Below are 55349 nucleotides of genomic sequence, written 5' to 3'. Positions count from 1 at the left end.
CATTAAAAATTCATTAAATATGCTTTTTACAAAACATAGTCCTATTATAAATCATATTTAATGAAAAAAAAAAAAAAAAAAATACTTTTTTGTAAAAAAACATTTATTGTGACCGTTTTGAGAAATACCTCCTGAAAAAGAATGGCCTAATACTGCCCTTAAGAATTATTTACCCCTCCAAATAAATCTCCCGGTGGGCCTCTCTCATTGTCTCTAGGAGATACTCAGTCTTCACCTTCTCGGCATTGAGCTCAGCAAGCCTTGCTTGTTGAGCTTTGTCGTCGCGCAAGAGCTTCACTTTTTTGATGAAACCCGCCTTATCTGTTTTAGAGGCAAGAAAAGCGGTATTCTCAGCACAAAGCATCGTTTTGATATCACCAACATCTGTTGTCACAATCGGAACCTTAGATGCCATGGCTTCCACAATTGAATAAGGCATTTGCTCAGTATCTGAGGTCAACAAGAACATATCTAGACCTGGTAAATATTTACCCGGCTCACTGATGTGCCCCATAAGGAAAACCTTATCCGTCAGATTTTTTGTTGCAACCAGTGCTTTGAGATGCTCTTCTTCAGATCCTGTTCCCATAATCACGAGCCGCGCTTTTGGATCATCCGCCTGGAGCCTATCAAAAATCTCAATCATCTTTGGAAAGTTTTTCTCTTTTCGCAGCCTTGCAATGGATCCGTACAAGAACAAAGACTCATCTCGAAGCCCCAGCTTTTCAAGCAAAGCCCGCCTTGCTGTTTTCTTCTGCTTATAAGGCTTTATATCAATTCCATTGGGAATATAATGAAGCATCGGCGGGATTACATTCCAATAAGCATCCGCAATCTCAGCAAGTGTCTGTGATGGAACAATGAGATCATCAAGCGCGAGCGTAAAAACAAGACGCCTGAACAATGTACGATGCAATTTCAGGCTTGATTGTTCATCAGGGCCAAATCCATCTTCAAGATGAACATAGTGCGGTACAATTTCAGGAAAGTTCGCCAGCCCCCATTCAATGGCTCCCCAATTATAGGTGAGCAACACATCAGGTTTTAGCTCTTTTAGAACTTTACGCATTTGGGCATAGCGCTGAGGCAGAAAAGGAAGTGGCTTAAATGGAATGACCGTATATTTAAGCCCGGAAGGAAAGTAAGTTTCAATCTCACACTTAGGCTCAACACAAATGAAAAGATGATGATGCGATCCCAGAATTGGATCATGGAGCAAATCGATCAGACGCTTTTGCGATCCGCCCAACGCAAGAGATGGAAAAACATGGAGTAGTTTTTTCATAAGCGCCTCATGGACTCCCTCAATGCAGAAGAGCTCCGATTATCGGAGCTCTCTCAAATTTTCAAACCGTTATTAGCTCAAATCCTTCAGCAATTTTTCAGCATCCGGCTTCTCAGGGAAGTTTGGATTATCTTTTAAAAGAGCTTGTAGGATTTTCACCGCTTCTTTTTTATCGCCATCTTCTGAGAGCACAAAAGCATAGTGATACTGAATTGTTGGATTTTTTGTCTCTGCATTTTCAAGAGATTTTGAGAAAACTGTTCTTGCCTGTTTTTTATCACCGCTTTTGAACAAGATCCATCCATAAGTATCAGCAACTTCAGGTACAGCTGGCGCTAGATCATAGGCCTGTTTTGCTGTTTCGATTGCTTTTGGATCACTTTTCTCATGATACAACCAAGCCAAGTTATTCAATGCCATCGGATTTTTTGGATTCAATTTTAACACATGCTCATACTGGGCAATTGCTTTGTCTTTCTCATTGACCTGTAAAAGATGGTTTGCATAGACAGTCAAAACGCCAGCATCATCCGGATTTTTTTCAAGCCAATTCTCAAGAAGTTCACGGCCTTCTTTTTCCTTTTTTTGCATAACATTTGTTTCATAAAGCTTTACAAGCAGCATATTATTCGGCTGGAAGTCGAATCCTGCTTTATAGGCGTGCATCGCTTTTTCAATATCACCTTGCTCACGATAAATATCGCCAATGACCATATCGCCTAGAGATGATTTAGGGTCATTCTTCTTCAAATCCTCGGCATAAGTTAGAGCCTCAGTATAATTCTTTTCCTGAACAGCGAGAGCGATTAAATCACGATAGCCCAGTATAAAAGTAGGATTTGATTTAACAGCCTGCAGCAAGGTTTTCTTAGCTTCGTCCATCTTTTTAACTGAGGCATAAGATTGCGCCAATCGATAATAACCCATCGGCAATTCTGGGTTTACAGAAACAAGTTTCTGATATGTGCTTATGGCTCCATCATATTGCTTTGCGAGCAATTGTGTTCTGCCTAACACATCTAGAACATAAACATCATCTGGGTAAGTTTCAGATAGTTTACGTGCCGTCATCAAAGCTGTGTCTGTATCCTGATTGCCCAGATAAAAATCAACCACAGCAATCGCAGGTTGCGGATCTTTTGGATTCTTATCACTTGCCATTTTAAGATATTTTAACACATCGTCTTTCTTACCCGCTTGATTTGCAAGAGTTGCAAGTCCTGTATAGGCTTTGATATTCTTATCATCAAATTTCAAAACTGATTCATAGAACTTTTGAGCCTCATCAAATTTTTTCTCAACAATCGCCATACCAGCAAGATTGAAGTATGCAGGCGCAAAATCAGATTTGATCGCAATGGCCTTATTAAAAGCTTCGCGTGCTTTGTCAGGTTGGTTCATTCTTGCGTAAACGGCACCTAACAAATTCTCAGGGAAAGGATTGTCTTTCATCTTATCTTTGATCTCAAGAATCTCTTTCTCAGCCTCTTCTAGACGATTCGCTTGAATATAAGAGATTGCAAGAAGCAAGCCTGATTGAACATTATCAGGATTTTTCTCATTTAATTTTTCAAGCTCTGCTAGACCTTCTGTTGCATTGCCACCTTGGAGTCTTGTCAAAGCAAGCCTTGTTTGAGCTTCTTCATTATCAGGCGCAATACTAATGACTTTTTCTAGGATCTCAGTTGCCTTGTCTGCTTTGCCTGCTTTCATATAAGCATTTGACAAAGTGCCCAAAAGTCTTTGATCTGTTGTACTGTCTGTCACAATTTCATTGAGCAAATCGATTGCTTTTTGTGGTGTTCCTTTTGCCATATAAATATTCGCCAAGAAAATACGTACATCAGCAGATTGTGGCGCAAATCCCAATAGCATTCTGAAATTCGCTTCCGCTGCTTCAAGGCGTTGATTTCTAAAATTCAACATCCCCATTAAATACAATGCAGGAGGATACTCATTCACAAAAGCGCCCATTGTTTGTAATTTTTCTGTGGCTTGATCATCTTGATTCTTTTTCGCAAGCAACAAAGCATTCAGATAGTTTACTAAAGGATGCTTTGGAGCTATATCTGTTAAAACAGCAGCATCTTTTTCAGCTTCAGCGTCTTTATTCAAAGCAAAATAAGACAGACCTCTGTTGTAACGTGCTTGAAATTCCTTTGGATCTTTATCAAGCGCTTTTGTGTAGAGGTCCACAGCTTCATCAAGTTTCTGATTCGATTTTAAAAAATTTCCTTTCAAAACGAGCGCAGGCACAAAATCAGGTGACTCTTTGAGAATTTCATCAAGCACATTCTCCGCTTGTTTTAAATCTTTCAATTGAACATAAAGATTGACTTCCCACAAACGGATATCAGGGTTTTTTGGATTCTTAGCAACAGCTTCTCCGATAAGTTTTTTAGCCTGCTCAATATCTCCTTTGCCTAGAAAAGCAAAACCACGCGCCCCGATGATTCTTGATTCAATATCATCACCGCGATTTCCAGGTTGAATTTTATCTATAACCTCATCAAATTTACCTTCACGCTGATAGGCTTCTGCTAGAGCTAAAATAAATGTCTTATCATCAGCACCTTTACTGAGGGCAAACTCATATTCTTTTTCTGCATCAGCAAGCTGACCTTTTGCGAAATACAAATCTCCAAGCTTAACGCGCGCAGCAACATCTGAGTCATCTTCTTTCAAAGCATTTTTTAAATGAATGATTGCTGTATTTGCATCGCCTTTTTCCATTGCCTCTTGGGCTTTTTTTGTCAAAGCAACACTTTTATCATTTGCATAGGCCTGCATACTAAGAGCTGTAAATAAAAGGCTAGATGCCAAAAGATATGAAACAGATTTTTTAGACATTATTTTTCTCCTTATTGATCGCCCCATTATGACGATGAAATCTTAATTTATTTCTAAAACGTGTGATGATTCTGCCCTGATTTTGGGTTAAAGTTCAATCTTGTAAGATTCGATCATTTCATAAACCTTTGGCCTGCTAATGTCCAAAATCTTAGACACAAGACTCACATTGCCGCGCGTCGCCTGTAGTGCTTTAATCAGCAAATCTTTTTCATGCTTGTCTCTAAAATCTTTTAAAGTTGGCAGTCCATCAAAATCATTCTTTGCGGTGATTTCTAAATCTTGAGCCGTGATCTGCTTTTTATCTGTCATAATAACAGCTCTTTTTATTTTATTCTCAAACTCTCTTATGTTTCCAGGCCATCCATACTCTTCAAGAACCACAAGCGCTTTATCACTAATGCCCGTCACTTGTTTTTTCAGTTCTTTTGAAAAACGATTGATAAAATACTTAGCAAGCAACTCAATATCACCGACTCTTTCTCGTAAAGGAGGCAGGGTGATTGAAAATTCATTGAGTCTGTAAAAAAGATCTTCCCTAAAAGTGCCCGCTGTGATCATCTCTTTTAAATTTTGGTGCGTTGCACATAACACGCGAATATCAATTGGTATTTTTTTACGGCCACCAATTCGTTCAATATGACGCTCTTGCAGAAATCGTAGTAGTTTTGATTGCAAGATCAAAGGCATGTCACCAATTTCATCAAGAAACAAAGTTCCCTGATTCGCCACCTCAACCTTACCAATACTTTGGGTAACAGCGCCTGTAAAAGAACCCTTATCAAATCCAAACAATTCGCTCTCGAGTAAATTCTCGGGTATCGCCGCACAATTGATGGCAACAAATTCATGATTTGCTCTTGGGCTGCTATAGTGAATCGCCTTTGCTACAAGCTCTTTCCCTGTACCACTTTCACCTGTAATTAATACAGAAATATCAGTACATGCAATCTTTCGGACAGATTGCGCAATCTTTGATATATTTGGATCCCCTGAAATGATACCATCCAGGTAGGCATTCTGCATCGATCCGGCCCTGCGCTCATTTTCTTTCTCTAGCTTTGCAACATGCCATGCTCGTTTAATGATGTGATTCAAAACGTCGAGATCAATTGGCTTTGAATAAAAATCATAAGCGCCAAGCTCTATCGCCTTAAGAGCATTTTGTAAATCACTATTACCACTTGCAATAATTACTTTTGTTGTTGGATATTTTTCTCGGATTGTTTCTAAGATAAACAACCCCTCTGTTGCCCCATTGGCATCCGGGGGCAAACCCAAATCCAAAATCACGACCATAGGCCTTTCTTGATCCATTATCTCAAGAGCTGTTTGCCTATCTTCAGCCATAAATAAGTTATAGCTCTCTGCCAATGCCCACTTCAACTGACTTTGAACACCTTTATCATCTTCAACAACAAGCAAAGTCAACGGAGCAGAAGACCCTTTTTGCATTTGATCAATCGCCTGTATTTCTGACATCTACATTTCCCTGTTTGACAATATATCATAGCATATATTATAGACATATTTTATTATTAGAGTCAAATTCATGTAAATAAGCTTACAATAAAATAGATTGCTTAAAAATAAATAGAGATTGTATTTCGGTGCCTGGTTTGTTAGGATGCGGTATAACATTATAAATTTATGGAGTATCGTATGAAAAAAGATGATTTAATTGTTGTAACCGGCGCTGGTGGTTTTATCGCAGGCGCACTTGTTGAACATTTCAAAAATGAAGGCTATAAAAATATTAGGGCTGTCGATAAAAAACCATTTGATGAATGGTATCATTTCTTACCTGATGTTGACAATCGTCAACTTGATTTGCAGGAAAAGAATGCTTGTTTTGAGACATGTGAAGGCGCTCAGTATATTTACAACTTAGCGGCTGACATGGGCGGTATGGGTTTTATTGAACATAACAAAGCTCTTTGTATGCTCTCTTCTCTGATTAACACTCACATGCTTGTTGCTGCAAAACATTATACCGCGAAAAGATTTTTCTTTGCATCATCTGCTTGCGTCTATGCGGCTTACAAGCAAACAGATGCTAATGTCACTGCCCTTAGAGAAGAAGATGCTTATCCCGCAATGGCTGAAGACGGATATGGGTGGGAAAAGCTATTTGGTGAAAGACTCTGCCGCCATTACCGTGAAGACTTTGGTCTTGAAACACGCGTTGCACGCTATCACAATGTTTACGGGCCACTTGGCACTTATGACGGCGGTCGTGAAAAAGCGCCTGCAGCAATTTGCCGCAAAGTTATTGAAGCGCAGCTCAACAAATCAGGTAAAATTGAAATCTGGGGAGACGGTAAACAGACAAGAAGCTTTATGTATATCGACGATTGTTTGAAAGGCACAAGAATGATTATGGATAGCGATATTCTCTACCCAATCAATCTTGGTAGCTCTGAACTTGTTTCAATCAATACATTGGTTGATATTGTTGAAGAGATCGCAAATGTGAAGCTAACCCGCAGCTACAATCTGAACGCACCAGTCGGTGTTCGTGGTCGTAACAGCGACAATACACTCATCAAAAAGGAGCTCAATTGGGAGCCTTCAATCGCTCTAAAAGATGGCTTACGTAAGACATATTCTTGGATTTATGAACAGATGACCAATCCGTCTGTCAGAAAAGTCGCTTAGTTTATACATGAGGAGATAAGCATGAGAAATCTATCTATCATTGGCCTTGGCAAATTGGGATCTCCTATGGCAGCTGTTTTTGCTGTTAAGGGATACAATGTTATTGGTGTTGACAAAAATCAGCACTTTGTTGATCAAATCAACCAAGGCATTGCTCCGGTGACTGAACCTGAATTACAGGATTACATCACAAAGGGTCAGCAGCACTTAAGTGCAACAACCGACATGAGTTATGCAATTCAAAATAGTGATGCAACTTTTGTTATCGTTCCAACGCCAAGTGGCGCTGATGGTGTCTTCACAAACAAATATGTCATCGATGCAATGACTGAAATTGGAGCGGCTCTTAAAAACAAAAGCTCATATCATTTGATTGTTATCACAAGTACGGTTATGCCTGGTTCAACTGGCGGTGAGATTCGTGAAGCCCTTGAAAAAGCTTCTGGCAAAAAACTAGGTGATTCACTTGGCCTCTGCTACAGCCCTGAATTCATTGCTTTAGGCTCTGTCATCAGAAATATGCTTTACCCTGATTTCTATTTGATTGGCGAAAGCGATAAAAAAGCAGGCGATCTGCTCGAAATGATTTACCTTCATTCGTCTGAAAATAGACCCTTTGTCAAAAGAATGAACTTTGTGAATGCAGAGCTCGCGAAAATCTCTGTAAACACTTACGTCACCACAAAAATTTCTTATGCGAATATGCTCTCTGAAATTTGTGACTATCTACCTGAGGCCGATGTTGATGTTGTAACCGATGCAATCGGGTGCGATTCTCGGATTGGTATTAAATACCTAAAAGGTGGTGTTGCTTATGGTGGACCTTGCTTCCCTCGTGATAATGTTGCTTTCAATCAACTTGCCCGCATTCTTGATGTAAAAACGGATATTGCAAAAGCAACCGATAGCATTAATCATCACCAGACACAGCGCGTACTGAATATTATACAATCACTTTCACGCTCTGGAAAACGTGTTTCAATTTTAGGCCTCTCATACAAACCAAACACCCCTGTGATTGAAGAATCTCAAGGAATCGCTCTAGCTCTTAAACTTATCAGTGCGGGATTTGATGTATCAGTATATGATCCTGTTTCAATGCCGCCGGCAGAAGCTATCTTGGGTAATGAGGTTACTTATGCAGACTCTCTTGAATCAGCCTTAAATAATAAGGATATTGTTGTTCTTATGACTGCTTGGGACGAGTTCAGAGGCATTAATGAAGATATGTTCAACTCAAAAGAAACTCAAGTTATTGACTGTTGGCGTCTCCTGGAGACCAGCTCATTTGAAAACATGAACTTAATTCATTTGGGAAAAGGTTACTTTCCACAAGCCTCCCAAAAAAACGCAAAAGCAATATCTAAAGCCGGATAAGTCATTGAAGATAAAGGAATAAAAATGGCGCACGATAAATCTGACAATACCAACAAAAAACAGATTTCAATAAGGCCCGTTATTTTATGCGGCGGGGCTGGAACGCGCCTCTGGCCTTTATCACGCATGCATTATCCAAAGCAATTTTGTCAACTTTTAGGGGAAGAAACCCTTTTTCAGCATACGCTGAAACGTATCACTCTTGACCAAACCGTTTTAAAATCACTGGGACCAAAGGTCACTTTTCTCCCTCCTGTGATCGTTGCCAGTGAAGCACATCAGATGTTGCTCAAAACAGAGATTGAATCTCAACAAATCAAAGATTATGAGCTCATTCTCGAACCTGTTGCAAAGAATACAGCCCCTGCGATTGCGCTTTCTGCTTTCTATTCAAAAGAAATTGACGCTAAGGGTGATGAACTCCTCCTTATCATGCCTGCAGATCATTATATCGCAGATCACAGGGCCTTTATTTTAGCCATTGCGGAAGCAGCCGATGAAGCATTCGAAGGTAATATTGTCACATTTGGGATTACACCTCTCCGTCCTGAGACAGGATATGGGTACATACAGTATAAAACAAAGGCTAATTCTCCAGTTAAAGATGTGATTCAATTCGTTGAAAAACCTGATGCTAAAACAGCTTCAACCTATCTGGAGTCAGGTGATTATGCCTGGAATTCTGGTATTTTTCTGATGAAAACGTCAGTTTATCTTAAAGAACTCAAGTCCTTTGAACCTAAAATCTATGAAACAGTTGACCAATCATATCAAGCTGGTCTGCGCGATGGGCAAACGCTTGTTCCTAAAATGAGATTTTTTTCAGAATCTCCCTCTCAATCAATCGATTATGGCATTCTAGAAAAAGCAAAAAACATCAAAGTGATGCCTTTATCTATTGAATGGAATGACTTAGGATCATGGCATTCTGTTTGGGAAATTGGCGCTGGTGACGATAACGGCAATACTCTCATTGGTGATATCACCGTGCGCGATGTGAAAAACTCATACATCCGATCTGACAACAGGCTTGTTGCTGTTATTGGCCTTGATGACATTGTTGTGGTTGATAATCCCGATGCAATTCTCGTTGCATCACGCTCAGCAGCTCAAGATGTCAAACAGGTTGTTGAAGACTTGCGTGCACAGAATCGTCAGCATGCTTTTTCGCATTCTGTTGAACATCGGCCATGGGGCAGTTATCAAAGTATCGATCGCGGTGAGCGCTTCCAAGTCAAACGCATTTCTGTGAAACCAGGCGGCAGATTGTCATTACAAATGCATCATCACAGAGCTGAACACTGGGTTGTTGTTAAAGGGACAGCTAAAGTGACGCGTGATGATGAAGTGGTACTTTTATTCGAGAATGAGTCGATTTACATTCCGAACGGGGTGAAGCACAGATTAGAAAATCCTGGTAAAATTCCGCTAGAGCTGATAGAAGTTCAATCAGGAGTTTATTTAGGAGAGGACGATATCGTTCGCTTCAATGATGATTATGGGAGAAAGTAAGTGCTACAAATTGCAAAAAATATTGTCAAAAAAGTTATAATGAAAGTAAATCCAGAGCTTTTGCCTGAGGCTAAAATCAAAAAAGAAAAGCAATTGATTCGCAATAGATTTGCTCCTATTTTATCTGAACTATCAAGAAAAATCCCGCAAACATCCTATGAAGAACTTCAAAGGAAGCTTGGTTTTGATTCACCATATCTTTACGATGCCTCTTTTCTCAAAACATCTCTTCAGTCTTGGAAAATGCAAATTCATGATGCACCTATCCTAGGCTACATCTTTAGAAACTTTAAACCAAATCGACATCTGGAATTTGGCACCTGGAAAGGTGAGGGTGTTGTTCTATGTCTAAAAGAGTGTAGTGCAACTGTTTGGACCATGAATCTTTGGGAAGGTGAGCCGCAAGACGGCCCAAATACATGGGCCTACTCTGAGGAACTCGACTCTGATGGATTTCATTTAGGCGATAAAATTAATACGAAAACATCCTCTCAGAAAATATATCATCAATCCGATTCATACAGTTTCATTGGACGTCAATATAAAGAAAATAATCTAGGAAACCGCGTATGTCAAATATATTGTGACAGCCGTGAATGGGATACAACTAACTACCCGCAAGGCTTTTTCGACACCTGCTTAATTGATGGAGGCCACACAAAAGAGCTCGTTATTAATGACACCTACAAAGCTCTCCCTCTCATTAGATCGGGAGGTATTGTCATGTGGCATGACTTTTGTCCAGACCTCGATGTTATTACAGATATGTCAAGCCCTCGCGGTGTTTGTGAAGGAATAATTGAAATTTTCTCAGAGATACGTGACCAATTCTCAGACCTATTTTGGATTTATCCAAGTTGGATTCTTGTTGGAATCAAAAAATAAAAATCTTATCCTCTCCCATATTTTACTTTTCGATAGGCTCGCTTCACAAAGTTTGGGACAGGAATACTTGATCTGAAAGAGACTCGTGGAAAAAATAATTTATAATTTTCTTTAAAAGCATCGATATATTTTCGATAAGAAGGATTGCTCCCTAAGAATGACAAACTATGACGTCTCGATGCATCTTGTGCTAACAAATCAAGAAATTCTTCAGCATTAATCTTTGCATCCTCTAAAACATTTTTGAAACTCATGAGTATTTCTACTGCCCAGCTCGACATGGAACAGACATCATAGAGCATGGACAGCTTTAGTAACTGATCGACAGTCAAAGTAACCGCTGAACCATTTATGATTTCTTTGCAGGGATCTCTTAAATACAGCGCATCAGCATATGCGATTCTGCCGTCATTTGTTTGAGCAGTCATTGCAAATTCGAAACGACCTGGAAGGACCTTAGAATCATATCGCCTAGGTCGAAGTTCACAAATTTCAAAACCTAATCGTCTCATGAAGATATCAACTTCACTGAATCGATTCATCTCACCATAAAAATTAACTTCAATCACAACGCCCAAACAACTTTGAGACCTTATTATATCCTCAGCACTTTTTAAAACATTAAAATCATCACCATCGATATCGATCTTGATAAAGTCTATTGACTTTATCTGGTGAGCATCAATATAGTCTTTAAATGTGACAACATTCTGTGCAGCATCGATATGCTGATACAAATTATTCGTAATAACCGTATCAATATTCATTTCTTTAACAGATTTTGCTGCAATCTCTGAAGCCACCGCAGCGCTTGTTCTATCCCAAAAACCTTCTTCAACACGACCAACCGATACTTGTTGGCTGGAACAAGCGATCATAGCCTCTGTATATTTGATTTTTGAGTTTGTATTTTTTTTATTTAAATCGTCAATAGCTGCAATATTTGAATCAATCCCATAGGCTTGAAGCTTGCCTTTAAAGGTTTCATGCCAAATTGAATCGATTCCTCCTGAACACCCAATATCAATCAAAACAAAATCTTCAGTCAACAATTGAAGACATTTGCTCTGAAATAAAGTCCCTGTGTTCTTTTTAACATCCATAATAATAGCCCCTTTAATTGATCAAACCCACAACCTTCATCATACTTAAGGTGCCTATAAGTGTCAAACAAAGAATCCCCCATCCCCCTCTTTACTCTCTTCCTATTTCGGTCTAAGATAGAAGCATTCAAAGAACCTCAACAGGAAACAAAAGAATGCTTCAAGACCTTACTAAAACAATTGATTATCTCTGGGACCAAAAAGATCAACTCTCACCGAACTCTCCTGACAAACACAAAACACTCATCCAGCAAATCATTACTCTTCTTGACAAGGGCGAGATCCGTGTTGCTGAAAAAACAGAGCAAGGCTGGACAACACATGAATGGGTTAAAAAAGTCATTCTGCTCTACTTCCGCATTCAGCCCAATCAACTCATCACGGGCGGCCCAAATGCAACTTGGTTCGATAAGATCCCCCTCAAAACACAGGGCTGGACAGATACAATGTTCGAAAAAGCTGGTTTTCGGATGGTACCGCCAGCCACAATTCGCTATGGTGCCTTTGTTGCGCCGCGCGCCATCATCATGCCATCCTACATCAATATCGGCGCTCATGTTGGTGAAGGCACAATGATCGATACTTGGGCCACTGTTGGCTCTTGCGCTCAGATCGGTAAAAATGTTCATCTTTCAGGCGGAGCTGGTATTGGCGGCGTTTTAGAGCCTCTCCAAGCAAACCCCACGATTATTGAAGATGACTGCTTCATTGGTGCTCGTTCTGAAATTGCAGAAGGCGTGATTGTTGAAAAGGGTTCTGTCATTGCCATGGGAACCTTCATCAGTGCCTCTACAAAAATCATCAACCGCGAAACAGGCGAGATCCATTATGGACGCGTTCCTGCTTATTCCGTTGTTGTCCCCGGTACAATACCTTCATCAGATCCATCCCAAAAATCAACCGTAAATTTATCTTGTGCTGTTATCGTCAAACAAGTCGATGAAAAAACAAAATCAAAAACCTCCATCAATGAGCTCTTACGTCATGACTAAATCGCCAACAGAAAAAAAACCACCTTCGTCAAAAGATGGTTTTTCATGAATACAACTCTGGAATATCGTATTTATACGCAACTGAAAGAACACGCTGCTCTTGAGAATAATTTACAGGAGAACTGGAGGGACTACTGTAATGATCAATCTCAATAAAAAGGAGCACTTCATCTCACTTATTGCCTTCATTTTCTATAATAGATCAAGATATTGACAAAGTCAATAAAAAATAAAAAAATATTGATAAACAAGATAATGCTAGTTTAACTCATTTTTTTCTTGAAATACGCCACCAGGAAGTTTTCAAATATTTGAATTTTTCTTGAGGTTTGAGATGCCTTAGGGTAAATCAGAAAAAAATCTAATTTAGGGGGCTGATAATCCGGAAGCAGCCTAATCAACTTTTCATCAATTTCTCTTAACATAAAATCTGGTAAAGTCGCAATCCCCATCCCTTTCTCACAAGCTTTTAAAGCGCCACTTGATGTATCAATTGAAAAGACTGGTTTCCTTATCGCTGCACTCTGGCGATTCTCAATGAGATGCCAATCTGCAAAAAATAAATCTTCCGCATGTAAATAAGAAGCACTAATCAAATGATGCCTATCTAAGTCTCCCAGTGTTTGAGGGATTCCATGGCTATCGAGATATTTTTGACTCGCGTACATATTAAACTGAGTTGAAAATAAATATGTTTGAACAAGGTCCATCCTCTTCTTCACTGCGGATCTTATCGCCACGTCGCATGAGTAGTCCTCAAATTTTCTATCTGTATTTTCACAAACAATCTCTACAAAAATATTGCTAAATTGATGCCTCAAAAGAGCAGCTGCGTCTACAAGTAAAAAAGACGCAACCCCATATTGAGCGGAAACCCGTAGATGACCACTCATTTTTTTATCTGTCTGCAAGAAGCCTTTTAATTCATCTACTTTATGCGCTACTTCTTTTGCAATATTATAGAATTGCTTTCCTTGAAATGTTAAAGTTAGCCCGTTTTGATGTCTTATGAATAGCTTTTCACCAACTTCATTTTCTAGCTTAGACAGGCTTGTGCTTATCGTTCCTTGAGTCAATCCTAGTTTCAAGGTAGCTTTACTCACTGATTGATGATCAGCCACTTCCAGAAAATGAACGATCTGATCTAATGTGATTTTTCCCTTTTGCATGCAAGCCCCCTCATTTTTATTTGTCAAAATTTGATTGAATCTCAACCCTTTTCATCATGATACAATCTCCTTATCTAAAAATCTTTGTTCTTTACGTAGCGAGAAAATATAAAGCAATAAAACCGTTACAAGCACTAAGAACAGACTATATCCGACAGAATGTTGTATATCAAATAGAGTCCTTTCTGCAAAAATAATCGCATATGAGGCCAGCAATGCAGGCAATTCGGAAAGACCAAGGGGTAAAATCCTATAACGATAGATGCTCAACCTATAAAAAAGGTACATCACAATCCCATTCAAAAATAAAAGAGCCCCTGTGAAAGATGTAAGGGCTTGAAAAGACGATTCCTGAAAACAGATACCAAACAAACCTATCAAAAAGCAAGAGATAGAAGGCGTCGCTGCCACAATGTACATATTCTCCTTTTGCGTACTATCCTTAAGCATAATATACTCAATAATAACAAACCCCAAGGCAATACTAAAAAATAGATAACCTAAAAAATGATCATTCGGATTGCGGTTCCAAATCGCAAAAACAAAAAACAAAACAACTGTCAAATAAGATATGCGAATTTGTTTTTTAGTATAAAACACCCCTATAAAACTGGCGACGATAATCATCAAAGGCGTATTCACTTTAGAAATTATACTAATTGTCCCAGCATTGAGATATTTAAAAGAAAGTGTTGCAAAAAACCAGGCTCCTCCGGTTACAAATAATCGAAAAAATTGATAGCGTGCGTTTTTAGGCAACATTGATTCTTTTTTAATCACAACCTCTAAAGAAGCAATTGATAGACACCCCACTCCCATAAAAAACAGAATCTCAAATATGGTTAATTCATTCATGAAAAGATACTTTGTCAAAAGATCCTTACCCGTAAAAACAAGAATAAAAAGAAAAATCAAAAAGAGAGATGTATGACGACTCATATTTAAGATACCGTTTGACTTTTTAAAGAGGGAATTAAGTGCTGCAACACAATCAGTTCATTAGACTCGATCAGTTTAGCATACAAAGTTCGTTTCGCATAATGATAGTTATCATTCGGAATCTTCAACATCATTTCTCCCACTGAACGCGCTATGGAAGAATTGTTTAAAAATGACTTTTTCTCAAGTAATGTCAATATCATCTGATCAAGCGTCTCCACTGAATCAAGATTTGTTAATAAATGCAGAAAAAATTGATCACTCTCACTCAGCCCCTCTTGAGTATAAAAAGCATCCTCTTTTTCAAAAGTTTCTTTCTTATAGAAAAGCGCTAAAAGATTTAAATAAGCATTTTGAGTCAACTTTGACTCAACCATGTAGGGTTCGAATTTTTTTAGCCCCCTATCAAAAGACTGACGATTCATCGTTTTTTCAAATAATTTTGTTCGAAAATGCTGCTTTAAAAAATACCATTCAAAAACATGCTGATCCTCAAAGGTCAAAATAATTTTATTCTCATAATCATTTAAATCAAATCGATCTGGGAAAAAATGATCAAGGCAACACTCTATTTTTTCCCCTTTCACTTTTGCAAGTGCTTCTACAAACTGACCAATATCTTCGACTCCAAGGAGTTTTTGAAGAACATGAAGCATGTTTCTGCCGCCTGGCTTCAATTCATAAAAGGGATTAAGATATGGTTTGGTATAGGAAATAGTAGGCTTCTGTTGATCCTGATTGAAAGAAGAAATAAGCTTTGCCCAATCATTATGAGTATTTTGATGAGAAATAGACTCTAAACTAGAGTGTTTGCGATAAAAAGCAATCACTCCTTTTGAAACAGGAAACGGTATATTTTCAAGAAAATCAGCATTCAAAATTTTCTTTTTATGATCTTTTATAAGCACATTGATGAAATTTCGAATGCTCGTTTCTCCGCAATCCGGAAAAGTTTCAATCCCCTTATCAGATGCACGAGAAATAGCCGTGATCGCTAATTCAGGGAAAAAAGCGTTATATACTCTCTGCTCATACAGAGAGAGTACATAATTTTCAAAATCATCCTCTTTATTAAGAATAGCTTTGTGACTCTCTAAACAAAGCAGTATCCTTAATGAGAGTTCATTGAAATAATCATTAACATCCGCTCCTGATAATATTTTCTTCCAAAGAAAAGTCAGTAAAATATTAAAAGTTGTATAAGGCGGATAGATTCGGCTTTCTTGACTCGTTTCGATTGTTGAAGACTTGATGAGGTCTTCAACAAGTAAAGGCAATTTAACATTTACAAGGGACCTAGCATCTGGGTCAAGTTTTTTAGCAATACCGTTTAGTTTGTAAGAAAGATACCTCTCATAACCAAAAATTTGAAGATTCTCATTATAAAATGACAGAGAAACACCTTCTGCCTGAAGGCGACATAAAAGCCTCTCTTGATAAGTCTGTCGATATTCATTTTGACTTTTTTGGAGATCCTTTAATAAAAGCCTATCAGAATCTAAAACAAGACAAATTTCTTTTTTCTGTGTCACATAAAGCAGAGGAATCTCAGATAAAATAGATTCCTCTACTAATCTCTTTTCTGTCTCTAATCTATGAAGGCCGCATTTAATTTCTTTGTTTTCTTGAATAGCTTGTTGTAACAATGCTCCCTCAAGACAGCCAGTCTTCCGTCTTTTGGGAAGAGTTTTCATTTGTGCACGAATAGTCTTTAAAGACTGTTTTAAAGACTCAGGCGCTAAAGATTCTATCTTCTTTACACAAAGATCTAATTCTGTTTGTCTTAAGGCAATTGACTGTTTTACTCTTTCGACTTTCTCTTTATTACATTTCTCCTCATGCTCAAATTGAGCATGAAACGCCAAGATAATTTTTTGAGCCTTTTCAAAAAGAGTAAATTTTTCAACTGCCTTCTCTAGATTCTCTTTAAAGTCATTATCTCTTTTTATTTTATCAATCAAGCCATTTTTAAAAGGGTAAAGATCGATCCTTGGATCTTGAAAATAAAGCTCTTGAATGGCATGAAGTTGAGCAACTAATAATGTCAATGTTTTAATGCTAAAATAATAAACAGGATTTTTGACAGAAGTTGTGACATCAAATTCAACAGCCTTATGTTGATAGAAAAACGCTCTTATTACCTTTCCTGTCGAACTCATCGGATCACTAAAATGATAAAATTTCTCAGCAAGACCGCTTTTATCCCACATAAATCCATGAAGCAAAGATAAGTGCTTACAATTATTTTGAAGAATACTATAAGATCCCCTAAGTTCATCTACCGTTAGTGACATTTAAAACCTACCTAAATCGTCTAAACTTTCAAAATCAGCTTTTATTATCTTAATTGCTCCCACAAACTTGATTTCCTCATCTTCACTTAAGGATAAACTTTGAGCAACTTCAACAACACCACTCATTCCTTCTATCACACAAGGATACATGATGTAACAATTATGATCAGGATGAAAAAGGGTAATTGTTGTTTGAAAACTTTTACCCGAGAGAATATTTTTACATGTGGAAAGCAATGATGAAACAGGACCCAAATAGGGGGGCGTACCTCTCAATGAAAAAATATCAATTCCTCTGCTAACTGTTTTTTTCAGGATAGAGTCAGCATCAACATCTTTCGGTAAAAAAGCGTCATTCACTTTAACGTGACTCAATAATGGAATCATGTTATTCCCATGCTCTCCAATAACATATAATGATTTTAAATCGATAGATTGAAGAGAACACCCTAAAACCTCACTCAAAGAGTATGCAAACCGGCCGATATCATGAGTACCCGCAATCCCGATGACTCTTTCATGCGGCAATCCTGTTATGTCTTGAAGCATCCACGTTATTGATTCAATAGGATTCACTATATTTAACAAAAACGCTTCTTTCTTTGCATAATTCTTTATCTTTGTACCAATCTCAATCGTGAGTCTGCCATGCTGTAAAAGTAAATCTCGTCTGTCTGCGATGACAGTTTTCAAACGACTCCCATAAGCACATATAATAAGATCAGCCTTTCTAAGACATTCAAAATCAGTCGTAAAGTAACAATGCTCTATTGCTTCTAAGTAAGTCTCTCGATTATCGCCATACATAGCTTCAACAAACACAAAATCTTCAAAATCTTTTTGAAAGGCTAAAAGAGATTTTTCGTCATGTCCAATCAAATAGATATCACCATCGAGTATTCCAACTTGAGTCATTTTCAGCTTAAATAAACCCTGCGCTAAAAGAACCCCTATTCGCCCCAATCCGATAATAGCAATTGATTTCTTTTTACTCATCTTGTTGAAGAAGATCTGCTATACGATCAAATAGAGCGATTAACGCCAACCAACTCTCGTGTTGTATTTTGTAGAGCTCTTGATACTTATCTGATGTTAAATTTTTAAATTCCTCAATGCCCATTTCTGCATGATCATGGTCCAATTCATTGTGTGTTTCAAAATGCTCTTTACTCTTTTCCCTAAACAAAGAAAGAAAATTTGCATAAAAAACAGTTGCAGATTCTTCAATAACAAAATTCACAATCAACAGTTTAGAGAGATTATCTTCTGTCGCCATTTTATTAACAAACAACGCACCAAGACTCTCTAAAACAGGATCCCATCTTCTTTGAAAATTTGTTCTACTTTTCTTTAACATCGTATTGTGAGCAAATTCTTCATTAAAATGCTCCTGAAAATACTCAAGAAATTTGGGTTCATTACAAAGTGCAACTCTCAGAGTCATCATTTTTTGAAAATGATCCGACCAAATTTGAAAATAATCAAGAAACATTTCTTTCTTAGCGTCTTCTTGAAAATAACCTTTTCGCACAAGCTGAAAAATTCTACTTTCTGAGAATTGTCTTTTATAAACCTCATTCCTCTTTTTCAGCTCTAAGAAATTTTGCTCTATTTGACTTGTATTTTGAACAAAAGAGACAAGAGGGTTTTTTACATCTTCATAAAGACCATGGCATTCAAATTGCACTGAAATTCCCCAAAATCCTTCAACATCTTGACTTATAAACCCATGTAATGCCTGAGAAGGAACAGCAACAATATCCCCCTCTTCTAAGCAGAGCTTCCGATAACCATCTGTAAAAACAACTGAACCTTTACAAATAATAATCATCGACTTTATAGGATGCTGATGGACTTCTAAAGTTTCATTATTTTTTAACCTAACCCAACTCATGGACAGTTTTAAATTTTCAGGGATAAAATTTTTTAACTCATCATTCTCTCTGAGGTTTTTAACAATCCCCAGATGATACTCTTTACCATCTTCAATAACCGAATGGATGGAAGGCAAATCATCTCTTTTTATAATGAAAGCTTCTGGCAGATCTATTTCAGGCACTATATTCATCATTCTCATTTATATCCAATTTTATTATTATATGGTTGGCGTGGAATGGGATTGAACCACCGACCTCTGTAATGTAAAACTACAGCGCTCTCCCTCTGAGCTACACGCCTATAGTATTCAAAGTACTCGAATCATAGATTCATAATCTTCCCCTGTCAATATCAAAAAAACTTTCAAGAAATATTCACGCTATCAATATCACCTTCAGCATCCATCTCTTTACTCTGTTGATATTTTAAGCTAAAATAACCTCATCCGATCCATCCTAAAACCTCCATCAATGAGCTCTTACGTCATGACTAAATCGCCCCTTGTTTCTTTTGCACAAGACTTAATCCAGTGTCCCTCAGTCACGCCTGATGCCAGCAAAGCACTCGATCTTGTTGAACAGAGGCTCAAAGCCCTTGGCCTTCAAACACACAGACTCACCTACGGCGAAGAAGCGGATGCAGTTGATAATCTTTTTGCTTTTTACGGAACAGGAGCACCGCACTTTTGCTTTTTAGGCCACGTGGATGTTGTTCCTTATGGACCTCTTGACGATTGGACTCATCCGCCAACAGCAGGCCATATCGAAAATGGCATTCTCTATGGCAGAGGAGCCGTTGACATGAAATCGAGTGTTGCCGCTTTTTGTGAAGCGCTTGCTGCTTTCAAAACATCACACAAAGACTTTACAGGCAAAATCAGTCTTCTCATCACAGGCGATGAAGAAGGCCCTGCCATCAATGGCACGAAAAAAGTCATTGGCTGGATGAAAGAAAACAATCATTTACCAGACTTCTGTCTTGTTGGTGAACCTAGCTGCAGAAAAAGCTTTGGCGATACCATCAAAGTTGGCAGACGCGGCAGCCTCTCTGGCACCGTTAAAGTGATTGGCAAACAAGGCCACGCTGCCTATCCTCATCTGGCTGAAAATCCTGTCCCTGCCTTGCTTGATATTGCAAAAGCCTTAAATGAATTTCACTACGATGACGGCAATGAATGGTTTGAGCCAACCAATCTTGAAGTGGTTGCCCTGAAAACATCTTCGGAGGCCTACAATGTTATCCCCGCATTCGCAGAGCTCAGATTCAATGTTCGTTTTAATACAACCTACTCAACTGAGTCCCTTAAGACATGCATCGAAAAAATCATTCATCAAACAACGACCCTGAAAACAGAGATTCAGTTTATTGAAACCGGTGAATCCTTCTTGTCATCCACATCAATGGATATGCTGAATCAATTTGCAGACATTGTTGAAAACCATACAAAAATCAGACCTGAATTTACAACAAATGGCGGCACTTCTGATGCACGCTTTATGTTTCCTTATTGCCCTCTTTTAGAATTTGGGCCTTTGGGAAAAACCATCCATCAAATCAATGAACATATCCATTGTGATGAGCTTGAAAAACTTGCCGAAATATATCACCATATGCTTAGCTTCTATTTTAACCATGGATCATCACATGTCAAAAAACAAGAAAACGCCTAAGATAGACCCAGATCTCTCTGATTCCGCCAAATATATCTGGCGCGAAAATATCATGAAGATCCTTACTTTTGATGCAAACATGGTCAACCATTTCAAGGCAAATGCTCTTGATGCTTATCAGTCTTTTGCATTGGTCTTTATCGCCCTTCCCGCCAGTCTCCTCAGCATTTATTTACAATATGATCAAACACCTTTTGCTCAAAAAGGAATTGACTTTCAGCTGTTTGGGCTTGTTTATTTCCTCTGTTTTCTGATGCATCATGCGACCTATTATTTGATCCTTGCCCGTATTGCTGAAAGTTTTGAGCGCTGGCCAGGATTTCTTAAATATATTCAAATCAGAAATCTTCTTGTGACAATGATGATCGTTGCAGAAGTTGTCATTATCATTGGCGTCACACTCTTCTCATTTTCAGATGCACTTCATTTAACAGTCTCATTCCTACTCGGCATCTACGGAATCTTTCTTCAATATTTTATTATCCGTCAAAGCTTCAATGCCTCGGTTGGCTTCACGATTGGTCTTATTCTTCTTGATAACATTATTGCTCTTCTCACAACGATCGGCATATTATCTCTTGTTTTTCCGACAGCTGCAGCTTCATAAAGAGGAGGATCAATGGCTTATCATCAAAATACGCCTCCTTTAGACGGACTCAAAGTTCTTGATTTAAGCCGCATTTTGGCGGGCCCTTCTGCAACCCAATTATTAGGCGATCTTGGCGCTGACATTGTGAAAGTTGAACAAAAAAACAAAGGTGATGACACCCGTTTCTTTGGCCCGCCTTATCTGAAAAACAAAGTTGGAACCGATACAACAGAAAGCCCATTCTACCTTTCAGCCAATCGCAACAAAAGATCAATAGGGCTCGACTTCACCGACCCTACTGACCTAGACACTGTCAAAAAAATGGCTCAAAAAGCTGATATCCTCATTGAAAACTTTAAAACGGGTCATCTCACAAAATTTGGACTTGATTACGCATCATTACAAGCTCTTAACCCCTCACTTATTTATTGTTCCATCACTGGCTTTGGACAAACAGGACCCTATGCTGATTACCCTGGGTATGATTTTCTGATCCAAGCACGTGGGGGCATCATGAGCGTTTCTGGAGAGATAGATGGCGAGCCTCAAAAGGTTGGTGTTGGCATTGCAGATCTGATGGCGGGCATGTATGCCTCAACAGCTATTCTCGCAGCACTTCATGAAAGACAGACATCTCACAAGGGCCAATATATCGACATTTCTCTTTTAGATTGTCAAATCGCATGGCTCTCCTATGTTGGCCAATATTATTTGACCTCTGGGAAAAACCCACCGCGCCTTGGCAATGCGCACGCATCCATTGTTCCTTACCAAGCGATTGAGGCCAAAGATCATTGGATAGCCCTTGGCGTTGGCAATGACAGCCAATTTCAAAAGTTTTGCGCGTGCCTTAAGCGAGATGATTTGGCTGAGGATCCACGCTTTACAACAAACCAAAATCGCGTTCAAAACCGAGAGGCATTGATTGACATTCTGCGTCCCCTGATGCGCGCTGAAACCGGGGCTTATTGGATCCAGCTTTTAAATAAGGCAGGCATCCCTTGCAGCCCGATCAACACTGTCCCAGAAGCATTTGCTGATCCCCAAGTCCAAGCCCGAGGTATGAAAATTCAAATGCATCATAAAGGGGCTGGAGACAATATTGATCTCATCGGCAATCCCATCAAATTCTCAAGAACCAAAGTTGAGTATAAGTATGCCCCTCCCCAGCTCAATGAGCATGAACCGGAGATTCTCAAAGACTGGCTTGGGGAGTAAGGCTCTACATTCATTTCATTTCAGGCGGCATGACAGCTTTTAAAACTGAAAAGCCAGATGGCGGTTTCAAGAATCGAGGCCACAATGTTCTATAATGCATGACGTCTAAAAAAGTATCATTGAACCGATCAAGATCATATATCCTATCTTTGGTACTCTGAAGCCCCAAAAGCACATCATCAATCTTACGACGATTCCAACGCATTTCATCTTTATGATCATCATAACCCATCATTTGCTCTCTCAGGTTCGATGGCCTATACAGTAAATGAAATGGCTCAAGAGCAGAAATTAAATTATTCACATAAGAGGTCAATTCTGCATCCGAAGCCCTCATCCGAAAAATGCGCAACTCTTCTTCTACCTTCTGAATAATATGACGCACAACTCTGCGCTCTGCATAGACTTGTGTTGCAATATAAACACCAAAAACAAAGGTTCCTGCCAAAATCTCATCAACGATGGTGGCCTTTTGCATCAATGGTGTAAAAGGAGCAATCTTCACCTGACGTGATTGCAAGCTCTGCGGTGCAACACTCAACAAGCCAGCACAGCGCCGAACGGGAAGATGGCTAAAGTGACGTTGAGGATTCAACACAATGGCTTTAAAAGCTTGCGCTGCAAAACCTGTATTCTGAATTTTAAATATGCCGGACATTGTTTTTCTCCCTTACATTTTTACGTGATGAAATTAAAAATTTTTTCATTTCGGTTGCATTGCAGCCAAAAGAGAATAGCCCTCAGAACACTTAGGATATCTTGATAATCTTAAGCCAATAGCAATTGAGTCTAAAAACTGCTCATCAAATTGTTTAAAAATTGAGATTATATGTTTTGTATGCCTAAGCGCCGTAACCGTCTCATCAATAATATGACGACTCAATTCTGCTTCACTTCTAATAGATGAGTTCTTTTTAACATAGGCTTTGAGACTCATCCCCTTCAACATATACGAGTCTGCAAAATAAGGCTCAATGGCTTTCAACAGAGAGTCTGAATAAGCAATTTGTTCTTTTTCAGAACAAACAAGTCTAAAAACGTCGAGATCAGTTATTACTTTTTGGAGTACTTCATCTTTTTCTCTCTTCTCTGATTTTCCTCGCATCAGATAGTAAAGCCCTAAACCCCCAGCTACAAGGGTTAGTCCTCCATCTGCAATAGATGATTTCTGAATCAATGGAGTAAATGGTTTTGAGGCAAGGTGGCCTTGTCGTGCTTGCAAGTTATGTGTTGCAACTGTTAATAGTCCTCCACATCGCCGAATGGGAAGATGACTAATTTGACGCTGCGGATTCAAGACGATTGCCTTAAAAGCTTGCGCTGCAAAACCTGTATTTTGAATTTTAAATATGCCTGACATTGTTTTCTCTCCTTTATCTTTAAATATCAACGTTACTTCTGATAAAATTGAAGCTCCGTCCGTTTGACTTCTTGAACATGCAGCGCCGCTTCAATTTTCGAGCGATCATGGTCTGTCTTGGCATCTTCAAGATCTTCTTTCAGATTCTGAATCTGCTGATCAATCTGTTTTTCATCCAATTGAGCAAAAGGCAAAATGTCCTCAACCAAAATGGTACATTTATTATCAGAAATTTCAACAAAACCTGCTGATACAAAATGACGCTCAGGATTTTTATCATTCCCCGTTTCATCTGTTTGAATTTCAATCACGCCTGGCGCAAGACTCGATAGATAAGGAGAATGATGAGGCAGAACGCTAATACGCCCCTCTGAAGCCGGAACTCCAACATAGGAAACAGGTCCTGAAAATATAGATCCCTCTGGGGACACAATATCAAGTTGCAATTGAGTCGTCATCATTTTCTCCTTTGAGCCATTAGGCTCCTACCAAACTTTATCAAATGTCTTAAGCAGCTTCCGCCAATTTACGAGATTTTTCGACAACCTCATCAATTGTACCAACCATATAGAAGGCACTTTCAGGCAAGTGGTCATATTCACCAGAGATAATGCCTTTAAATCCACGGATTGTGTCTTCTAACTTCACAAAAACACCAGGTGTTCCGGTAAAGACTTCAGCAACATGGAATGGCTGTGAAAGGAAACGCTGAATCTTACGCGCTCTTGCAACTGTTAATTTGTCTTCTTCTGAAAGCTCATCCATACCCAGAATCGCGATAATATCCTGAAGGGATCTATAGCTTTGTAGAACGCGCTGAACGTCACGTGCAACTTGGTAATGTTCATCACCAACAACGCGAGGATCCAAAATACGACTTGTCGAATCAAGTGGATCCACAGCAGGATAAATCCCCAATTCAGCAATTTGGCGCGATAGAACAGTGGTCGCATCTAAGTGAGAGAATGATGTTGCAGGTGCAGGGTCAGTCAAGTCATCCGCAGGCACATAAATTGCCTGAACAGAAGTAATAGACCCTTTATTTGTTGTCGTAATGCGTTCTTGCAGCATACCCATATCTGTTGCCAAAGTTGGCTGATACCCCACAGCAGATGGAATACGGCCGAGCAAAGCTGACACTTCAGAGCCTGCCTGTGTGAAACGGAAAATATTATCAATAAAGAACAACACATCTTGCCCTTCTTCATCTCTGAAATATTCAGCGAGCGTCAGACCCGTTAAAGCAACACGCGCCCTTGCTCCTGGAGGTTCATTCATTTGTCCATAAACAAGAGCCGCTTTTGAACCTGGACCATCTGTTTTGATAACGCCTGACTCCATCATCTCGTGATAAAGGTCGTTTCCTTCACGTGTTCTTTCACCAACACCTGCGAAAACAGAATAACCACCATGTGCTTTCGCAATATTGTTGATGAGCTCCATAATCAAAACAGTTTTACCAACACCAGCGCCACCAAAAAGACCAATCTTGCCACCACGGCTATAAGGAGCTAGCAGATCAACAACCTTAATCCCTGTTACAAGAACCTGTGCTTCCGTTGATTGATCAACAAACTCAGGTGCTGAGCGGTGAATTGCTGATGACTTTTTGGCACCAACTGGGCCTCTTTCATCAATTGGATTTCCAATCACGTCAATAATGCGGCCTAATGTCTCAGGTCCAACTGGCACCATAATCGGAGCGCCTGTATCTTCTACCTCTTGACCTCTAACCATACCATCTGTTGAATCCATGGCGATCGCACGCACTGAATTTTCACCCAAATGCTGAGCCACTTCCATCACCAATGTTTTACCTTGATTCTGTGTGTGAATCGCATTCAAAATTTGTGGCAATTCGCCTTCATTAAACTCAACGTCAACCACAGCACCCAGAACCTGGGTCACTTTTCCTATCGATTTTGAAACTTTCTTTGCAGACATCCTATTTCTCCTTCTTCAATTTTTTATCTAACTTATGACAACTGGTTTTTAACAATTCTAAACGGCCTCTGCCCCAGAAATAATTTCGATCAACTCTTTGGTAATCACAGCCTGACGGGTACGGTTATAATTCAAGGTTAATTTCTTGATCATATCACCAGCATTGCGCGTTGCATTATCCATGGCACTCATGCGCGCCCCTTGCTCACCAGCAGCACTCTCAAGAACGGCTTGGTATAGCTGAATCAGAAAATTCTTTGGCAACAAAGACTCAAGAATTGTTTCTTCATCAGGCTCAAACTCATATTGTTCAGATGCTGCTTGACCATCCGTTGCCTCATTCTTCAAATTTTTATTCGCAGCTTTGCCATCGCTTGAATCTGCTGAAAATGGGATCACTTGTTTGATGCGCACTTCTTGACTAATCACTGAAATAAACTCATTGTACACAAAGTGACACTGATCAAACTCGCCTTTTTCGAGCATTTCCAAAATTGTCTCACCAATTTCTTGAACCTCGGAAAAGGGGATGTTTTTACCCAAATTCTGATAATGATGCACAATTTTTGAGCCATGTTCGCGTGTTAAAAGCTGCTTTGCTTTACGGCCAACTGTGATCAATTTTACAACTTTACCAACGCTCTCTAATTCCGTTATTTTAGCGCGCAGATGACGAATCAGGTTTCCATTAAAACCACCACAAAGACCTCGATCAGATGATATAACAACAAGCAATTGAACATGATCACCCGCTGCGCTCATCAATTTTGAGCCCACAATCTCAGGTGATGTCGTTGCAAGAACTGCTTTTAACATTTTACCAAGACTCTGTGCATAAGGCCTTGCTGCCTCTGCTTTTGTTTGGGCTCGCTTCAATTTTGAAGCTGCGACCATTTTCATCGCAGAGGTAATCTTACGTGTCGATTTAACGCTGTTGATCCGATTCCGGAGAGATTTTAAACTCGGCATCTTATACTTGCCCCTATCTTATTTTTACTGACTGTCCAAAACCTTAAGCTGCAACAAAATTTTTCACAAAAGCCCCAAGATACTCATGCAATTCTTTTTCTGTTGCCTCTGAAAGAGCTTGTTCTGAACGGATTGCAGAGACAATTTTTGGTTTTTTGGCCTTGATATCATCAAGCATACGGCGCTCAAACTTTGTAATATCGCGCACCTTGAGTGTATCTAGATACCCTTTCACACCACTGAAGATAGAAATCACTTGCTCTTCCATTGTCATAGGCGAGTACTGATTTTGCTTTAAAAGCTCTGTCAATCTTTCACCACGCGCCAGCAATTTCTGTGTTGCAGGATCAAGATCTGATGCAAACTGCGCAAAGGCCGCCATTTCACGATATTGAGCCAGATCAAGTTTAATAGAGCCCGCGACTTTCTTCATCGCCTTTGTTTGAGCAGCAGATCCAACACGGCTAACAGAAAGACCAACGTTAATCGCAGGACGAATACCACGATAGAAAAGTTCAGTTTCTAAGAAAATCTGACCATCTGTAATTGAAATAACGTTCGTTGGAATATAGGCAGAAACGTCACCAGCTTGGGTTTCAATAATTGGCAAAGCTGTCAATGACCCATTTCCTGCTTTATCACCCATTTTAGCTGCGCGCTCTAGCAAACGAGAGTGAAGATAGAAGACGTCTCCTGGGTAAGCTTCACGTCCTGGAGGACGGCGCAATAGCAATGACATCTGACGATAAGCAACAGCTTGCTTTGAGAGGTCATCATAAATGATCAATGCATGCTTTCCATTGTCGCGAAAATATTCACCCATTGTACATCCTGTATAGGGCGCCAAAAATTGCAGTGGCGCTGGCTCAGACGCTGTTGCTGCAACAACGATTGTATACTCGAGAGCACCATTCTCTTCTAGTGTTTTCACAATTTGAGCCACCGTTGATCTCTTTTGACCGCAGGCAACATAGATACAATAAAGCTTTTTGCCTTCATCTCCCCCTTGATGATGAACTTTTTGGTTCAAAATCGCATCAATCGCAACAGCTGTTTTACCTGTTTGACGATCCCCAATAATAAGCTCACGCTGACCACGACCAACTGGCACCAAGGCATCTAGCGCTTTCAGCCCTGTTTCCATTGGCTCATGAACTGATTTACGCGGGATAATACCAGGCGCTTTCACATCAACACGGCTCTTTTTCTTTGTTTTTAAAGGCCCTTTACCATCAATTGGATTTCCAAGACCATCTACAACACGACCTAAAAGCTCTTCGCCAATTGGAACCTCAACAATTGTTCCTGTTCTCTTAACAATATCGCCTTCACGCACGTCTCTATCGTCACCAAAGATAACGATACCAACATTATCTGACTCAAGGTTCAAGGCCATCCCTTTAAGACCACCATTAAACTCAACCAATTCACCGGCCATCACGCCAACAAGGCCACAAACACGGGCAACACCGTCACCAACAGAAACAACTTCACCAATTTCTGATACATTTGTATCAGCCTTGAAATCCTGAATTTTCTGTTCAATTTTTTGTTTTAGTTTTTTGGAAATTTCGGATGTGAGTAATTCCATTAGGCACCTTCTTTCATCATCATTGCAAGATTGTTAATTTTAGATTTGAGTGAGTCATCAAACATAGATGAGCCAACCCTGACGATTAAACCACCAATAATCGAAGGATCAACTTTCTGTTGAATTCGAACATTCGCGTTGTAATTTTTATCAAGACACTTTTTTAAATCAGCCATTTGATCTTTTTCCAAAGGATAAACTGAGATTACTTGCGCCTCTAAAATACCATTATACGCAGCAACCATATCTGTAAAAGCTGCGCAAAACTCTGTCAAATGATCCAGCCGATGGTTCTCGAGAACCACAGCTATAAAGCTCATTGTTGTATCAGAGATTTTGCCTTCTGCCTTTATTAAAGCAAGAATATCATTCTTATCATCTAATCTTACCAAATCAGACGACAAATATGTCTGCAATCCTGAGTCTGTCCCTAGCATTTGCTGCAGGAGATGAACCTCTTTTTCTACTTTTTCGATCTCTTTATGCTCGGCACAATAATCAAAGAGCGCCTTTGCATATCGCCTTGCAAGAATTGAGTGACTTTTAAGATGGGAAGGCAAGAAAACCTCCAGGGTAATGAGTTTATGTGGAAAAATATAACTAACCACCACGAGTTTATCTTTTTTCAAAAGCAGATCAAAGATAAATCGAGATGATCAAAAATATTTCATAGAGATTGATTATCATAGCTCCTTGTCCAGCGCAAGCTCTTTTATGAAAAAATCATCTCTTTTTTAAAAATGAGCAAAAATTTATAAATACTCATTGATCCAATGAACAATATCCAAAAAATAAAAGCCCCCTTAATAGGAGGCTTTTTACTGAAAAGATAAACTCTATTATGTTGGCCTTTGTGGTCTCGATGGCGTTGATGGAGTTGATGGAGTCTCTCTAGGAGAGGTATCACGCTCAAGGCTAGGTCTTCCAATATCTCTATCACGGCAACCTTGCTCTGCATATTGTTGGTTATCTGGATTTTTCCAATCGAATTTCTGATCGACACGATCACAACAGTAATCTTCTGTTGGGTCATTTGGATCACAACAGAAATCTTTATTTTTCTCATCACATTTTTTTGGTGTTGATACTTTTGATGCAACCAATTCAACGCTTGCTGTCATCGCTGAAACATTCAACTGAACAACTGATAGACCAAGCATAAAAAATCCGCTCATGAGTAGGGCTCTTTTAGCAGTTGACATTACATCATTCTTTTTTGTTTTTTTTGTGTCGATGATTTCATTTAACATTTTAATTCCCCCTTGTTGAACATATCCGGCGGACTACCTACTAACCTATTACGACAGCCCCTTCCCGCTTATGTAATTTCATTATATCATATTATTTTTTATTTTAAAACAAATTTTATATAATTTTTTTAAAAATATTAAATTAAATCAAAATTTAAAGGAAATGATACGGGTCAACATCGATTTGAAGTTTAATTGCTGATGGAATTTTTGACTTCGAAAGCCACTCAGCAATAAAGGACTGCATTTTAAAAGCTTTTGGAGCCTTAATTAAAAAGCGAACCCTGTATTTCCCGCGCAAAATCGCAATAGGTGCCGGCGCGGGACCTAATAAAACAACATGTTCATTTTTAGAAGGTTGAAGTCGGGCTAAGTCCTCTGCAGCAGACAGAACCTGCCCCATGTCACTACCTGAGAGAATAACGGCTGCAAGCCTGTAAAAGGGAGGCATCATTGATGCATTGCGCATTTCGAGCTCATAGGCAACAAAAGCGTCTCGGTTATCCTGCTGCATCGCCTCTAAAATCGGATTTTCTGGATGGTGGGTTTGAATATAAACCGAACCCGGCATATCTTCTCTCCCCGCTCTGCCTGCAACCTGCTGTAAAAGTTGAAATGTTTTTTCTGCTGCACGCAGATCTCCGCCCATCATGCCCGCATCAGCATCAATAACCCCAACCAATGTCAGGTGCGGAAAATGATGTCCTTTGGCTAGCATTTGCGTACCAATCAAAATCTGGATACGCCTGTCATAAATAGCCTGCATCATCTCCGCTAATTTCAGAGGATGTTGCATGGTATCGCTGGTAATCACACCGACATCCCAAGTCGGGAACAAGCGTTTTACTTCTTCTGCGATCCGCTCAACACCAGGACCACAGGCTGCTAACTCTCCAACGGCCTTACATTTTGGACAGTGATTTGGAAAAGGAATTGAAAAATCACAATGATGACATTGCAACACACCTTTTGCACGATGCTCCACAAGCCAAGCTGTACAATGAGGACACTGAAAACGATGACCACAAGACCGGCATAAAATTAAGGGTGCATAGCCTCGGCGATTCAAAAAGAGCATCACCTGTTCGCCACGATTCAGAACCTCATGCATTTTTTCAATGAAAATTGGCGCAATCCAGCGTTGTGATGGCGGCTTATTCTCTTTTAAATCAACCAAATTCACTTCTGGAAACTGAGCACCACCATGCCTCTCACGCAGGGCAACCAAATCGTATCGCTCCTGCTGAACATTCTGCCATGTCTCTAAGGAGGGCGTTGCTGAAGCAAGGAAAATGGGAATTTGTGACAGATGAGCTCTCACAATCGCCATATCACGTCCTTGGTAGAGAACTCCTTCTTCTTGCTTGTAAGCAGATTCATGCTCTTCATCAACAATGATAAGACCTAAATTCCGGAAAGGCAGAAACAAGGAAGATCTTGCTCCAACAATCAAACTGCTTTTCCCTGTCACACAGCCCATCCAGGTCTCACGTCTCTTTTTCTGACTCAAATCTGAGTGCCACAAATCTGGCGAGACGCCAAATCGCTTTTCAAAACGCCTGAACCAACCATCACTAAGCGCAATTTCAGGCAACATCACAAGCACCTGCCTGCCTGCATTCAAGCACTCTGCAATTGCCTCAAAATAAACTTCTGTCTTGCCTGACCCTGTCACACCATCAATGACTGTGCAGGTATATTTTTCAGCCCTACAGTGTTGAACCAAAACCTCTGCAGCCTTCTGTTGCTCTGGCGAGAGTGTTGCATTGGATGACATAGCACCATATGGTTTTCTCATTTGCCAAGGAAAAAGCAAATCAATTTTAAGGATACCAATTTCAGCCATCTTCTGGATTGTTGAGGCCCCACAGCCTGCTTTTTCAGCAAGATCCGCCAGAGACATTATCTTTTGCCTCTGCAAAATTTCAATCACTTTTTTGCGTGTTTCTGTCAGCTTCAACCCAGGCTCTAATGCTCTCGGAAGCAATTCACAGAGCTTATGAGGGACGGCCTTTGCTCTTAAGTCACTTCCGCTTAAACACATTTTTAAAATCAAACCCATGGGGGTCATTGTATATCGCCCAACCCATTCAACAAAATCACGCATCACCTGGGTCATGGCAGGCACAGGCAAAACAGCGCCGACAGGCTTTAACTTAATATCTTTAGGGAGTTCATAATGAACTTGCCACACAACACCGATCAGTCTTTGCGGACCAAATGACACCTCAACATAACTACCCTCTTCCGCATCTAGGTGAGCTGGCAAGCTATAGTCATAAGCCTTGTCAAGCTTAACAGGCAATAAAATACGCAAGATTTTACCCGTTGCAGAAGACTGATGAGAAGACTCGGCTGGATTGTGATCAAAAAGCATGGTAAAGTCGTTCATTTCGTTATTCCCGTTGACGGGAGTCAAATCAATTTTGTATGTTGACATCCTCCCCCACCTAAAGGAAGGGGATTCCTGATTGATCAAGCAGCTGCTTGATTTTTCAAGAATGGTTCCTGCTTCATCGAGACTGCCTCAGATTTCCTCTCGGATCCCCTTGGTCTTACTGTCTCTCCACAGGCTATCACGGCATGCCCTGCCGCAAGTAAATTTTTAGCTGCATTCACGTCAGCATTCATACTCATACCACATGATACACAAACAAAACAAGATTGCGTTTTTCTATTTTCTGAGCTCACATGGCCGCAAGCATGACACATTTGGCTTGTATGTTGGGGATTGATAAACAGAACATCGCCCCCACACCATAATTGCTTGTACTCAAGCTGACGCCTCATTTCTCCCCAGCCCTGATCAAGGATTAAGCGGTTTAATCCACTTTTCGCTCGAACATATTTGCCTGGTTTGTCGATCGTACCCGCTGCAGAGCGACTCATATTTTTGATACTTAAATCCTCAAGCACAATCATCGCGTGGTTTTTGCTAAGATTGGTCGTGATTTTGTGCAAATAGTCTTTTCTACAATTGCTGATCTTTTCGTGAATTTTTGCAACTTTCTGTATCTGTTTCTTTCTGTTTTGACTTCTTTTCTTTTTTCGCGCCAATGCCTTCTGAGCCCTGGCTAATTTTGCCTTGTAAGTCTTTGTTGGATTTAAAGGCGCAACTTGTGTTCCATCCGATAAGGTCACAAGTTGAGCAATCCCAACATCGATACCAACAATTGATTTTAATTCATGAATAGGCTTCTGGCACTCACTTTCTGTTTGAAAGCTGATGTACCAATCTCTGCCTTTCAGAGACAAGGTTGCATTTTTGATCGTGCCTACAATGGGGCGACTTCTCCAAAAGCGAACGCGGCCAAGTTTTGGGAGCGTTACGAAATCGCTATTGATGATAATTGATTTTGGCTCAGGAAAACGAAAAGAATCATGTATTCCCTTTTTGCGAAACTTCGGAAAGCCAGCTCTTTTCTGAAAGAAATTCTTATAGGCTTTTTCAAGATCCATGAGCTTTTGCTGCAAAATCTGAGCAGGTGCTTCTTTGAGAAAAGCGAGCTCATCTTGCTTTTTCCACATGACCAATTCACGAGCAATGTCCGGGTAAGAAAGCTTTTTCTGGCCTTGATCATGGCGCTCTTTTTGTAAGGCTAATGCTTTGTTGTAAACAAAACGAGAGCAACCCGCATAGGCTCCAAGAAGGCGCCTTTGCTCATCCGTTGGCCTTAGTTTAAAACGAAAAGCTTGCAATTTGATCATCATGATTTGAATCTGCACAAAATTGTGCTATGATGCAAGAGAAAAGTTGTGTGGCTTGAATCCTCCACCTAAAGGAAGAGGTTTTACGCCACTTTAGATAATCGACACGATTCACAATAGACAAGGACATGCCATGAAATTTTTTGTTGATACTGCTAACTTCTCAGAAATTAAAGAACTTGCTGAAACAGGCCTTTTAGATGGCGTGACAACAAACCCATCTCTTGTCTCCAAAACAAACGATAACTTCATCGATCTTATCACCAAAATTGCCAAGCTTATCAGTGGTCCTGTGAGTGCTGAAGTCGCTTCCACTGATTATACCAATATGATGAAAGAAGGTGAATATCTCGCAAGCCTCGCTAAGAATATCGCTGTCAAAGTTCCTTTAACGCAAGACGGCCTCAAAGTTTGCAAAAATTTAACATCAGCTGGTGCTATGGTCAATGTAACTTTATGTTTTTCAGCTTCACAGGCTCTCCTCGCTGCAAAAGCGGGTGCAACATTTATTTCTCCTTTTATCGGACGGCTTGATGATATCAGCTGCGATGGCCTCTCTCTCATTTCTGACATTGTCACAATCTACCAAAATTATGATTTCGCAACTGAAGTTCTTGTTGCGTCAATCCGCAACCCTCTCCACATCGTTGAGGCTGCCAAAATGGGTGCTCATGTCGCAACCATTCCGCCTCAAATCATGAAACAATTGTTTCATCATCCGCTCACCGATCTTGGGCTTGAAAAATTCACACAAGATTGGCAAAAGTCAGGCCAATCTATCTTTGCTGCTTGATTGAATGACCATGGCAGATCAGAAAGAGATCAAAATCCTGCCTCTTGATGATCATTTGCTGAGCCTCTTTTCTCAATGGCTTGAAAAGCTAGCCGTTGAAAAAGCATATTCTCCATTGACAATCACTTCATATCGCCATGATGTCGGCTCATTTTTTTCCTTCATGAATCAACATCTTGGAGAAACACTTACACTCAAAGTGCTTATTGATTTAACAGTCACAGACTTCAGAAGCTGGCTTTCTTCTCTAGCAGCTGAGCAATTGAAAACTGTGTCTCGCGCACGCGCTCTTTCAGCGCTTAAAGGCTTTTACAAATACCTTGAACGTGAAGGCCACGGAATCAACAGCAGACTTTCGCTTTTACAAAGCCCCAAACGCGAGAGAAAACTCCCGCGCCCCATTGTAAAGGAAGCAATCGATACAGTTCTCTCTGAAATGGAAAACCATCTTGAGCCTTGGATTGGAAGGCGCGATCGTGCGCTCTACCTGCTCCTATATGCAACTGGACTGAGGATTAGCGAGGCTTTGAGTTTAAAAGTCAAAGATCTTATTCACAAACCACATATTTTGACAATCCTCGGTAAAGGCAAAAAAGAAAGACTGATCCCTCTTCTACCCGCCATCCACGATGAAATCGACCTTTACCTTAAAACATGCCCCTATCCAACTGAACCGGACCGAGCTCTTTTTCTCGGCTTTAAAGGAAAAAAGCTCCAGCCTGATGTTGCAAGAAAACATCTGCGACTCATTCGCAAAATGTATAATTTACCTGATGAAACAACGCCCCACAGTTTCCGACACTCCTTTGCCAGCCATCTCTTACAAAATGGAGCTGATATGAGATCAATCCAAGAACTCATGGGCCATGCCTCTTTATCATCAACACAGCAATATACAGAGATTGATTTGGAGCATCTCATCAGCTCTTATCAAAATGCCCATCCACGGTCAGGGAAACCCTAAGACCCAACGAGCTTTCTGGGTTGTTTCTCAATCTCTTCAGGACGATCAAGCTTATTTTCTGCAGAAATCACTTTTAAATCTTCAAACTTACGCGCACTCACTAGAACGCGCGTTTCAAAGGTCCCAATTGTTTTATTATAAGACTCAACGGATCGAGACAATTGAAGGCCCAACTGATCCAAATGGCCTTTCATATCCGATAATCTCTTATGAAGCTCTTGACCAACATCACTGATCTGACGTGCATTTTCAGCCAAACTCTCTTGACGCCAGCCATAAGAAACAGCTCTCAGCAAGGCAATGAGCGTTGTTGGTGTTGACAGAATCACACCATTTTGCATACCGATCTCAATCAACTCAGGATCAACCTCAAGAGCTGCACTGAAAAAATTCTCACCCGGCAGAAACATCACAACAAACTCTGGCGATTCTTCAAACTGCCCCCAATAGGCTTTGCTACCGAGTGATCGCATATGATCACGGATATGTTTCGCATGGCGATCAAGCGCCTCTTTGCGCTCTTTCTCCGTATGCACCTCAAGGCTTTCAAGATAGGCAATGAGTGGCGTTTTGGCATCAACCACAATGGTTTTGCCCGCCGGCAAATGAATGATCACATCAGGACGCAAACGACCTTCCTCATGCTGACCAGAGACTTGCTCTGTGAAATCACAGTGCGAGAGCATCCCCGCCATTTCAACAACACGCCGCAATTGAATCTCACCCCAACGACCGCGCGCCGTTGGTGTTCTGAGCGCCTTTACCAGCTGCCCTGTCTCTTGCCTAAGTTCTTTTTGCGTTTCAAGCATTGAGAGCACATGTTGCTTAAGCCCTTCATATGCACCAACACGTGTTTTTTCAACCTCAGTTAGATGCTCACCCATTTTCAAAAGAGATTCCTGTACTGGCTTTAGCACATCTGTAAGCGCCTGGTGCTTTTTTTCAAACTCACCAACAGCGCCTTGTTGAAGCGTTTTGAATGATTGAGCGGCAAGGTTCAAAAATTGTTCACTATTGTTCTTTAAAATATCCGCAGACAGAGCTTTGATTTGATCTTTAAAGCCTTCTTCTGTTTTCTGCAGCAAGGCTAATTTCTCACCAAAATGCTTTGCTTCAAGCTCTTGGGCCATTTGGAGAGCTGAGATTTCCTGCTCTAAATGAGAGATTTTTTGTTGCGCTCTTGTGTAAATAAAAAACCAAACGATGCTTGCGATGAAAAATCCGCAAGCCCCTGATGTTAACATGAATCCGATATCCGTCATTATATGCCCCTCTTTGAGAGACACTCTATCCTGATTTATGCCAAAATCATAGACCGAAAATTATACGAAGAAGACTCTGAAAAATTTAAGAATGAGAACAACAAACGCCAGAACAACATACATGCGCGCAATAAAGAACCACATCAAAAACTCAACATTCATGGCGCATCGCCAGATCAAATAAAGCCAATAGGCTGAAAAAGCGAAGACAATGCCATAACCTATTTGCTCGCCCATCCCCGGCCAAACAGTGACCAAAAACCATTTAATCAAAAAGACACTAAAATGCCCAAGAATGCCTATCACCCAGAAAGTCTTCCATAACTCAAGCTCACCATGCGATGCATCAATCAGATCAAGTTTCATACGCCCTAAAAAGTCACCTATCAAGCCCATATTTTTCTCCTTATTTTAAAAAGATAAAACCAAACTTCACATCTTCCTTTTCATATATTATACAATAAAATTAAATATTATGATAAATAAAAATACATATCATTTTAATTGACAACAATTTTGTCGACATGATATCGTTCAATCACCAAAATTAGGAAGAGTTACACAATGTCATCTTTGCAGTCTAAAGCATCTGAAATCACCATCTACAGTTATGATCTCATACGTGATGATTCTAGTGGCGCCATTAAAAAGATCTACCTTCAAAAGATCGTTACTGAACACACCGTCTCAGTCAGACAATTAACGAAAATTTTAACGCCTCAAAACACAGCCCTTTTCTCTCGCCCTATTTTCTTTTTAAAAAAGGCAGATATTCATGCATTGCCATCAGCCTTTCAGTCAAATGGATGGGCGCGCTTCTTTGAGGCGATGTATTTCACTGTTTCCGGTAAAAACTGCCCTGCATCGATGAGCCCTCAAGAACGGGATTCAAAAACAGTTGATCTTGAGGAAACAATCCGTATTCTCACAGAACTCAGCACTGATCCCGTTACAGATCCCCACCTGCTTCCTCTTGTAAACAACACCCTTGGCATTCTTTACAATAGAGCACTTGGCATAGCAAGAGACTTATCAAAAGCATTTTCTTATTTCGAATTGGCTGCAAAGGGTGGTCTTGCTCAGGCTCACATATATCTCGGTATTTTTTATGGCAACGGCCTTATCGTTCAGAAAGATATTCACACGGCTATTGCGCATTTTAAAATTGCCATGAATTCAGGATCAATTGAAGCTCTGTACCAATTGGGAAATCTCTTTTGTTTAGAAAAAGAGAAAATTGAAAAATCGCTCCCCTATTTTACTGCAGCTGCTCAGAAAAAGCATCCAACTGCACTCTTTTGGTTGGGTTATTTAGCCGTCGAACAGGCAAAATCAAAATCCTTATCTAAAAAGGAAAAGATGAACTTAGAACGCAAGGCCGTTGAGCATTATAGAGAAGCCGCGCAATTAGATTGTGTTGCCGCTCAACTTGACTTAGGACAAGCCCATGTATTTGGATACCTTGGCTTGCCTAAGAAAAATGCACTAGCACTCAAATATTTCACTTCCGCAACACAAAACAGATCTTCAGAAGGAGCAGGGAATCTTGGTACACTGTACGTCAAATCATGTGATCCAATTGACAATCAATATGAAACAGCCATCACGTACTTTTTAAAAGCCTGTCGATACAACCCTGCAAATTTAGAAAAGACAGTCACTACCATCAATAAACTACTAAGGCACCTCGCCAATAGCCCTTCAAAAGAAGCTTATGCTATTGCCTCAGCCCTTTCAAAACGCGTCACCTCTTATGGTGACAAACATCATTTATTTATCTCCTCTGAAGCATATCCTCTGGCACCACTTTCCAAGAAAAACATAACTGATCAACCACCTCAACTCGACAATGCAGAAGCAATAAAAAACCTTGTAACTTTTGGTCAAACGGCTCGCTCTTACTATCGAAAGACATTATCGGCTGAAGAAGATGCTCTCTTTTTAGCTGAAGAAAGCGAAAGACTTGAACGAACAAAAGATTTGGTTGAAAATTTTATACCAATTCTTAGTTATTTTTGTGATCTATATTCAGTTTATATAGAAAGGCACGGCGCAGAATCACAATCTGTTGATTTTTTAACATTTGCAAGCACAACATCCACTTGGAGACCTGCGGCACAACATCACTTACTCTCTCGGCTCTATTGCCTCAATGCACGCGATATTTTCTATATCCACAAAATTCTAGGGAAAATGTATTTTTTCAGCCATCTTGTTTCTGCTTTGCCTTTTCATCGATGGGAAGATAAAAAACTTGTGACAACTGTTCACATGAGGCTGCTCAATTATTATCTCCAAATTATGGCAACCGAGGTCACTGACATTGGCAAATTAGCGGACGATCCAGTCACAACACTTAACCATTTAATCAACACCTGTTACTGGGATATGTGTCAACTTCTGACCACCGCAAAAGAACAACACCATAAAATAAATAGTCTCGAGCGGATCATGATCATAGCCGTAACATATAGCATGATTCATCGACAAACAAATCCTCAGACGCAACAACTGCTCATTGAGGCCTTTTTGTCTCAAGTTCTTAATTGTCCTGCTCTCAAAGAAGAATCAATCCATGAATTTGATCTCTTTCTGAATCAGTATCAAAATAATGCGCCAGTGACACTTGAAACAATTATTGCGCTTGGGATCACAAATATACATGATGCATTGCCAATTGCAACAAAAGCGCTCAAGAATCACTCCCACATCAATGACTTTAAAATAAAGTCAGCCGCGATTGTTGCCTTCTTCAATGAAAGATATGCTCATTTTCACGCAGCAAAACTCGAAGCCGAACGCAAAGCAAAAGAAGAAGCACAAGCTCTCAAAGCAAAGGAAAAAGCTGAGAAAGAAGCAGCCCTCCGGAAAATCCTAAAGGAGAAAGTACTCAAATCCCAAAAAGAAATTCTGGAAAAACTCCAAAAGGACATTGATGCGCATGCCTGTGGAGAAAGTAAAACACGCGCTTTACAAGAAGATCTAGGGCGCCTGCAAACACTCCATCAAGAAACGATTGCCTTTGCAACCTACTCACAAACTCTCAAGGATAAATTTCTAAAAACGCATCGAAAAATTCAAGCTCTCATAGCGATGGAGCCTTCGATGAGCCCTGCAAACCCACCTCTCATGATTGAGCTAAATACCCAACCCGTTTCATCTTCACCTGATAAAACAAATATGAAAAGTGAGGTCCTGCAACTCCTTGAGGAAAGAGAAGCCTTAAAGTCAAAAAAGGAAATTGAATCTACTCTTAAAAAAGAAGAACGCGCCCAAGCACGGGCAACCAAACGAGCAGACTATGTAGAAGCACACACACCCCAAATAGAGGAGCCAACACTACCTTCTTTGCCTGAACCCGTTAGACTGGATTCAATTGAATCCTTTCAAGATAAAACCACTGAAAATATCTTTACATCACAATCAGATCAATATGCTGGCAAAGCGGTGTTTCTGCTCAATCTCATCAATCGCTCAAAAAGCATCACGGAAATCAGATCACAAATCACACATGGACAAAATCTTGAACCCTTGATTGGCCACGCTCTTAAGGTAAAGGGGGTAAAGAACCCTCTCCAACAATACTCACTCCGCATTAACGACAAATACCGAATTACTTTTTACTGGGATAAAACTGGTAAAAAAGCACATCATGTTTGGTTTGGCGATTATCATGCATAAAGCCAAAAATAATCAATTGGCATTATTCTTTTGAAAATTTTATAACTGAAGTTAAAAATTTTCATGCGCTCTCCCTGAGCATCATCAGGGTCACTTCATAAAAAAATGAAAAAACTAAAGCTGAAAGTTTCTTGTTGGATACAAGGTCCTCATCTCTTGCCAAAGCTTTTTTACTGCAACTTCAATGTTGTTATCCCCAAAATTAAGGTCTGTCAGCGTCCTATTCACTTTGAGTGCCTCAGCAAGCGCTCTTGCGCCTTCAACTCCAATTCGGTTATCCTCAAGATTAAGGTCTGTCAGCGTCCTGTTCACTTTGAGTGCCTCAGCAAGCGCTCTTGCGCCCACATCTCCAATTTGGTTAACCCAAAGATTAAGGTCTGTCAGCGTCCTGTTCTCTTTGAGTGCCTCAGCAAGCGCTCCTGCGCCTTCATCTCCAATTTGGTTAAAACCAAAATGAAGGCTTGTCAGCGTCCTATTCTCTTTGAGCACCTCAGCAAGTGCTCTTGCACCTTCAACTCCAATTCGGTTATTCTCAAGATTAAGGTCTGTCAGTGTCCCGTTTTCTTTGAGTCCCTCAGCAAGCGCTCTTGCACCTACCCCTCCAATTTGGTTAGACCAAAGATTAAGACTTGTGAGCGTCCTATTCTCTTTGAGAGATTCAGCAAGCGCTCTTGCGCCTGCATCTCCAATTTGGTTACCTTCAAGATTAAGGTCTGTCAGCGTCCCGTTCACTTTGAGTGCCTCAGCAAGCGCTCTTGCACCTACACCTCCAATTTGGTTAGACCAAAGATTAAGGTCTGTCAGCGTCCCGTTCACTTTGAGTGCCTCAGCAAGCGCTCTTGCGCCCACATCTCCAATTTGGTTATCCCCAAGACTAAGGGTTGTTAGCATCCTGTTCTCTTTAAGAGCATCAGCAAGCGCCACAGCACCTACATTTCCCATCTCATAAGTGACGTTGATCTTCGTTATAAAAGCCTGCTCTCGGAAAATAAAGGAAAGGTCTTCTTGATTTTCAATCGTGCAGACATGCCAAAGCCCAAACATTTCGGATAGAGCTGTATCTTCTGGAAAGGCTTTGGTTTTTGCCAGAAAATCTTGCAATGTCACCTGCGCATATTGGTCTCTTACCACTTTTTGGATGATTGGTCTCATATCAGAACGGAAAAGATAGGGATTGAAATCCGCCCCTTCAGAACAGAGGCTTTTGATCTCTTGAAAAAGAGCGAGGATGGCATCGTCTGTCTTAGCCTCTTTTAGCTTTCGTTCTATAGTTGGCTGAAGGAATCTCATTTTGATATTCTGAGATAGAGTGGTATTTTGAATTCCTATCACTCTTTCAGCAAGTGGCAACTGATTGAACACACCCAATTGGAATGTAAAAGCAATATCATATAATTTAGGGATTTGTTTTTCTGGCGCTACTTGAACTGAAGGAACGCCTTGTTCTTGGTGCTCAACTGTTGAACTAAGTTCGTTTAATACATGTAAATGTGTCATGCTGTTATGTCTTTCGGGTCATAATAGGATTATGAAAATATCATTCGTAAAATATACAAAATTAATTACATTTGCAAATGAATAGTGAACATTTTCTATTTTGCTTCTACAAAATGAAAAAAGGCCTTGCATTCCTGCACCCAACTCCGCTATATTACTTCTTTGATTTTCGCTTTGTTTATAACTCTTTACAACATTCAAAGGTAAAAAAGTGACCACAACCCAAAACCACAATTTAGAATTCAGCCCTATTAGGGGCTTCTTGCTTCCTATTCATAATCATGAACTCAAGAAATTTCTCCCCATGAGTTTCATGCTCTGCTTTGTTTTATTTGTTTATACAATCTTGCGCGATGCAAAAGACACACTTATTGTAACCGCCCCTGGCGCTGGACCTGAAACAATCCCCTTCTTAAAAGGGGGTATCGTTGTCCCAATCTCAATTGCACTGGTATTCTTGTATACCAAGCTCTCTAACATCTACTCCAGAGATACAATTTTTAAGTTCATCGTGATTGTGCTCGTGGGCTATTTTGCTTTATTCAGCTTTGTTCTCTTCCCGAACCAAAATTTTTTCCATCCATCACCTGAAACCATCACCAATCTTCAGCTTCAATTCCCCAATATAAAGTATATTTTTCCAATCTGGGGCTATTGGAGCTATACACTTTTCTACCTAACGGCTGAACTTTGGAGTGCCTTTATGGTCACCTTGATGTTCTGGCAGTTTGCAAATGAAATCACCAGAACTCAGGAAGCAAAACGCTTCTACACACTCTTTGGATTTATTGCAGCAGTTGCTGTTTTTATCGCAGGTTTTACCAGTTTCTATTTTTCTTACTATAGCGCTGTTGATGTAACCGATACAAAAGCCTGGTCAAGAACACTTCAATATTTAGCCTCTGCTGGCATATTTTCCGGGGTGATGATTATCTATCTCTATCATTGGATCACCAAAAATGTTCTCACGGACCCTGTTTATTATGACAAAGCCGAAAGTGTGGTCAAGCACAAAGAAGAGAAACCAAAACTATCCTTTATGGAAAGTCTTTCTTATCTGATTCACTCTAAGTATCTTGGATTCATTGCAATCCTTGTCCTCTCCTATGGCGTTACTTTTGGACTTTGTGAACTCCTATTAAAATCGAAATTGGCACAACAATATCCTAATCCGAATGAATTCAATGCTTTTATGGGCGTTTTATCAATGTCCACAAGCATTGCTGGGGTTGTTCTTATCCTTTTTGTAAAAAATGTCATTGCCCGTTTTGGTTGGTATGTTGGGGCTATTTCTACGCCTATTATTCTTCTCTTAACAGGAGCTCCCTTTTTCTTCTTTTATTTCAATCTGGAACTCCTCACACCTCTCGCAACTCTTCTGGGACTTACACCCCTTGCTGTCTTCATCCTCATTTCAATGATTCAAAATGTTTTAACAAAAGCGTTCAAGTATTCACTCTTTGATGCAACAAAAGAAATGGCCTATATTCCGCTTGATCAAGAATTAAAGGTCAAAGGGAAGGCTGCGGTTGATGTGATCGGTGGACGTCTAGGCAAAGGCTCAAGTGGATTTATTGTGGCAGCTTTGTTGGTTATCACAGCAGGTGACATAACATCACTTGCACCCTACATTATCGGTTGTATCGTTTTCTTGGTCGCCATCTGGATGATTTCCATTAAAGGCTTAAATCGACTTTATTCGAATATTGTCAAAGATTAAAAAGCTCTTCTAACTTTGTGAGAATGGTGTGGCTCAGCTCCTCGCTATCAATGATTGTCACAGCTCTTTTGTAATAGCTTGTAACATCATGGCCAATTCCGATGGCAACAAGTTCAATATTGGTCATGTTCTCAATATAGGCAATGACCTCCTTGAGATGAGCCTCAAGATAGTGATTGGGATTGACTGACTGCGTTGAGTCATCAACAGGGGCGCCATCTGAGATAACCATTAATATCTTACGTTCTTCTGGCCGTCCTTCAAGTCGATGATAAGCCCAGAGCAAAGCCTCGCCATCAATATTTTCTTTAAGCAATCCTTCTTTAAGCATGAGCCCAAGATTCTTTCGTGATTTACGCCATGAGGAATCGGCTCCCTTATAGATGATATGCAAAAGATCATTCAGCCTGCCGGGTGGCGTTGGCTTATGCTGACTTGCCCACAGATCCCTTGCCTTACCGCCCTTCCAAGCACTTGTTGTAAAGCCCAAAACTTCTGTTTTAATATCGCATCTCTCTAATGTTCTCGCAAGAATATCAGCACTAATCGCAGCTGTCGCAATTGGCTTGCCGCGCATGGAGCCCGAATTATCAATCAGCAACGTCACAACCGTATCTTTAAAAGGATCAACTTTCTCTTTCTTAAAGGCCCTGTGCGATACCGGATCCATGATGATTCGACTTAAACGAAAGGTATCCAAAACGCCTTCATCTAAATTATAATCCCAAGCTCTTTTTTGCTTGGCGAGTAACTTTCGTTGTAATTTATTCGCAAGGCGCGTTGTCAGATTCTTATAACTCTGAAGTTGTTGATCAAGTGCATCGCGCAACCGATCGAGCTCAAGCGGCGCAATCAATTCTTCCGCATGTTGCGTCAAATCAAATTCTCTTGTATAAACGGCATAGTTTGGAAAGAGCAAGTCATCTGAATTCGCCTTTCTCTTTGTAAAAAAAGATTGTCGTTCCTGTGATGATTTGTCGGGTGGCTCTTCTGCAGATTCTTGAATGGAATCAATCTCAAAGTCCAATGCCTCTTCTCCGGCATCAACTGTTTTTTGCCCTGGGCTTCTATGGCTTAGCATAAATTTTTGATGGTTTTGCCGCAAGATCGAATGATCTTTTTTCTCTTGCCGCTGAGGGTTCTCTTCCTCTATTTCCTCAGGCTCATCCTTTTGCACATTGCCCACAATAAGCCCTTGATCCTCAAAAAAAGCTAAAAGCGTCTCTTGAAATTTCTTTTGATTTTGAATCTGCTTAAGCAGTTTCTCTGATAAATCAGACAACATCGTTCGCTGAACTGGATCCATATCGCGGATGGATTCTTTCCGTTTTTGAGACAAAGCAATCGATGAGGCTGCACTCAAGAGCACAATCGGCAAATTCAGCAAGATAGAGTGAGGCCCATGAGCCTGACCAGCTTTAACCTCCACATGAGATTTCACTTGATAATAAGAGGACAAATTCTTTTGCACACCCTTCATGCTTTGTGATCCGAGCAAGTGACATCTCATTTTCTCCAGCATCAGAAAATAGGGCCTGATATCAGCCTGTGAGGGCACCTCTTGATGAAAAAGATGCGCATCATGGTAGCGATCAAAAAGCGAAAAGGCATCTGCCTCTCCCCGTATTTTCCCCTTCTTTTGACTCGGCAAAGGCATGGTGAGCGCCTTTAATTCCTCCAAAAATCGAAAGGGCGTATTTTCGACCTGATCAGAATATTGAACCAAAAGGTCTTTATTGTCTGCCAATGCTTTCATGCAGGCCTTAAGAGCCGTTTCAAAATCCTGATGATCAATCTTATCCATGAGAAAAGAAATTACTCCAATGCAAGATCTTTACCAAAACACCGCTGATAGTACTCTGCAACAATCACTCTTTCAGACTCATCACACTTATTAAAAAAAGCTGTCCGAAAAGCAAAATCAACATCTTGAAAGATAATGTAATTTTCTGCCCAGCTGAGAACGGTTCTGGGCGACATGATTGTTGATAGATCGCCATTTGCAAAACCAAAGCGGGTGAGTTCAGCCATACTCACCATTTGCGCAACCAAATCCTGGCCCTTTTTATCACTTAAAACGGGCAGTTTTGATGTGATAATTTTAATTTCATCTGCCTTTGCCAAGTAATTCAAGCTTGCAACAATATTCCAGCGATCCATCTGACCTTGATTGATCTGTTGTGTTCCATGATAAAGTCCTGTTGCGTCCCCAAGCCCTAATGTATTGGCCGTTGCAAAAAGCCGAAAATAAGGATGAGCTTTCAAAACCATATTCTGATCGAGCAATGTCAGCTTGCCATCTGACTCCAGAACACGCTGAATCACAAACATCACATCGGGCCTGCCGGCATCATATTCATCAAAAACCAAAGCGCATGGATTCTGAAGCGCCCAAGGTAAAAGACCAGGCTTAAATTCAGTCACTTGTTTTCCCTCTTTTAAACAAATCATGTCTTTGCCCAGTAAATCAAGCCGAGAGATATGACTATCAAGATTAATCCTGATACATGGCCAATTGAGCCTGGCTGCGACTTGCTCAATATGAGTTGATTTCCCTGTTCCGTGGAAGCCCTGAATCATCACACGGCGGTTATGCTGAAAGCCCGCCAGAATCGCGAGTGTCGTATTTTTATCAAAATGGTAATTCTCATCTATATCCGGCACATGTTCTGTTTTTTTCGAAAACCCTTGAACAACCAAATCCGATGGGATCCCAAATGTTTGATGTACATGAATTTGAAGATCGGGTTCCATTTCATCCATTTTGATTTTCCTTACCGCGATGAGTCCATATGATCGTTATAGTATGCTTTCACAATTGCAAAAGCGGCGTTAATTTTTTTCAGAATCTCTTCTTTGCTCTCTTCACCTTGATGTCGATCAGGGTGATATTTCTTGACCAAATCGCGATATTTTCTTTTGGCCTTCTCAAAAGAAAGATCAGGGTGCAGGTTCAAAAAATCAAAAGCCTGCTTCTGTGTACTCGAGAGCAAAGCCGACCGATAGTTGGCTGGCTTATACTGAGAAGTATCTCTTAAAAAGTCGTCATTCAAAATTTGATGACGCAGTTGCACTTCATTTGGCGGACCACTTGCAAAAGGCCAAGTTGGTCTTTGCCATGTTGTATCAAAACGGATGTGAGACTCAATTTCATTGGGCCCCATATCCTTATAATAATCCCAGGCCTTATTATAATCTCTGACATGGTCAAGACAAAACCAATAATACTGATCAATTGAATCGCGCGATTTCGGCGCCCTATAATCAGCTTCTAATTGACAGTTAGGATGATCGCAAAAACGAGGCTTTGCACTCTCTTGATCATTGAGCACATCTTTATGATGATAATAATATTGTTTCTTGCGCACTGCCATGAGGCTTTATCCCTTCCATAATTCTATTATACACAAATCTGCGCAAAATTGGGAAAAAACAATCAAATTATTGTAAAAGCGATTAATTGTCAGCACACATCCTTTGTTTTTTACTCTCTTGATCAGTGCATTCTTCTGGAGCGGGAGACTCTATTCTCCGAGTAACAACTTGAAAATACGGCCTCTTTTTAAAAGGCAATGTCTCATCAGACATCATGTGTGAAAAGAAATCTTCGTCATCACTCGCTTCAATTTCAACATCAGCTTCCTCATCATCAAGAGGGATTATCGTCCATTGAACAACATTACTCAGATCTAAAGCCACATTCAATTGCCTCAAATTATCAATAGCAAATAGATAACCCATAAGCGCACTTTTTTTGAAGAGATCAATCGCTTTATCATAATTTCGTGAAACACCTAAACCATAGTAATATAACTCACCCAATTCATTCATTGCTTCAGCAGATCTCTGCTCTGATGCTTTTTCAAAATAAACTTTGGCTTGAGCATATTCCTGTGTGCTTTTCTTCTGAAAACCAAACATCAATAACGCACGCACATCACCCAAATCTGCAGCTTTTCGGTATGCATACTTGCTTTTCATTTTATTAACACCACAACCTATTCCATATTCATGTGATAAGCCTTTTGTAAAATAAGCTAAAGCTTGAACTCTTGTGCTCATCTTTCTTTTCATCCGCAATAATGCTTGAAAAGCATTTCCAATATAATCCGCTGTAAAGGATCCCTTTGCAAAAAGCTCAAGCAAAGGGATCCCATGTTGGTCAAAAAAACCTGACTGCAATTCAAATATCGCTTTTAACCCAAAAGGTAGCATGTCACGGTCTTGAGTTGACACAAAATAGATATAACTATTTGTAAAGAATGGCTGTGCCAAAGCTCTATCCCAGGATGAAATATCTTTCACAGAATCAAGGTTAATTTGACAAGTAGCGCCATAGACTCTTGGTCTTACGCCAATCGCATCCGTGAAGAAGTCAACTTCGAACGCCGTAAAAGTAATTGATTTGACTTCATTTACACCTGAATAGACTAAACTTTGTTGAACCCCTGACATCAAGACTCTCCTTAATAATTATTGACAGTTAAATTGCAATGAAATTATATGTTATTTAATTTCATTTGCAAGAAACACCTCTCTCAAGAGATGGTTAATTTATTTTCATTATACTAATGGAGAAACAACGAAAGAGGCGCCTCATGTTTTTTCAAAATTCACAATATAAAAATGAACTTGATTCGATTCAAAAATCCCAGGCTGTGATCTATTTCGAGCCTAATGGTACAATTATTTCTGCGAATCAGCACTTTTTATCTGTCATGGGCTATAGTCTTGATGAAATCAAAGGTAAGCATCACAGCATGTTTGTTGATCCTCAATATACAAGCAGCCCTGAATATTACGACTTCTGGCAAAAACTGAGCAGAGGTGAGCATCAAGTTGCACAATTCAAAAGATACGGCAAAGGTGGCAAAGAAGTCTGGATCGAAGCCTCTTATAATCCCATTACAAATTCACACGGAAAAGTCATCAAAATCGTCAAATATGCAACGGACATTACAAAACAAAAGCTTGAAAATGCTGACCATCTTGGACAAATTGAAGCCATTGGAAAATCGCAAGCTGTTATTCATTTCGACACGAATGGAATCATTTTAACAGCAAATGACAATTTTCTGAGTACAATGGGATACACCCTTGATGAAATCAAAGGGAAGCACCATAGTCTATTTGCAGAACCTGCTTACGCAGAAAGTGACACCTACAAAGAATTTTGGGATACGCTCCGGGCTGGCCAATTCCAAACAGGACAATTTAGACGACTCGGCAAAGGCGGTAAAGAAGTCTGGATTGAGGCCTCTTACAACCCTATTCTAGATATGGATGGAAAGCCTTTTAAAATTGTCAAATATGCAACTGACATCACAAAACAAAAGTTCCAAGATGCTGATTACAGCGGACAAATTAATGCAGCAGATAAATCTCAAGCTGTTATTCATTTTCATCTAGATGGAACAATTATCAAGGCAAATAAAAACTTTTTGGATGCAATGGGATATACACTTGAAGATATTCAAGGCAAGCACCATCGTATCTTTACAGAACCTGCTTATGCACAAAGTGATGCATATAAAGAATTTTGGGCGAAACTAAATGCGGGCGAATATCAGTCTGGTGAATATAAAAGAATCGGTAAAAATGGCAGAGAAGTGTGGATTATTGCCTCTTACAATCCTATCTTAGACATGAATGGAAGGCCCTTTAAAGTTGTCAAATTCGCAACAGATATCACAGGACAAATGTCTGCACGCATCGATTCTCGAAATCTCACATCACAAATGCATGAAACAATACAAGCTGTTGCTGGTGCGGCAGAAGAAATGACAGCATCTGTTGCAGAAATCAGCTCAAACATGTCAACCTCTAACAATGCCGTGACGGATATTGCGCATAAAATTCAAGAGACAAATGACATCATGCTTTCTCTTCAAAATACAACCAAATCAATGGAAACAGTTGTTGATATGATTCGCAATATCGCAGGGCAAGTAAATCTTTTGGCCTTGAATGCAACAATTGAAGCCTCCCGTGCAGGAGATGCTGGTAAAGGCTTTGCCGTTGTTGCATCAGAAGTCAAAAATCTTGCAAATGAAGTCAGCAAGGCGACAGATGATATTGCTGGCAAAATCTCAATCTTACAAGACATGTCCACTCAAGCAGCAGAAAGCGCAGCATCAGTGAATCAAGCCACAGGAGCTGTAAAACAATCTGTTGGCGCTGTTGCATCAGCCATTGAAGAGCAAAGCGCTGTCACAAGAGAGATTGCCTCAAATATGCAACAAGCCTCTAATGGCGTTGACAATCTCAACAAGTGCATCCAAAAACTGTCTTCTGCAGCTTAAATAGACAAAAAGAACATCTAAAACTTAATCGCACTCATCATAAGGCCAGCAGCGATGAGCTCAATACCAGCATCTCTTAGTTTTTGAGAATAGATTGGGGGCATCATCGAAACAAAACCTTGGGGCTCACAAACATAGATTGTTTTTAACTGTTTTAAAGTACAAAGCTCACCAACAGGCAAAAAAAGTAGGTGACTCCCACGCAAATCAATGCTCCGCAAATTTTGCAAAGCCGAAATGCCCGGCGGCAAGGATGCAAGATGATTCTCGCTCAAATCTAGGGTTTCAAGCTTGTCTAATTCATACACTTCAGGCGGCAGAAGAATCAGATTTTTATCATGAAAGGAAAAATGAATGGCCTGCCTATCCGTCCTTTGAATCTCTCTTCTGAACTCTTGATAGATCTCAATAAATTCTGCATTTTTCTCATTCATTTGATCACGTGAAAGACCTAAAACGGAGAGTGCATGATGTCTTGCTTCCTCAAAAGCCTTAAAGTGTTTTTTAAACAAAAAAACAGGGTGTCTGATCCTACGATATTTTTTGATTTCATTTGCCTCAGGATCCCATTTTGATACCTCTTCAACTTGAGGGATCACATCTGCACTTTTTCTCAAAAAATAATCGAATGAGAGCTGGTCTAAATAAATGCGATGAGAATGTTGAATGGGATAAAACCCCTCCTCATAGGTATGGAGCATGTTACTCAGAATATAGGGTATATTTTCAATCGTGACATCGATTGTCCTCATGTTCAAATAAGCTTGTTCTTCCTCTTGAATCAAGCCTGATACATAGGCTTTGAAATGGGGATAAACTTCTGCCATTTGTGATTTACTTGCCCAATATTGACCTGCCTCTCCCTCAAAACACTTACGAACATTCGATATATCTCGATAGACTCTTCGGCTCTTAAGCTCTTGATCATGCACTTCTGGACACCAGTCATCAAAGGCAAGAAGATATTTGTATATATCGGCCTTACATCGATGACATAATAGGCCCTTAATAGGCCCTAAAACTTTCATACTCACATAAACCGACCTGACAGTCTCTTTGGGACAAAGCGCTACAAATTCTTCTGCAGTCAGAACCTCTGGGTTCATTTCAATTGCGGACATAGGATCTCCTTTTATTTATGCATTCATCACATTATCAATAATTGTCATTTGCAGGGCAGCCCCTCGGCCCTGATGATCATTCAACTCACATAATTCAAAAGTTGCTTTCCACAGTGCCCATGCGCGCGCTCTGAGCCAAGTATCTGGATCTTGCTCATTCTCATTTATAAAAATCGATCGCGCCTTTCCAGAAAAATATGTCCAAGCAATGACAAGATCACAGGCCGGATCGCCAATGGCAACCCCTCCAAAATCAATGACAGCAGACAGCTTGCCCTTTTCAATCAAAAAATTCCCGATTGCAAAATCACCATGAATCCAAACTGGAGCCTTTTCCCATTTTGTGGCGCAGGCTCTCTCCCATAAATCCATTGCTTTATCACCATCGATAATATCCGCAAGCTTCGCTATCTGCGCTCTAAAGTCTTTGTCATAAACACTGATATGATCTCCACGCCAAAAATTATGCTGGCCTGGGAGAGGGCCTGAGACATCCGTAATGGCTTGTAGCTCTTTCAAAAACTGCGCTAGATCAGAGGCCAATTGCTCATTTTCACTCTCATTCAGAGCAAGTAAATTAAGGCTTTTTCCAGTAAGCCATTTGTAGAGTGAAAATGCATAGGGAAAATCTGATGATGGCGCACCTATCTTCAAAGGTGATGGAATTTTAAAACTAAGATGCTTTGCTAATTTTGGGAGCAGATCATATTCAATTGCAATTTTCTCTGCATAGCAGACCGCCGAAGGCAGGCGAACGAGCATCTCCTCGCCAAGACGATAGGTGTAATTATCATGCCCTTGCCTTTCAACCTCGCTTATAGGCAAATGTGCATATTGCGGAAATTGCTCCGATATGAGTTTTTGGACGAGTTCAGGAGTTGGTATCACTTATCCTCACAATCCTATTAAAAGTTTATTTAGCTGCTCAATCCGCTGCTCAAAAAGCCAGGCTTTAAAATGATCTTGATTCATTTTAGGATAGCGTTTTGCTGCAAATGCTGTAAAAGCTTCTTGAAACTCTGTCCAGCCTGCTTGTGTCATTTGCACATCTTCGACCTCAATGATTGGACTCATGCCATCAGCAGTTCTTTTCTCTGTTTCTATTTTCAGCGAATGAATGACTTTTTCATAAGATTGATCCATTGCCTTTTGTGCTTTTACAGAGTCTTTATGAGACAATGTCAAAGCTTGCGTTTCAAGCTTCTTCAGCGTCTCAAGAAAAAACTGTCTTTGATCAAATTCCCATTCAGTTTGAAAGATCCCACGCATACTTCCGCTGAGATCTTGCTCACTTGAGGCTCTGCGATCAAAAAAGGCAAAAGCTTTTTCTTGTAATGCCTCATATAATTTTTTTTCATCCTCATCGAATAACGAAGCAAGCGAATCAAGTTCGGTGTAAAGCTGACGCTGATCATCAGCAACTTTTGTTTGATAACAGGCTGTTGTTGAATGCGTGCCTGTGGCATGATCACAAAATGAAAATGGCTGGTCGAGCGTGCCCGTCTCTGTCGCTTTATGTAATGTTTTAACCATCGATTGTAATTCCGCCGGAATAGAGCAGCCATGACAGGCATAAGAAATGGCCTTCCATAAATCTTGCTGAACATAAATACCATTGGCGTAAATCATTGCCATATCAATGTTATTTCCTCGCTGCAAGAGGCAAGTTTTAAGAGTCTCTGGATTCTTGTGCTCATCCTTACATGTTTCAAACGATGGATCGGGATAGATCTGACCCTGAGCCATCACATCTGGCTTTCCTGCTTTTGCACAAATATCAACCACATCAAGGTTACGATAAATTTGTGATTCAATTTTCATCTTCCGGGCAATATCTGAAAATTCCTTCGCCTTTTGGACATCAGCATTTTCATCTGCTCTAAACAAGAGAGCATCTAGCATATGGGTGATCGCTTCCGGATGACCTTTTCTAGCTGCCATTTCATAATAATAATTTGGTCCTTTTTCTCCAATGCCTTTGTAACCAAGCATATAAATCGCCTCTGCATCCCCGCGCTCTGCGCGAAGCACCCAATCTTGATCTGATATCTCCTCGGCACTTACCTGGAAAGATAGAAGACACATGACAAAACCCATAAGCATCAAGGCATATTTCATGATATCAAACCTCTTTTCGTAAGATCACTTTTCAAGATCATCCAAATAGTATCAGGTTCTTGTTGTATCGATATTTTTTTAAATCCAGCTTTTTCATAGGTTCTGATGGCCGCAATATTGTGCACATCCGGGTCCACGAAAATATGCGAAAAACGATTCGCATTTTGCTGAGAAAATTGAGAAATGGCTTGTGAGCCAATGTTTTGCCCTAAATATTTTTCCTCTCCGATGAAAAGATCAATAGCGCCTAACTTTTCTGGCAAGCCTGTTAGGCTTTTATATCTCGGAAAATCATAGGCATTGTATATCTGAATATATCCGACAGGAACATTGTTTGCACAAATAACAAACGCCTCTATTGGTTTTTGAGCCCCATCAACAGCCTTATAGCCCTTCACATAATCCCCATATTTTTCCGTCACCAAATCAAGCGTATAAGCGATACCCCTATCCCACCATTTTTTCACATGTGGCGCCTCCAGCCACTTTAAAAGAAGCGGGAAATGTGATTCGCTTAAGGGTTTGAATGTAAGAGTGATCATTGATGCGCCAGCACAACTTCCTTCCAAATTTTAAGACCATTTCTGAGAGGAAAGCTTGAGGTTTGGTTTGCCATGATAACAATTCCTATTTTCGAGTCAGGAATGATCCCGACAAAAGCTGTTGCCCCATTAATACGACCGGAATGGAAAACCAGTGCCGATTTTGCATCTGATTTTAATGAGACTTTTCTCCAGCCTAGACAATAGGATGAATTTACATCCTGGTTTTTGAATGGCAAAATATTCCAAGTGAAGACATCGTCAGCCTGGGCAACAGGCGTGAATAACTGAGCCAGTGTTTTTTGCGAGACAACATTTGGTCTATTCCCTGAAATAATCTGTACAAATTCGATCATTCCATTCAGGGAGGCAAAAACACCCGCCGATGCTGGAACAATTTTTTGATAATTCGAAGGGAAATTTAATTTTGTCTTATCCGCCCCATGAGGCAGGGCAAGATTGTTTGATTTGGCAGGTAAAACTGTTGAACCGATATTAAGCCCAGACATCAGCTCATTCATATTATAGCCTTTTGATTGTGCATAATCTTCTGTAAGGCTATAAACAGTATTGCTGTAGGAATAAGATGTGCCTGATTTTGGGGTGTCTTTATTGAGTAAACCAAGAAGCGTTTTTCGGCTCACGCCTTTTTCAATATCGGCGTCTCCACGCACTCTGTAGCCGGTTGTATGACTCAGCACAGATTTCAAGGGTAAGTTGAGACCATTGATTGCGATTTGATCATCAAATTTGACTTTGCCCTTATCAGCCAGAGCTGCAAGCGACGTTGAGACAATAGGCTTTGAGACAGACGCAAGAGCAAAAAGTGTATTCTCATCAATAGGCGCTCCGCCGGCTTTTGTATGTCCGAATGTTTTTTTATAAACAACTTGATCATTTGAGATGATTGCTACGGCACCGCCCGCAAGCTCTGCAGCCTCTTCTTCTATTTCAGTAATGAGGTACTGAATATCGTTGATGTTAAATGTTTCAGCAAAAGATTGTGTTGCAGTAACGACAAATGATAAGAGCAAACAGATGCTTATGATAATGCGATTCATGGTATATTCCTCGTGTGCTAATTTTATTCAGGGTAGCTGGGGCAATAAGGAAAAGCAAGGAGGAAAGTAATCAACGTGTAAGAAGATGATTCATTAAACTATTCACTCAATGATGAATTAATCCCAAGCACTTTACGAGCATTGGTTAATTGTTCTGAATTTAAAGACAATAAGTCAGAATTCTCATTTCCGCTATAAATAAATGACGTTCCTAGGTACTCCATACCTAAATAAGTGCATATTTGTGTGAACATATCAACAAATCCATCTGGCAGTGATGTGCCATAACTCGCAAGTACATATATTTTCTTGCCACGCAACCCTCGGCCTAGATCCTTTCGATGGATCAAAAGATCCGTTAAACGATCTAGAAAAATTTTATGAATTGTGCTTGTTGAGTACCAATAGACTGGTGTTGCTATAATCCAAGTATCATAAGAAAGAAGCTGTTCTATTAAGGGGATAAAATCATCATCATGATGCTGAAAATCATAATGAAATGGGTGGATTGACAGCTCATTTAAATCAATCATATCGATGGATGCTTGGCTTAACATATCATCAACCGCTTTGCGTGTATTCCCAGAACTGCGCGCAGACCCTAAAATAATCACTTGACTCATTACTTAACTCCAATATTGTTTAGGCTCAGCTCTAGCTCTTGAATGATAAAATTAACATAGTAGCTAAAACTACTTTATAGAGGGTATAGATTTGAAGGGCAGGGTTACAAATCACTTATTTATAAGAGTTTATTGTGTCTAACTTGTGGGGATATATTAGATTTTGTATGAGAGATTTTATGAGAGTTGCGTAAGAGATATATAATTTTGGTGTATTTAGTAGATCTGAATAGTTATTGAAGATTTTATTCAGAGTCGTTATTTTTTATGAATTGAGAACTTGGATTGCATTTCCCGACTCATGAAGAGAGGGGAATAGAGTAAGTAATGATGATCAGAGAAGGAGATCAAGCCGATTAGGTTATTAGTATCGGTTAGCTTCATGCATTACTGCACTTCCACACCCGACCTATCGACGTGGTAG

Annotated in this window: 44 protein-coding genes, 1 tRNA gene, 1 rRNA gene and 1 pseudogene; 13 read left to right on the top strand and 34 right to left on the bottom strand. The window is 40.1% G+C overall.

The window, feature by feature from the left end; genetic code table 11:
- Positions 1 to 169: 169 nt before the first annotated feature.
- The 3 genes from KBF71_01020 to prsR all read right to left on the bottom strand — a co-directional run bounded on the left by KBF71_01020 (position 170) and on the right by prsR (position 5590).
- Positions 170 to 1285 carry a glycosyltransferase gene (locus KBF71_01020; protein MBP9876899.1) on the bottom strand — a complete coding sequence of 372 codons (1116 nt, stop codon included), beginning with the start codon at positions 1283 to 1285 and terminating at the stop codon, positions 170 to 172.
- Between the two features lie 72 nt (positions 1286 to 1357).
- Positions 1358 to 4135 (bottom strand): PEP-CTERM system TPR-repeat protein PrsT, encoded by a 2778-nt coding sequence (prsT, locus tag KBF71_01015; protein ID MBP9876898.1) that lies wholly within the window; start codon positions 4133 to 4135, stop codon positions 1358 to 1360.
- Between the two features lie 87 nt (positions 4136 to 4222).
- Positions 4223 to 5590, bottom strand: coding sequence for a PEP-CTERM-box response regulator transcription factor (prsR, locus tag KBF71_01010; protein MBP9876897.1), 1368 nt, complete (start codon positions 5588 to 5590; stop codon positions 4223 to 4225).
- Positions 5591 to 5797: 207 nt separating this feature from the next.
- Between prsR and KBF71_01005 the strand changes: the two genes are divergently transcribed.
- The 4 genes from KBF71_01005 to KBF71_00990 all read left to right on the top strand — a co-directional run bounded on the left by KBF71_01005 (position 5798) and on the right by KBF71_00990 (position 10567).
- Positions 5798 to 6793: an NAD-dependent epimerase/dehydratase family protein gene (locus KBF71_01005; protein MBP9876896.1), complete on the top strand. Its 996-nt coding sequence runs from the start codon at positions 5798 to 5800 to the stop codon at positions 6791 to 6793.
- Between the two features lie 21 nt (positions 6794 to 6814).
- Positions 6815 to 8170 carry a UDP-glucose/GDP-mannose dehydrogenase family protein gene (locus tag KBF71_01000; GenBank protein MBP9876895.1) on the top strand — a complete coding sequence of 452 codons (1356 nt, stop codon included), beginning with the start codon at positions 6815 to 6817 and terminating at the stop codon, positions 8168 to 8170.
- 69 nt (positions 8171 to 8239) lie between these two features.
- Entirely contained in the window at positions 8240 to 9682 is a 1443-nt protein-coding gene (locus tag KBF71_00995; GenBank protein MBP9876894.1) for a mannose-1-phosphate guanylyltransferase/mannose-6-phosphate isomerase, read from the top strand.
- The gene (locus tag KBF71_00990; protein ID MBP9876893.1) at positions 9683 to 10567 is read left to right on the top strand and encodes a class I SAM-dependent methyltransferase; all 885 of its coding nucleotides are present in this window, start codon (positions 9683 to 9685) and stop codon (positions 10565 to 10567) included.
- Positions 10568 to 10572: 5 nt separating this feature from the next.
- Here KBF71_00990 and KBF71_00985 read toward each other — a convergent pair whose 3' ends face one another.
- Positions 10573 to 11670: an FkbM family methyltransferase gene (locus KBF71_00985; GenBank protein MBP9876892.1), complete on the bottom strand. Its 1098-nt coding sequence runs from the start codon at positions 11668 to 11670 to the stop codon at positions 10573 to 10575.
- A gap of 155 nt (positions 11671 to 11825) precedes the next feature.
- Here KBF71_00985 and dapD point away from each other — a divergent pair, with 155 nt between their 5' ends.
- Positions 11826 to 12662: a 2,3,4,5-tetrahydropyridine-2,6-dicarboxylate N-succinyltransferase gene (gene dapD, locus KBF71_00980; protein ID MBP9876891.1), complete on the top strand. Its 837-nt coding sequence runs from the start codon at positions 11826 to 11828 to the stop codon at positions 12660 to 12662.
- A 263-nt stretch (positions 12663 to 12925) separates the two neighbouring features.
- Here the strand turns inward: dapD and KBF71_00975 are convergent, their stop codons facing one another.
- The 6 genes from KBF71_00975 to KBF71_00950 form a co-directional block, all read right to left on the bottom strand.
- The gene (locus KBF71_00975; GenBank protein ID MBP9876890.1) at positions 12926 to 13783 is read right to left on the bottom strand and encodes a LysR family transcriptional regulator; all 858 of its coding nucleotides are present in this window, start codon (positions 13781 to 13783) and stop codon (positions 12926 to 12928) included.
- A gap of 102 nt (positions 13784 to 13885) precedes the next feature.
- Positions 13886 to 14770, bottom strand: a complete 885-nt coding sequence (locus tag KBF71_00970; GenBank protein MBP9876889.1) for a hypothetical protein — start codon at positions 14768 to 14770, stop codon at positions 13886 to 13888.
- Positions 14771 to 14772: 2 nt separating this feature from the next.
- Complete coding sequence (locus KBF71_00965; protein ID MBP9876888.1) at positions 14773 to 17064, bottom strand: hypothetical protein; 2292 nt, start codon at positions 17062 to 17064, stop codon at positions 14773 to 14775.
- A complete protein-coding gene (locus KBF71_00960; GenBank protein MBP9876887.1) occupies positions 17065 to 18060 on the bottom strand; it encodes a hypothetical protein in 996 nt (331 codons plus the stop codon).
- On the bottom strand, positions 18053 to 19141 hold the full coding sequence (locus tag KBF71_00955) for a hypothetical protein (protein MBP9876886.1): 1089 nt from the start codon (positions 19139 to 19141) through the stop codon (positions 18053 to 18055). Before KBF71_00955 ends, KBF71_00960 begins: the two co-directional genes overlap by 8 nt.
- Before the next feature lie 23 nt (positions 19142 to 19164).
- Positions 19165 to 19242: transfer RNA gene (locus KBF71_00950), tRNA-OTHER, on the bottom strand.
- Between the two features lie 185 nt (positions 19243 to 19427).
- Between KBF71_00950 and dapE the strand changes: the two genes are divergently transcribed.
- From dapE to KBF71_00935, 3 genes are read left to right on the top strand one after another with little or no spacing between them, the layout of a single operon-like run.
- A complete protein-coding gene (gene dapE / locus KBF71_00945; protein ID MBP9876885.1) occupies positions 19428 to 20612 on the top strand; it encodes a succinyl-diaminopimelate desuccinylase in 1185 nt (394 codons plus the stop codon).
- Positions 20587 to 21219: a hypothetical protein gene (locus tag KBF71_00940; protein ID MBP9876884.1), complete on the top strand. Its 633-nt coding sequence runs from the start codon at positions 20587 to 20589 to the stop codon at positions 21217 to 21219. Before dapE ends, KBF71_00940 begins: the two co-directional genes overlap by 26 nt.
- Positions 21220 to 21231: 12 nt before the next feature.
- Positions 21232 to 22419, top strand: a complete 1188-nt coding sequence (locus KBF71_00935) for a CoA transferase (GenBank protein MBP9876883.1) — start codon at positions 21232 to 21234, stop codon at positions 22417 to 22419.
- Positions 22420 to 22429: 10 nt separating this feature from the next.
- Here the strand turns inward: KBF71_00935 and KBF71_00930 are convergent, their stop codons facing one another.
- The 10 genes and pseudogenes from KBF71_00930 to KBF71_00885 form a co-directional block, all read right to left on the bottom strand.
- A complete protein-coding gene (locus KBF71_00930; protein ID MBP9876882.1) occupies positions 22430 to 23077 on the bottom strand; it encodes a hypothetical protein in 648 nt (215 codons plus the stop codon).
- A 45-nt stretch (positions 23078 to 23122) separates the two neighbouring features.
- Complete coding sequence (locus tag KBF71_00925) at positions 23123 to 23779, bottom strand: hypothetical protein (GenBank protein ID MBP9876881.1); 657 nt, start codon at positions 23777 to 23779, stop codon at positions 23123 to 23125.
- A 32-nt stretch (positions 23780 to 23811) separates the two neighbouring features.
- Complete coding sequence (gene atpC / locus KBF71_00920; protein MBP9876880.1) at positions 23812 to 24237, bottom strand: ATP synthase F1 subunit epsilon; 426 nt, start codon at positions 24235 to 24237, stop codon at positions 23812 to 23814.
- 49 nt (positions 24238 to 24286) lie between these two features.
- Complete coding sequence (gene atpD, locus KBF71_00915; protein ID MBP9876879.1) at positions 24287 to 25723, bottom strand: F0F1 ATP synthase subunit beta; 1437 nt, start codon at positions 25721 to 25723, stop codon at positions 24287 to 24289.
- Positions 25724 to 25780: 57 nt separating this feature from the next.
- Positions 25781 to 26692 (bottom strand): F0F1 ATP synthase subunit gamma, encoded by a 912-nt coding sequence (locus KBF71_00910; GenBank protein MBP9876878.1) that lies wholly within the window; start codon positions 26690 to 26692, stop codon positions 25781 to 25783.
- Positions 26693 to 26735: 43 nt separating this feature from the next.
- Entirely contained in the window at positions 26736 to 28283 is a 1548-nt protein-coding gene (atpA, locus tag KBF71_00905) for a F0F1 ATP synthase subunit alpha (GenBank protein ID MBP9876877.1), read from the bottom strand.
- Positions 28283 to 28843, bottom strand: coding sequence for an ATP synthase F1 subunit delta (gene atpH, locus KBF71_00900; protein ID MBP9876876.1), 561 nt, complete (start codon positions 28841 to 28843; stop codon positions 28283 to 28285). Before atpH ends, atpA begins: the two co-directional genes overlap by 1 nt.
- A gap of 279 nt (positions 28844 to 29122) precedes the next feature.
- Entirely contained in the window at positions 29123 to 29533 is a 411-nt protein-coding gene (locus tag KBF71_00895) for a hypothetical protein (GenBank protein MBP9876875.1), read from the bottom strand.
- Between the two features lie 154 nt (positions 29534 to 29687).
- Positions 29688 to 31910, bottom strand: coding sequence for a primosomal protein N' (locus tag KBF71_00890; GenBank protein MBP9876874.1), 2223 nt, complete (start codon positions 31908 to 31910; stop codon positions 29688 to 29690).
- A gap of 176 nt (positions 31911 to 32086) precedes the next feature.
- A pseudogene (locus tag KBF71_00885) lies at positions 32087 to 33241 on the bottom strand (transposase).
- 133 nt (positions 33242 to 33374) lie between these two features.
- Between KBF71_00885 and fsa the strand changes: the two are divergent.
- Both fsa and KBF71_00875 read left to right on the top strand, forming a co-directional pair.
- The gene (fsa, locus tag KBF71_00880; protein ID MBP9876873.1) at positions 33375 to 34034 is read left to right on the top strand and encodes a fructose-6-phosphate aldolase; all 660 of its coding nucleotides are present in this window, start codon (positions 33375 to 33377) and stop codon (positions 34032 to 34034) included.
- A 10-nt stretch (positions 34035 to 34044) separates the two neighbouring features.
- Entirely contained in the window at positions 34045 to 34998 is a 954-nt protein-coding gene (locus KBF71_00875; GenBank protein MBP9876872.1) for a tyrosine recombinase XerC, read from the top strand.
- On the opposite strand, the gene KBF71_00870 is transcribed toward KBF71_00875, so the two are convergent.
- The gene (locus KBF71_00870) at positions 34995 to 36260 is read right to left on the bottom strand and encodes a DNA recombination protein RmuC (protein MBP9876871.1); all 1266 of its coding nucleotides are present in this window, start codon (positions 36258 to 36260) and stop codon (positions 34995 to 34997) included. The two genes, KBF71_00875 and KBF71_00870, sit on opposite strands and share 4 nt — an antisense overlap.
- Positions 36261 to 36320: 60 nt before the next feature.
- Positions 36321 to 36656: a hypothetical protein gene (locus KBF71_00865; GenBank protein MBP9876870.1), complete on the bottom strand. Its 336-nt coding sequence runs from the start codon at positions 36654 to 36656 to the stop codon at positions 36321 to 36323.
- Between the two features lie 168 nt (positions 36657 to 36824).
- On the opposite strand from KBF71_00865, the gene KBF71_00860 reads away from it, so the two are divergent.
- Positions 36825 to 39941, top strand: a complete 3117-nt coding sequence (locus KBF71_00860; protein MBP9876869.1) for an SEL1-like repeat protein — start codon at positions 36825 to 36827, stop codon at positions 39939 to 39941.
- Between the two features lie 114 nt (positions 39942 to 40055).
- Here the strand turns inward: KBF71_00860 and KBF71_00855 are convergent, their stop codons facing one another.
- A complete protein-coding gene (locus KBF71_00855) occupies positions 40056 to 41438 on the bottom strand; it encodes a hypothetical protein (GenBank protein MBP9876868.1) in 1383 nt (460 codons plus the stop codon).
- Between the two features lie 211 nt (positions 41439 to 41649).
- On the opposite strand from KBF71_00855, the gene KBF71_00850 reads away from it, so the two are divergent.
- On the top strand, positions 41650 to 43158 hold the full coding sequence (locus KBF71_00850; protein ID MBP9876867.1) for an NTP/NDP exchange transporter: 1509 nt from the start codon (positions 41650 to 41652) through the stop codon (positions 43156 to 43158).
- Here the strand turns inward: KBF71_00850 and KBF71_00845 are convergent.
- From KBF71_00845 to KBF71_00830, 4 genes are all read right to left on the bottom strand, one after another.
- Positions 43148 to 44962 carry a hypothetical protein gene (locus KBF71_00845; GenBank protein ID MBP9876866.1) on the bottom strand — a complete coding sequence of 605 codons (1815 nt, stop codon included), beginning with the start codon at positions 44960 to 44962 and terminating at the stop codon, positions 43148 to 43150. The genes KBF71_00850 and KBF71_00845 overlap by 11 nt on opposite strands.
- An 11-nt stretch (positions 44963 to 44973) precedes the next feature.
- On the bottom strand, positions 44974 to 45921 hold the full coding sequence (locus KBF71_00840; GenBank protein ID MBP9876865.1) for an AAA family ATPase: 948 nt from the start codon (positions 45919 to 45921) through the stop codon (positions 44974 to 44976).
- An 11-nt stretch (positions 45922 to 45932) separates the two neighbouring features.
- Positions 45933 to 46532, bottom strand: coding sequence for a J domain-containing protein (locus KBF71_00835; GenBank protein ID MBP9876864.1), 600 nt, complete (start codon positions 46530 to 46532; stop codon positions 45933 to 45935).
- Positions 46533 to 46614: 82 nt separating this feature from the next.
- Positions 46615 to 47613, bottom strand: coding sequence for a sel1 repeat family protein (locus KBF71_00830; protein MBP9876863.1), 999 nt, complete (start codon positions 47611 to 47613; stop codon positions 46615 to 46617).
- Between the two features lie 143 nt (positions 47614 to 47756).
- Here KBF71_00830 and KBF71_00825 point away from each other — a divergent pair, with 143 nt between their 5' ends.
- On the top strand, positions 47757 to 49460 hold the full coding sequence (locus KBF71_00825; protein MBP9876862.1) for a PAS domain-containing methyl-accepting chemotaxis protein: 1704 nt from the start codon (positions 47757 to 47759) through the stop codon (positions 49458 to 49460).
- 17 nt (positions 49461 to 49477) lie between these two features.
- Here KBF71_00825 and KBF71_00820 read toward each other — a convergent pair whose 3' ends face one another.
- From KBF71_00820 to KBF71_00790, 7 genes are all read right to left on the bottom strand, one after another.
- Positions 49478 to 50581 (bottom strand): leucine-rich repeat domain-containing protein, encoded by a 1104-nt coding sequence (locus KBF71_00820; protein MBP9876861.1) that lies wholly within the window; start codon positions 50579 to 50581, stop codon positions 49478 to 49480.
- Positions 50582 to 50596: 15 nt separating this feature from the next.
- Positions 50597 to 51466, bottom strand: coding sequence for an aminoglycoside phosphotransferase family protein (locus KBF71_00815; GenBank protein MBP9876860.1), 870 nt, complete (start codon positions 51464 to 51466; stop codon positions 50597 to 50599).
- 9 nt (positions 51467 to 51475) lie between these two features.
- Positions 51476 to 52699, bottom strand: coding sequence for a hypothetical protein (locus KBF71_00810; protein ID MBP9876859.1), 1224 nt, complete (start codon positions 52697 to 52699; stop codon positions 51476 to 51478).
- Complete coding sequence (locus KBF71_00805; GenBank protein MBP9876858.1) at positions 52696 to 53241, bottom strand: GNAT family N-acetyltransferase; 546 nt, start codon at positions 53239 to 53241, stop codon at positions 52696 to 52698. The genes KBF71_00810 and KBF71_00805 overlap by 4 nt, the downstream gene beginning before the upstream one ends.
- Entirely contained in the window at positions 53238 to 54302 is a 1065-nt protein-coding gene (locus tag KBF71_00800; GenBank protein MBP9876857.1) for a beta-lactamase family protein, read from the bottom strand. Before KBF71_00800 ends, KBF71_00805 begins: the two co-directional genes overlap by 4 nt.
- Positions 54303 to 54400: 98 nt before the next feature.
- Positions 54401 to 54925, bottom strand: a complete 525-nt coding sequence (locus KBF71_00795; protein MBP9876856.1) for an NAD(P)H-dependent oxidoreductase — start codon at positions 54923 to 54925, stop codon at positions 54401 to 54403.
- 343 nt (positions 54926 to 55268) lie between these two features.
- Positions 55269 to 55349 (bottom strand): 23S ribosomal RNA (locus tag KBF71_00790); the annotation flags it as partial.

This window comes from Alphaproteobacteria bacterium (assembly GCA_018063245.1).
In the GTDB taxonomy this organism is placed as follows: Bacteria; Pseudomonadota; Alphaproteobacteria; order JAGPBS01; family JAGPBS01; genus JAGPBS01.
The sequence above is the reverse complement of the archived record's forward strand: the minus strand, read 5'-3'. Positions and strand labels throughout refer to the sequence as shown.

Bases quoted from the DNA above. Each gene is read 5' to 3' on its own strand.
- KBF71_01020 (MBP9876899.1), bottom strand. From the start codon at position 1,285: ATGAAAAAACTACTCCATGTTTTTCCATCTCTTGCGTTGGGCGGATCG.
- prsT (MBP9876898.1), bottom strand. From the start codon at position 4,135: ATGTCTAAAAAATCTGTTTCATATCTTTTGGCATCTAGCCTTTTATTT.
- prsR (MBP9876897.1), bottom strand. From the start codon at position 5,590: ATGCAAAAAGGGTCTTCTGCTCCGTTGACTTTGCTTGTTGTTGAAGAT.
- KBF71_01005 (MBP9876896.1), top strand. From the start codon at position 5,798: ATGAAAAAAGATGATTTAATTGTTGTAACCGGCGCTGGTGGTTTTATC.
- KBF71_01000 (MBP9876895.1), top strand. From the start codon at position 6,815: ATGAGAAATCTATCTATCATTGGCCTTGGCAAATTGGGATCTCCTATG.
- KBF71_00985 (MBP9876892.1), bottom strand. From the start codon at position 11,670: ATGGATGTTAAAAAGAACACAGGGACTTTATTTCAGAGCAAATGTCTT.
- dapD (MBP9876891.1), top strand. From the start codon at position 11,826: ATGCTTCAAGACCTTACTAAAACAATTGATTATCTCTGGGACCAAAAA.
- KBF71_00970 (MBP9876889.1), bottom strand. From the start codon at position 14,770: ATGAGTCGTCATACATCTCTCTTTTTGATTTTTCTTTTTATTCTTGTT.
- KBF71_00965 (MBP9876888.1), bottom strand. From the start codon at position 17,064: ATGTCACTAACGGTAGATGAACTTAGGGGATCTTATAGTATTCTTCAA.
- KBF71_00960 (MBP9876887.1), bottom strand. From the start codon at position 18,060: ATGAGTAAAAAGAAATCAATTGCTATTATCGGATTGGGGCGAATAGGG.
- KBF71_00955 (MBP9876886.1), bottom strand. From the start codon at position 19,141: ATGAGAATGATGAATATAGTGCCTGAAATAGATCTGCCAGAAGCTTTC.
- dapE (MBP9876885.1), top strand. From the start codon at position 19,428: ATGACTAAATCGCCCCTTGTTTCTTTTGCACAAGACTTAATCCAGTGT.
- KBF71_00940 (MBP9876884.1), top strand. From the start codon at position 20,587: ATGTCAAAAAACAAGAAAACGCCTAAGATAGACCCAGATCTCTCTGAT.
- KBF71_00935 (MBP9876883.1), top strand. From the start codon at position 21,232: ATGGCTTATCATCAAAATACGCCTCCTTTAGACGGACTCAAAGTTCTT.
- KBF71_00930 (MBP9876882.1), bottom strand. From the start codon at position 23,077: ATGTCCGGCATATTTAAAATTCAGAATACAGGTTTTGCAGCGCAAGCT.
- KBF71_00925 (MBP9876881.1), bottom strand. From the start codon at position 23,779: ATGTCAGGCATATTTAAAATTCAAAATACAGGTTTTGCAGCGCAAGCT.
- atpC (MBP9876880.1), bottom strand. From the start codon at position 24,237: ATGACGACTCAATTGCAACTTGATATTGTGTCCCCAGAGGGATCTATA.
- atpD (MBP9876879.1), bottom strand. From the start codon at position 25,723: ATGTCTGCAAAGAAAGTTTCAAAATCGATAGGAAAAGTGACCCAGGTT.
- KBF71_00910 (MBP9876878.1), bottom strand. From the start codon at position 26,692: ATGCCGAGTTTAAAATCTCTCCGGAATCGGATCAACAGCGTTAAATCG.
- atpA (MBP9876877.1), bottom strand. From the start codon at position 28,283: ATGGAATTACTCACATCCGAAATTTCCAAAAAACTAAAACAAAAAATT.
- KBF71_00895 (MBP9876875.1), bottom strand. From the start codon at position 29,533: ATGTTAAATGAAATCATCGACACAAAAAAAACAAAAAAGAATGATGTA.
- KBF71_00890 (MBP9876874.1), bottom strand. From the start codon at position 31,910: ATGCTTTTTGATCACAATCCAGCCGAGTCTTCTCATCAGTCTTCTGCA.
- fsa (MBP9876873.1), top strand. From the start codon at position 33,375: ATGAAATTTTTTGTTGATACTGCTAACTTCTCAGAAATTAAAGAACTT.
- KBF71_00875 (MBP9876872.1), top strand. From the start codon at position 34,045: ATGGCAGATCAGAAAGAGATCAAAATCCTGCCTCTTGATGATCATTTG.
- KBF71_00870 (MBP9876871.1), bottom strand. From the start codon at position 36,260: ATGACGGATATCGGATTCATGTTAACATCAGGGGCTTGCGGATTTTTC.
- KBF71_00865 (MBP9876870.1), bottom strand. From the start codon at position 36,656: ATGGGCTTGATAGGTGACTTTTTAGGGCGTATGAAACTTGATCTGATT.
- KBF71_00860 (MBP9876869.1), top strand. From the start codon at position 36,825: ATGTCATCTTTGCAGTCTAAAGCATCTGAAATCACCATCTACAGTTAT.
- KBF71_00855 (MBP9876868.1), bottom strand. From the start codon at position 41,438: ATGACACATTTACATGTATTAAACGAACTTAGTTCAACAGTTGAGCAC.
- KBF71_00845 (MBP9876866.1), bottom strand. From the start codon at position 44,962: ATGGATAAGATTGATCATCAGGATTTTGAAACGGCTCTTAAGGCCTGC.
- KBF71_00840 (MBP9876865.1), bottom strand. From the start codon at position 45,921: ATGGATGAAATGGAACCCGATCTTCAAATTCATGTACATCAAACATTT.
- KBF71_00835 (MBP9876864.1), bottom strand. From the start codon at position 46,532: ATGGCAGTGCGCAAGAAACAATATTATTATCATCATAAAGATGTGCTC.
- KBF71_00830 (MBP9876863.1), bottom strand. From the start codon at position 47,613: ATGTCAGGGGTTCAACAAAGTTTAGTCTATTCAGGTGTAAATGAAGTC.
- KBF71_00825 (MBP9876862.1), top strand. From the start codon at position 47,757: ATGTTTTTTCAAAATTCACAATATAAAAATGAACTTGATTCGATTCAA.
- KBF71_00820 (MBP9876861.1), bottom strand. From the start codon at position 50,581: ATGTCCGCAATTGAAATGAACCCAGAGGTTCTGACTGCAGAAGAATTT.
- KBF71_00810 (MBP9876859.1), bottom strand. From the start codon at position 52,699: ATGAAATATGCCTTGATGCTTATGGGTTTTGTCATGTGTCTTCTATCT.
- KBF71_00805 (MBP9876858.1), bottom strand. From the start codon at position 53,241: ATGATCACTCTTACATTCAAACCCTTAAGCGAATCACATTTCCCGCTT.
- KBF71_00800 (MBP9876857.1), bottom strand. From the start codon at position 54,302: ATGAATCGCATTATCATAAGCATCTGTTTGCTCTTATCATTTGTCGTT.
- KBF71_00795 (MBP9876856.1), bottom strand. From the start codon at position 54,925: ATGAGTCAAGTGATTATTTTAGGGTCTGCGCGCAGTTCTGGGAATACA.